Genomic DNA, 56,377 nt, shown 5'->3' with positions numbered 1-56,377 from the left:
CGTCGTAGACCGCTCCGGGGATCAGGTCGATGTTCGGCGGGATGCCGCCCACGTTGCCGATCAGCACCATCATCGCCTTGTGGTGCTTGATGGGCCGGTCGTCCACCTTCACCCGCACCGACATCGGCAACCGGCCGAGCGCCTTGCCCGCGGCCAGGAAGTAGGCGGCGGTGCCGATGGTCTTCTTCAGGTCGCTGCTCACCTCGTCCATGATCATCGCGTCCAGCCCGGCTCCGGCCATCACGGCGAAGTGCTGCGTACGGTCGCCGTCCAGGGTGATCTTGACCAGGTCGATGTCGCGGGTGGTCCCCTCGGCGGCCACCTCGAGGGCGGGCTCCTCGGTGCGCGGCAGTCGCAGGTTGTAGTCCAGCAGGTTCGCCGTGCCGGCCGGGACGATGCCGAGCGGTGTGCCGGAGCCGGCGAGGGCCTCGGCCACGGCACGCACAGTGCCGTCCCCGCCGGCCACGATGATCCGCTCGACGCCGGCCTGCAGAGCCTCGGCGGCGCGACCCTGTCCGGGATCGTCCTTGCTGGTCTCCAGCCACAGCAGGTCGGTCCACCCGGCCCCGTCCAGGATCGAGGTCGCCAGTTCGCGGAACTGGGGACTCACCTTGACCGGGTTGAAGATCACGGCACAACGACGGGAAGCATCTGACACGTGCGCCAGTGTCGCAGACTGGGCACGTGGAGAACCCGTTCGAGCGTTACTCGCTGGGCGACCTGGTCGGGCGGCGGACCTTGAAGTGGCAGGCCTACCCGGCCGACGTGCTGCCGTTGTGGGTCGCGGAGATGGACACGGACCTGGCGGAGCCCGTCCGCGACGCCGTCATCGCGGCGGCCCGGTCCGGAGCGGTCGGCTACCCGTGGGGTCGGGCCTACCCGGATGCGCTGGCGGGGTACGCCGCCGACAGCTGGGACTGGTCGCTGGACGCCGACACCGTGCGGCACACCGCCGACGTGATGACCGGGATGGCTCACCTGGTGCGGCTGGTCACCCCACCCGACGGCGTGCTCGTCCTCACCACGCCGGTCTACCCGCCCTTCCTCGACCTGCCCGCCATCACGGGGCTGCCGGTGCGTCTCGTCGGCCTGACCGGGGCGGGGCGCCTGGACCTCGACGCCCTGGCCGTCGCCTTCGCCGCTGTCCGGGCCGAGAACCGGACGCCCACCCTCGCGCTGTGCAATCCCTGCAACCCGACCGGCGTCGCCCACCGGCACGCCGAGCTCGAGCAGCTGGCCGGCCTCGCCGCCGAGCACGGGGCACGTGTGGTGGTGGACGAGATCCACGCCCCGCTGGTCCACCCGGGGGCCACCTTCACGCCCTTCCTGACCGTCGCCGGCGCCGAGCGGGCGTACGCGGTGCACTCCGCCTCCAAGGCGTTCAACCTGCCCGGTCTCAAGGCGGCGCTGATCGTCCCGGGGGCCGGTGCGGTGGACGAGCTGACCGGGGGACTGCCCGCCACGCTCGACCACAGCGCCAGCTCGATCGGGGTGCTGGCCCACGCCGTGGCGTTGACCGAGGGCCGGGACTGGCTGGCCGCGCACCTCGCCGGTCTCGACCAGAACCGTCGACAGCTCGGTGCGCTGCTGGCCGCGCAGCTGCCGGGCGTTCGCTGGCAGCCGCCCGAGGCGACGTACCTGGCCTGGCTGGACTGCCGGGGTCTCGACCTGGACGGCGACCCGGCGGAGGTGTTCCTGACCCGTGGCAAGGTGGCCCTGAACAGCGGGCCGACCTTCGGACCGGGCGGGGAGGGGCACGTCCGGCTCAACTTCGCCACAGCTCCGCAGGTGCTGACCGAGGCCGTGGGCCGCATCCGCAGCGTCCTGGATCGCTGAACCACCGGTATGCGCGTCTCCCTGCCCGTCGCGGGCACGCTGGCCGCCTCGGCGGCGGTCGTCGCCGGGCTGCGGCTGAGCTTCGGCTCCCGGTCCCAGCTGTTCGGCGACTTCCCGTACGCGGGCGCGGACGCCGAACGGGTGGTCGCCCTGACCTTCGACGACGGCCCCAACGAACCGTGGACCTCGATGATCCTCGACACGCTGGCCGAGCGGGGGGTGCCCGGCACCTTCTTCCAGGTCGGTCGCTGCGCGCAGCGGCACCCGGAGACCACCCAGCGGGTGGTCGACGAGGGTCACGTGCTCGGGAACCACAGCCTCACCCACGAGCTCGGCAGCTATCTGCGGGACGCCGACCAGCGGGCCGAGGTGACGCTGGGTCGGCTGGCTCTCGCCGAGATCGCCGGGGTGACCCCGCGGCTCTACCGTCCGCCCTGGCTGTGTCACTGGCCCTGGGTGCTGCGGGGCATCGCCGGCACCGGCTCGCAGGTGGTGTCCGGCACCTTCGTCCACCCGCTGGAGGTGTTCCAGCCGGAGCCCCGGCGGCTGGTGGCCGGAGCCGAGCGGGCCGCCGCCCCCGGCGCGATGATCATCGTGCACGACGGCCGCGAGTCCCGCGGTGGCTTCCGTGGTCAGACCGCCGCGGCCGTCGGACCGATCATCGACCGCCTCCGTCGGCGTGGCTACGGCTTCACCACCGTCGACCGGCTGCTGGGCGTGGACGCCTATGCCTGAGCGCCGGTCGCGGGGCGCGAGCGGCTCGCGGCGACGGCTGCTGCCCGAGCCGAGGCTGTACCCGTTGCTGGCCGCCCTGATGGCCGGGCTGCTGCTCTCCGAGCTCGACCAGTCGATGGTGGCGGCCGCTCTCCCGACGATCGTCGACGAGCTCGACGGGGTCGGGGACCTGATGTGGGTCAACACCGCCTACCTGCTGGCGGCCACCGGCGTCCTGCCGCTGTACGGGGCGCTCGGCGACCGGTGGGGTCGACGGCCGGTGATCCTGGCCGCCCTCGGGCTGCTCATGGTCGGGTCGGTGGTGGGAGCGCTCGCGTCGGGGATGGGGGTGCTGATCACCGCCCGGGTGATCCAGGGGCTGGGGGCGGGCGGGATGCTGGTGCTGGTGCAGGCGGCGGTCGCCGACGTGCTCCCGGTGCGCGACCGGGCGCCGGTGATGAGCGCCGTCGGGGCCGTCTTCGCCGCCGCGGCCGTCGCTGGACCGCTGCTGGGTGGCTGGCTCGCCGGGGGACCGGGCTGGCGCTGGACGTTCTGGATCAACCTCCCCGTGGGCGGTCTCGCCCTGCTGGCCGGCTGCTGGCTGCTGCCCAAGCGCCCGGCCGACGCCGTGGCGCGGCGCTGGCGGGCTCGGGACCTGGTGCCGCTGGGGCTGTTCCGGGTCCGGATCTTCGCCCTCGTCGCCGTGGCCGGTCTGGTGCTCGGCGCCGCCCTGTTCGGCGCCGTCGGCTACCTGCCCACCTATCTGCAGCTCGGTCTCGGACTCAGTCCGGTGACCGCGGGACTGTGGATGCTCACCCTCGTCGGCGGGCTGGCCATCGGCACCCTGGTCTCGGCCCAGGTGGTCGGTCGCACCGGGGTCCACCGGCCGCTCCCGATCATCGGTGCCGTGGCCGCCGCCGCCGCCCTGGCCCTGCTGGCCGCGCTCGGCCCCACCCCCGCCCTGCCCCTGGTCGGGGTGGCGCTGGCGGTCCTCGGTGTGGGCATCGGCGGCGCCTGGGAGGTGCTGGTGGTGATGGTGCAGAACGCGGTGGAGAGCAGCCGGGTGGGCGCGGCCACGGCGATGAACGGCTTCACCCGTGAGGTGGGTGTGGTGCTCGGCTCTGCCTACGCTGGCGGGATGATCACCACCGGGCTGGCCGACGACACCCCGGCCGCGGCGGTCTTCGGACCGGTCTTCGCGGCGCTGGCTCTGGTGGCCGTGGTCGGGGCGGTCGTGCTGCTGGCGGTGCCCCGGAAGCCGCTGTCGACCGCCCGCCCCGCCGCCGATCGCGAGCTGGCCCGGCGATGAGGTTCTCGGTGGTGGTGCCGGCCTACAACGAGGCCGCGACCCTGCCCGCGGCCCTCACCTCGCTGCGCCGGCAGGAGCTGGACGGCGACTCCTTCGAGATCATCGTGGTGGACAACGGCAGCGACGACGCGACGGCGGAGATCGCCCGCGCGTACGGCGCGCGCGTCGTCTCCGAGCCGCGGCGCGGGGTCTGCGACGCCCGTCAGGCCGGGGTGGAGGCGGCCCGCGGCGAGTTCGTGGTCTCCACCGACGCCGACACCACCCACCCGGCCGACTGGCTGCGGCGGATCGACGCCCGGCTGCAGAACCGCCCGGACGCCGTGGCCGTGGCCGGACCCTGTTCCTACGCCGACCCGCCGTGGTGGGGACGGGTCTTCCCCCGCGTCGGGTTCGCCCTGGTCGCGGTGGTGGCGCGACTGACCGGCCGGCCCTCCTACCTGACGGCCACCAACGTCGCCTTCCGCCGACAGGGGTTCCCCGGCTACGACACCCGGCTGACCCAGGGCGGGGACGAGGTCGACCTGCTCCGTCGTCTCCGCGCGCGGGGACCGGTGCTCTGGGACGCAGGTAACGAGGTGAGCACCTCGGCGCGGCGGTTCCGGCTCGGTTTCGTGCACACCCTCGTCGTCTCGTACGGCTACTACTACCTGCTCTCCACCCTGGTCAACCGGATCACCCGTCGGCGGGTGATCGGTGTGGCCCCCGCCGTGCGCCCCGAGCCCGTGCGCCCCGAGCGCCCCTAGCCCGCCGTGCGCCCCGAGCCGGCCGTACCGAACCGCTGGGCCCGAGACGGACACGCCTGACCACGGGACCCGGTCCGAGAAAACGCCTTGTCCGGCGTGGGCCCGCGGTGATTCACTCGCCCTGATCGACCGACCACCCGCCCAGAGAGGAAACCCGAGTGCGAGCAGCGCGCATGACCCGACCGACCACCATCGATCTCGAGGACATGACGCCCGTTGCCCACCCTGAACCTCGGCGTCGTCGCGCACGTCGACGCCGGTAAGACCTCACTCACCGAACAGCTTCTCTTCCACACCGGGGTCATCGACCGACCCGGTCGGGTCGACGACGGCACGACCCAAACCGACGGGCTGGCCCTCGAGCGCGCCCGCGGGATCACCATCCGCGCCGCCGTCGCGTCGTTCAGGCTGCACGACCTCGTGGTCAACCTGATCGACACCCCCGGCCACCCCGACTTCATCGCGGAGGTGGAGCGCTCGCTGGCCGTGCTGGACGGGGCCGTCCTGGTGGTCTCGGCAACTGCCGGGGTGCAGGCCCAGACCCGGGTCCTGTTCCGCGCGCTCCGCCGGCTGGGACTGCCGGTGATCATCTTCGTCAACAAGATCGACATCTCCCGGCGCGACCCCGAGGAGGTGGTCGACCAGCTCCGCCGTCGGCTGGTCGCCCCGCTGGTGGTCCTGCAGCAGGTCCGGGAGCTGGGCGAGCCCTCGGCTTCGGTCGCGCCGGCCGACCCGTACGGGTGGCTGGATGCCCTGGCGGACAACGATCCTGAGCTGTTGCGCGGTTACGTCGACGACCCGACCAGCGTGGCGGCCGAAGACCTGCGCACGAGTCTGCGACGGGCGGCCCGGTCCGGCGCCGTGGTGCCGGTGGTGTTCGGCTCGGCCGTCACCGGGACCGGGGTCCCCGAGCTGGTGCGGGTCCTGCCCGAGCTGCTCCCCCTCACGACGGACCGGTCGGACGGACCGCTCTCCGGCACGGTGTTCAAGATCACCACCGAGGGTGGCACCAAGATCAGCCACCTCCGCCTGACGAGTGGCCGACTGCACCTGCGGGAGCGGCTGAGGACGCCGGCCGGTCGGCGCGGCGGCAAGATCACCGGCATCGAGGTGTACGACGGCGGCCCGCCCAGGCCGGCCGAGAGCCTGGAGGCGGGCCAGATCGGACGGGTCCGCGGGCCGTCCGAGCTGCGCATCGGCGACCCGATCGGGGTGCCGGACCAGCGGCGCCGGTGGACGTTCGACCGACCCAGTCTGGAGACCGTGATCACCGCCGAGCCGGCGGGAGAGGCAGGCGCGCTGTTCGCGGCGCTGACCGAGCTCGCCGCCGAGGACCCGCTGATCGGGGTGCGTCGGCAGGGCGAGGAGCTGCGGGTGTCCCTCTTCGGTGAGGTCCAGAAAGAGGTGATCGAGGCGACCCTGGCCAGCGCTTACGGACTTCGGGTCGGCTTCGCTCCGACCACGGTGGTCTGCGTCGAGCGCGTTCGCGGGGTCGGCGAGGCCGTGGAGATCCTCCACGACGACGCCAACCCGTTCCTCGCCGGCGTCGGTCTGCGGGTGGAGCCGGCGCCGCCCGGCTCCGGCACCAGCTACCGGGTGGCCGGCGACCGGCTGGGCACCATGCCGCCCGCCTTCTTCCGGGCGGTGGCCGAGACGGTGCCGGAGGCGCTGGCCCACGGGCCGAGTGGCTGGCCCGTCCCCGATTGCGTGGTGACGCTGGTCGCGACGGGCTACGCGCCGCGGCAGAGTCACGCCCACGCGACCTTCGACAAGTCCATGTCCAGCACGGCCGGCGACTTCCGGCACCTCACACCGCTCGTGCTGGCCGAGGCGCTGACGGCAGCCGGGACGGTGGTCTGCGAACCGATCCAGCGGGTCCGGCTGGAGATCCCGGAGGACACGGTGCCGACGGTGCTCTCGGCGGTCGTGGCCGCCGACGGGGTGCCGACCGCCCCGACCCGGGCCGGCGACCTGGTCGAGCTGGAGGCGCTGGTCCCCGCGCGGACCCTGCACGCGCTGACCCAGCAGCTCCCCGGGCTGACCCGGGGCGAGGGCGTGGTCGAGTCGGCCTTCGACCACCACGCCCCCGCACGCGCCGCCGAGGCGTTGCGGGGTCCTCGTCCCGACCCGGACCCCTACCGGCGACGCGCCTACCTGCTGGCCCGAGCCGGCGCTCGCCACGCCCACCGGGTCTGAGCAGCGCCGGCGGCCCTACCGGAACCGGACCCGGGGGCGACACGAACCGGACCGGGTGGGATCACGACGACGTCAGGTCGTAGACCGTGGCCCCGCCCACGGTGGTCGCGGGGTAGGTGGCTTCGACCCAGGTGGTGATCTGCGTAGCCGCCGAGTCGCTGCCGCCGCCCCGGCCGCCCCCGCCACGTCCTCCGTCGGAGGCGATGAGGTAGCTGAGGTCCCCGGCCTCCACGTACGCCTGGAACTGCGCCAGCGTGGGGGCGTCGTCGCTGCCGCCCCAGCCGCCGATCGCCATCACGGCGGTGTCGGTGGCGAGGATGTAGCCCGCGGCGCTCTGGCTGCCGATCACCGCTGCCGACCAGCGGGTGTCGGTGGCGTTCAGCAGGTCGACCAGCTGGGTGCTGGTGGTGCTCTGCCCGACGGCCCGACCGCCCGCCGGGGCGCCACCCGTCGGGGCGCCGGCTCCGGCCGGGTTCGCCGCGCCGTCGGTGGGTCGCCGGCCCGGACCGCCGGGGGAGACCTGGTCCGCTCCGGCCACGACCGGGCCGGAGGTCGGGATCGACCCGGTGTGACCGGTGGCGGCGGTGGCGAGCGTCCAGGCGGCCGCACCCCCCGAGGCGCCGAGGGCGCCGACCAGCAGCCCGGCGACCGCGAGCGTCCGCAGCCGGGCCGTCGACAGGGCCAGCAGCAGTGCACCCAGCACACCCGCCCCCAGCATCAGCCAGCGCCCCCAGCCGAGCCAGCCGTCGGCGTCCCGGCCCATCAGGTAGGTGCCCCAGCCGGCCGTGATGGCGATCATGACGGCCAGCGTCAGCCGCGCCGGCAGGGAGCGGCGTCGACGCCACAGCGCGACCCCCGCGCTGCCGACCAGACCACCGAGGGCGGGGGCGAGGACGACGGCGTAGTAGGGGTGGATCGTCCCGTCCATGAAGGAGAAGACGCCGGCTGAGACGACCAGCCAACCGCCCCAGAGGATCGCCGAGGCGCGCAGCGTGTCACCCCTCGGGGCCCGCCAGGTGATCACCAGCAGGGCGACCAGTCCCAGCAGCGCGGCCGGCAGGAACCAGGAGATCTCGCCGCCGAACGCCGTGTTGACCATCCGCAGCACACCGGCCCCGCCGCCGAAGCCGGTGTTGGCGCGGCCCATGCCCCCACCGGCGAGGCCGGCGCCACCCGGGGCTCCGCCGCCCGCACCCGAGCCGCCCAGCAGCCGACCCAGGCCGTTGTAGCCCAGCGCCAGCTCCCACAGCGAGTTGTTCTCCGAGCCGCCGATGTAGGGACGGGCGGCCGCCGGCCAGAGCGCGACCAGGGCGACGAACCAGCCCGCCGAGATGACCAGGGAGACGAAGGCGGCGGCCAGGTGGAGCAGGCGGGTCCGCAGCCGGACCGGCGACGCCACCAGGTACACCAGCCCGAGTGCGGGCAGCACCAGGAAGGCCTCGCCCATCTTGGTCAGGAAGCCGAAGCCGATCGCGGCGCCGGCCACCACCATCCAGGCCGCTGCCGAGTGGGCGGACCGGGCCGCCAGGCCGCGGCCCGCGTCCACGGCCCGCACGACGGCGTACGCGCTGAGCGTCATCACGAAGACCAGCAGCGCATCGGGGTTGTTGAAGCGGAACATCAGCGCGGCCACCGGCGTCAGCATCACCACGGCCCCGGCGACCAGGCCCGCGGCGTCGCCGGCCCACCGGCGTGCGGTCGCCCAGGTCAACGCCACGGTGCCGACCCCGAGCAGTGCCTGCGGCAGCAGCATGGAGAAGGAGGAGTACCCGAACAACCGGGCCGACAGCACCATCAGCCACAACGCGCCCGGCGGCTTGTCCACGGTGATCGCGTTGGCGGCGTCCAGGGAGCCGAAGATCCACGCGGTGACGGACTCGGTGCCGGACTTCACCGCGGCGGCGTAGAAGGAGTTGGCGTCGCCGCTGCTGGTCAGGTCGGTCAGGTACAGCGCGGCGGTGGCCGCCAGCAGCACGACCACACCGACGACCGGCCAGCGTCGTGGCCGCCCGGAGGTGGCCGGGGCGACGCCGTCCGGGGTCGGGGTGACCGGGGCGGGAGCGGGCAGGGTGGAGACCATGGCCTCAGCGTGCGGCGACGCCCTGTGCCCGGCACCCGCGGAGGCTGTGGGGGATCTGTGACGTCCGGCCGGGTCCGGAGCGTGAGCTCGTCACGGGCGAGAATGCCGCCATGAGTGGACCTCTGCTGCCCGAACCGTACGGGCCCTCCGGCCGGGAGCCGTCGGCCGCCGAGCTGGCCACCGCCACCGACCCCCGGTTGGGGATCGCGTACGCGGTCAACGTCCGCAACGAGGGCGGTGGCGAGAACTCGGTCGCGCAGGTGATCGTGACCTACCGGGTCCACCGGCTGGCTCCCGGCGGGGGGACCCTGCCCGCGCTGCAGGTGGAGATGCGTGGCCGGCGGCTGCAGGGGATGGTGGCCGACGGTGACCTGATCCAGGCGCCGACACCGCTGCCGCCGACCGGGTTGGTCCAGCTCGAGTCGGTGACCAACCTGACCACTGGCTCGCCGGTGGTCCTGGCCCCGGCCCGGACGTCGGGCTGCGCCGTGGCGTCCCTGGTCGCGGTGCTGGCTTTCGCGGTGATCTTCATCGTGTTCATCGTCGTCGCGTTCCTCACGACCTCTTAGCGGTCGGCTGCCGGTCGGAGCCGGATCCGCCGGCCAGACCGCCGGCCCTAGGGTGAGTCCATCCGCCGTGGAGGAGGAGCTCGACCCGTGACCGTGACCGTGCACACCAGCTACATCCACCCGCTCCGTGAGCCGGGCGGCGAGGTGGCTCTGCTGGGCGGCAAGGGCGCCTCGCTGGTACGCCTCACCGAAGCCGGCTTCCCCGTGCCGGACGGGTTCTGCCTGACCACCGACGCGTACGCCGCCTTCGTGGCCGGCAACGGTCTCGGTCCGGTGATCGGCCAGCTGACCCGGCGCCTCGACCCGCAGGACGCGGCGGCGCTGGAGCGGGTGTCGAGCATCATCACCACCGGCTTCGAGGCCGGCGACGTGCCTTCCAGCGTGGTCAACCAGCTCCGGGAAGGCTATGCGGGGCTGGGCTTCGGGCGGGTCGCGGTGCGCTCGTCGGCGACGGCGGAGGACCTGCCCAGCGGCTCGTTCGCCGGTCAGCAGGAGAGCTTCCTCGACATCGGCGACATCGGCGCCCTGGTCGACGCCGTCCGGGGCTGCTGGGCCTCCGCCTGGTCACCGCGAGCCCTGGCCTACCGCGCCCGGCAGGGTGTGACCGCCGACGTCTCCGTCGCCGTCGTGGTGCAGCGGATGATCAACGCACAGGCGTCGGGCGTCATGTTCACCGTCGACCCGGTCACCGGACTGGACAGTGCCCTCACCATCAACGCGGCGTGGGGACTCGGGGAAGCGGTGGTGGGCGGGGACGTCACCCCGGACACGGTGGTCGTCGACCGGCGCTCCGGGCGGGTGACCAAGCAGCGGACCGCGGCCAAGACGGTGATGACGGTGCGCACGGCCGGTGGCACCGCGCTGGCGCCGGTGCCGGAGAAGCTGCGGCACCGGTCCAGCCTGCCCAAGACCCAGGCCGTCCGCCTCGCCCGGCTCGGTCGCCGGATCGAGGCGCTCTTCCAGCAGCCGATGGACATCGAGTGGTGTCGGGTCGAGGACGAGCTGTTCATCCTGCAGGCCCGCCCCGTGACGACCGGGCGCCGGGGTGACCCCTGGAACGACAGCTACCGGGGCGACTTCCTGTGGACCAACACCAACGTCGGCGAGGCGATCCCCGATGTGATGACCCCGGCGAGCTGGTCGATGGTGCAGGTGTTCCTGTCCGACGCGATGGCGACCGCCTCCATCCCGCCGTACGTCGGGTACGGCCGGATCGCCGGCCACATCTACCTCAACGTCAGCGTGATGAAGGCGCTCAGCGGGATCGTCGGCGTCAACGAGCGGAGCTTCCGGACGCTGACCGAGGAGGTGTTCGGGCACCTGCCCGACGACGTCGAGATCCCGCCGGTGCCGGCCCGGTGGTCCAGGGTGGTCACGTCGGTCGTCCCGGTGGCGCTGCACGTGCTGTCCGAGGCCCGGCGCGACGTCCGCCGGCTCGACAGCTATCTCGCCGCCCACCCGGAGCTGTGCGCCCGTCGGCGTACGGAGATCGCCGGCACCGACGACCCTCGGAAGCTGGCCGGGCTGTGGTCGGCCACGCTCGAACCCGAGTTCCACAAGGCCAGCCTGATGCTGTCCGCGGCGACGCGGAGCAGCGGCGCCTCCTTCGTCACCACCCGCAAGCGGCTGCTCGAGATGGTCGGACCGGCCGGGGCGAACGCGGTCACCGCCGGGCTCAGCGGTGCCGGTCGGCTCGCCAGCCTGGATCTGCTGGAGGGACTGGACCTGCTGGACGCCGGTGCCATCGACGAGGCCACCTTCAACCAGCGCTACGGCCACCGGGGACCGCACGAGTTCGAGATCTCGTTGCCGCGCTCGGGGGAGGACCCCACGTGGTTGGCCCGGCAGCGCGCCGAGCGCAGTCCCGACATCGCCGCCGGGCTGGCGACGCGGCAGCGCCAGCAGGCGCAGATCCGCGAGCTCGCCTGGATCCGGCTGAACCACCGCTTCCCGGTGCAGGCCTGGCTGCTGCGCCGCCAGGTCGACCAGTGGGGCCGGATCGCCCGCAACCGCGAGCTGGCGCGGAGCGAGGTCATCCGCTACTTCTGGGTGCTGCGGGCGTTCGCCGTGCGGGCGGGCGAGCTGACGGGCCTGGGCGACGACATCTTCTTCCTCGACCTGACCGAGATCCTGGAGGCGCTCGGCGGCGACGTGCTGGACCGCGGAGAGATCGCCCACCGGCGCCGGGTGCACGCCGAGTACGCCGCCCTGCCCCCGCTGCCGGGTCTGGTCCGCGGCCGGTTCGACCCCTTCGCCTGGGCGAAGGACCCGAGCGCCCGCGTGGACCCGCGGACGGTCACCGCCCACGACGCCGCGGCGGGGGCCGACCCGGTGGGCGTCGCCGCGTCCGTCTCGGGGTTCCCCGGCTCGGCCGGGCTGGTCGAGGGCACCGCCCGCGTCATCCTGGACCCCGCCGACGGCGCCCGGTTGCAGCCCGGCGACGTGCTCGTCACCAACGTCACCAACGTCGGCTGGACCCCGCTGTTCCCGCGGGCCGCGGCCGTGGTCACCGACGTGGGGGCACCGTTGTCCCACGCCGCCATCGTGGCCAGGGAGCTCGGCATCCCCGCGGTAGTGGGCTGTGGCCGCGCGACCGAGGTGATCGCCGACGGCGACACGGTGCGGGTGGACGGCTCCGCGGGACTCGTCCAGGTGCTGCGGCCCTGACCGCACCGCGGGAGCGTCTGGCCGGCGTCGTCGAGGAGGTCGCGCCCATCCTGCTGGGTGCGACGATCAGCCGCGCCGGGGTCACCGTGCGGGTCACCGAGGTGGAGGCGTACGCCGGCGAGCGGGACCCGGCCTCGCACGCCTTCCGTGGCCGCACCCCCCGCAACGCCGTGATGTTCGGTCCGCCCGGGCACCTGTACGTCTACTTCACCTACGGCATGCACCACTGCGGCAACGTGGTCTGCGGTCCCGAGGGCATGGCGTCGGGTGCGCTGCTGCGGTCCGGCGAGGTGGTGGACGGGCTCGAGGTGGCGCGCCGACGGCGCGGTGAGCGGGTGCGCGACCGGGATCTGGCCCGCGGTCCCGGCCGGTTGGGTCAGGCGCTCGGGCTCACCCTGGCCGACAGCGGTGCCGATCTGCTCGGGGCGGGTCCGGCCCGGCTGGTGCTGGGCGCGTACCCGGTCGGCGCTGTCGCGACCGGGCCACGGGTCGGGGTCAGCCGGGCGGCCGACGTGCCCTGGCGGTTCTGGATCCGCGACGACCAGTACGTCTCGAGCTACCAGCGCAGCCCGCGGGCAGAGCGGCGGAGTGCGGAGAAGTGACCCCGACCGGGACGCCGACCGGCGTGTCGCGGCCTTCCGTGCCGCCCGATCGGGGAGAGAAATCCGCGCCGACAGGCCGCGTCAGCCATCGGTGTTCGCCGGCGTGGCGGCCAGGCGCTCGGCGGCCGCCCGCCAGTGGGTCTGGCTGGCCAGTGCGATGCCGGCGGCCAGCGCGGCGCCCGCCGCCGCACCACCGAAGGAGGCGGTCAGGCCCCAGCCGTCGATGAGGAAGCCGGCGATCGCGGTGCCCGCGGCGCCGCCGGTGGTGGTGGCTGCGGACAGCAGGGCCTGCGCCTCGTTGAGTCGGTGCGCCGGGGCCAGGTGGTCCAGCAGCGACTGCTGCATGATCAACGTGGGGGCGATGGTGCAGCCGGTCAGGAAGAGCAGCGGGAACAGCAGCCACAGCGGTGAGGCCGGGAACGAGACCAGCGCGGCCATGGCGATCAGGAACGCCGCGAACAGCGCGAGCAGGACCGCGACCGCCCGCCGTTCGTCGAGACGCCAGTGCCGCGCCCCGAAGGCCAGCCCGCCGACGGTGCTCCCGCCGGCGATGGCGGCGAACAGCAGGCCGACCTTGTCGGTGCTGCCCAGCCGCTCGCCGGCGGTGGCCGCCATCGACGTGTCCAGCTGGCCGAAGCCGATGCTCAGCGCGAGCATGACGGCGAGCACGGCGGCCACGCCGGGGGCGGTGACGGCGGAGCGTCGTCCGCCGTGCTCGGGATGGGGCCGACCGAGCTCGGGTGCCCCGGGCCGCCAGCGTCGCGCGGCATCGGTCCGGCAGTAGGCGAGACCGCCACCGGCCATGAATCCCGCCGTGGCCAGCAGCGGCGCCACCGGCGGGGTCAGCGCCAGCAGCACCGACAGCAGCAGCGGACCGCCCACGAAGAGCAGCTCCACCGACGTGGCGTCCAGGGCGAACGCGACCCGGCGGGCGGCGGGGTCGGGGAGGATGATCCGGTACGCCGAGCGGATCGCCGGGCTGATCGGCGGGTAGGTCAGGCCGGCGGCCGTCGAGCAGACCAGCAGCACCCAGGTGGGCGCCCCGGCGACCGTGCTCAGGGCCAGGGCGGCCAGCAGACCGGCACTGCCCAGCGAGGTCGGGAGCAGGATCGGCACCTGTCCGAAGCGGTCCATCAGCCGGCCCCACAGGGGCGTGCCGGCTGCCGAGCCGAGGGCGTACGCGCCGGTGACCAGTCCCGCGATCGCGTACGCGCCACGGGAGTGCTCGATCAGCAGCAGGATGCCCAGTGGGGCCATCGAGATGGGCAGCCGGGCGATGAAGGCGGCCAGGAACGGCCGCCCGGCGGGCCCGTGCCGCAGCAGCCGGAGGTAGGACCCCAGACCGTCGCCCAGATCGGGCCCGGCGGTTCCCTCCGTTCGCTGCACCCGCCGACACTAGCCGGGCCGTCGACGCCCAGGCCTTCGGTCCAGCCCCGGGCCGTCACGTCCAGCGGGGGGCGTTTAGTCCAGCGGCAGCGTTCAGTCCAGCGGGGTGAGGGACCCCAGGATGGAGGGCAGGAACTCCGCGACCGTCGGGTGGATCGGCAGCGCGTCCCGGACCGTCGGGTAGCCGATCCCCGCCTGGATGGCCAGGCCGATGATCTGCACCACGTCATCGGCCTGCAACCCGAGGATGGTCGCGCCCAGGATCTCCTCGGTGTCGCCGTCCACCAGCACCCGCATCAGCCCGGCGGTCTCGCCCTCCAGCTGCGCGCGGCTGACCGAGGACATCGGCACCTCCGCCTTGAGCACCCGCCGCCCCGAGGCCCGGGCCTCGGTCAGACCCATCCCGACCCGACCGAGCGGCGGGTCGGTGAACATCGCGTACGTCGTCACCCGGTCCGTCACGGTCCGCGGCGGGCTGAGCAGGATCTGGCTGTCCTGGTAGGCCGTGTGGGTGAACGCCCCGTGGCCGTTGACGTCACCCAGCGCCCAGACACCGGGCAGGGAGGTCTCGAAACGCGGTCCGATGGTCACGAAGCCGCGCTCGTCGGTCTCGAGCCCGTGGTCGGCTCCGAGCAGGTCGAGGTTGGAGTGCCGCCCGGTGGCCACCAGCAGGTGCGAGCCGACCACCGGCTCGCTCCCGTCGCTGAGCTCGACCCGGAGGCCGTCGTCGGTCCGGGAGACCCGCTGCGGGCGGGTGTTGCGGATCGACACCCCCTCCCCGGTCAGGACCTCGGTCAGGGCGTCGACCACGTCGGGGTCCTCGCGGCCGGCGATGCCGCTGCCGGCCAGGATGGTCACCTCGGCGCCGAACCGGCGGAACATCTGACCGAACTCCAGGCCGATGTACCCGCCGCCGACCACCACGAGGTGGCGGGGGAGCTCGGTGAGCTGGAGCAGCTCGACCTCGGTGAGGTGGTCGACCGCGTCCAGCCCGTCGATCCCGGGCACGGCTGCGCGTCCGCCGACGTCGAGGTAGACCTTGCCGGTGCTGTGGGTCTGGCCGCCGACCGTGACCTGGTGGGCCCGGCCGGCCGGGTCGCCGACCAGGGTGGCGGTGCCGCTGACCAGGTCCAGGCCGTCGACCCCGTCCAGCCAGTCGCGCAGGCCCTGGCGCATGCCGTCGATCATGGTGTGCACCCGCTGGATGGCGGCCGGGAAGTCGACAGTCACCTCGCCGGTGTGCACCCCGTACTCGCTCGCCCGGCGGGCCTGGTGGGCGATCACGGCACTGGCCCGCAGCGCCTTGGTCGGGCGGCAGCCGTGGTTCAGGCAGGTGCCGCCCACCTGCTCCATCTCGACCAGCAGGGTGCGCTGTCCGTCGCCCGCGAGGGCCGCGGCCACACCGGGTCCGGCCTGACCGGCTCCGATGACGATGGCGTCGTACTCAGTCATGTCCGCTCCAGGGAGGTGAAGGCGAGGGCTCCGGGGTCATCAACCTACTGCTGTGACACAGATCTCTCGATTTGAGTCCTCACGGTGACCTGTGTTTCCCTTGCACGTCTTTTGGTAACGAATTGATCTCGGAGGATCCCCGTGCGCGTACGACCCCGTCGGGCCAAGCCGGCACCGACCGCCGTTCGCGTGGGGCGGGTGGCCGCTCCTGCCCTCGCTGTCGGCGCGCTGATCACCACCGCCGCCGTCACCGCCTGGCCCAGCACCTCCCTGCAGGCCGTGCCGCTGGACGACGTGCGCCCGTCGGCGGTCGCCTCCGCCCCGGCCCCCGCGAACGCCGCCGCGCGGGCGGCGCAGGCCGCCCGGAGCAATCGCAGCGAGGTCCGGCCGTCGTTGTCGGCCGGGGACGAGAAGGCCGCCATGGTCGAGTCCGCCCGCGAGCGCGCCATCGAGATCGCTGCCGACGAGGCCAAGGCGGCCGAGAAGGCGGCCAAGGCCGCCGCGAAGAAGGAAGCCGCGCGCAAGGCGGCCGAGCTCGCCGACAGCGTGATCGGCTCGCGGTACACCACCTCCGCGGTGAAGCTGCGGACGACGCCGAGCAAGAAGGCGAAGTCCGTCGAGATCATCGGCGAGGCGAAGAAGATCAAGGTCACCGAGACGGTCCGCAAGGGTTACCGCCAGGTGGTCGTAGACGGCAAGGCCCGCTGGGTGACCGACGACTACCTGAGCAAGAAGAAGCCGTCCGCCGAGGAGACCGCGGGCATCTCCGACGCCTCGTGCGGCAAGAGCAGCGGCATCGAGTCGGGTCTGGTGAGCAACGGCGTCAAGGCCTACCGGGCCATGTGCGCGGCCTTCCCGCAGGTCAGCTCGTTCGGCGGCCGGCGCTCGAGCAACGACTTCCACGGCAGCGGGCAGGCCATCGACGCGATGATCTCCGACTCCAAGGCCGGCTGGCGGTTGGCCAACTGGGTCCGGGCCAACGCCTCGCGGCTCGGGGTCAGCGAGGTCATCTACTCCCAGAAGATCTGGACCGTGCAGCGTTCCGGTGAGGGCTGGCGCGGCATGTCGGACCGCGGGTCCTCGACCGCGAACCACTACGACCACGTGCACGTCTCGGTCTACTGACCCCACCCCCGCCCCGCCGTCGGGGGGGTTGACCGCGACACGCCCTTGTGAAGGCCTTGAGGCCCACCTAGTGTGCTGGTATGGCGGACGCGTACCAGGTGGTCCTCGGCATGATTGCCGTGTCGATCATCGTGCTCGTCCCGATCGGCTTCGTGGTCGCCTACGACGCCCTGGCCGGGCGTTGGGACACCCAGCTCAAGGCGCTCAAGGACCGGGCCGCTGACGGTGCCGAGCGCCGCCGCAACCTCCGCGCGCTGCGTCAGCAGCAGGGTGCGCCCCTGGAGCGGCTGGTCAACGACCTGCGGCGACTCCGGCAGGCCGTGGCCACCGACGAGCACCGGTCCGCCGCCCACCAGCTCGGCAACCGACTCGCGTACGACCGCGTGCTGATGCAGATCTGCACGATGCTCGACATCGAGCACGAGCTCGACACCGAGGTGTCCGGCATCGACCGCGACATCGAACGCTTCCGGGTGGAAGCCGACCTCGAGCGCGCCGGGGTCGCCCTGACCGACCGCCGCTACGGTCAGGCCGCCTGACCCTCGCCGGTCTCCGCGCTGCCGCAGCACGTCGCGGCAGCCGCGCCCTGGTGCGGACGCACCCTCCGCTCACCCGTTCCGCGCCAGCTGCACCCTCTCGCGGCAGGTGCACCGGCAGTAGCGGGTGCAGGTCCGGCTGAGGGGTGCGGCTACGCGCGTACGCGACGTCGGTCGACCTCGGTGGGGCTCTCGCGCCAAGCGTCCGGCCCGATGTGGGCGAGATCTCGGGACTGGAATAGATCCAGGAAAGCCGCGGTTGTTACTATTGATTCGAAACCGAAGGTTTCGAACACCAAGTAGTTCCCACCACCTGAAGGAATGATCACCATGTCGTTCGTGTCCTCGCTCCGCTCGCGCAGCCAGGTCCGTCGCAACCGTCGGGCCCTCGAGCGGGCCGTCGCCGATGCCCCCACCCCGTCGATGCGCGACGAGATCCTGCTCGCCGCTCAGCGGTCAGGCATCAGCACGCGCTTCTGAGTCGCAGCCGGCTCCAGTCGCCGGCGCCGTACGCACTATCGAGCTCCCGTCAAGGACGACGGGGGCTCTTGTCGTCTCCGGCGTCCAGCCGGTCGGGTTGTCCGACCGCCGACGGCTTCCCGTCGGCGTACGCACGCAGGAGGGTGGGGCGCAGCGACGAGACCTCAAGCGATCAGTCGGTCCCGGACACCAGCAGGTCGGCCCGGGATCGGGTGTCCTCGATCAGCCGGGCGTTGGTCTCGTCCACCCCGCTCACCCAGGCGGTCGCCTCCTCCGGACTCCGTCCGTGCCGGGTGTGCCGGTCCACCAGCCGCAGCAGACGCTCCTCGGCCGGGGTGACGCAGAACCACGACTCGTCCAGCAGGGACGGAACCCGGTCCCACGGCTCGTCGTCGACCAGCAGGTAGTTCCCCTCCACCACCACCAGCGCGGTGCCGGCCGCGATCGCGATCTCGCCGGCCACGGGCTCGTCCACCACGCGACGGAAGCTGGGCGCGTACACGTCGTGGTCGGTCTCGTCCCGGACCCGGCGCAGCAGCCCGAGGAAGCCCCACCCGTCGAAGGTGTCCGGTGCGCCCTTGCGATCCCGGCGGCCCAGCCGCTCCAACGCGGCGTTGGCCAGGTGGAAGCCGTCCATCGGCAGGTGCGCGGCCGTCCCGGCCCCGTGCTCGGCGTTCAGCCGTTCGACCAGCGCCACCGCGAGCGTGGTCTTGCCCGCGCCGGGACTGCCGGTGATCCCGAGGACGGCCCGACGACCGGGTCGGACCAGCGCAGCGGCACGGACGGTCAGCCGGTCCAGACCGGCCAGCACCTCGTTCAGCGTCGACCGAGCCGGCGCTCGCCGTTCGCGCCGACCTGGTAGTCGAGGCCGTAGTGACCGTAGATCCCGGGCTCTTCGGCCGCCTCCAGCTCGCCGTCGGTGCCGATCGAAGGGGCGTCCTTGGCGGTCTTCTTGTCCACGATCACGCGCAGGTGCCCCGGCGAGACCCGTGCGCCGGCCAGCGGCACGAAGACCAACCGGCCGCCACCGGGCAGCCCGACCTTCACGGTGGCGAACGACGGCTCCTCGGTGGCGGTGTCGAAGTAGACAGCCTCCAGCTTGCCGATCTTGCCTCCGTCCTTGTCCACCACGGGCAGACCGCGCCAATCGCGGATGTCATCGACGTCGAACATGGCCACTCACTTCCTGTCCGGCGCCACCGAGGTCCAGCGGCGCCGTGCCGTCAGTCAAGCAGACCAGGAGAAGCCCGCCACCACCGACGGCAGCAGGACGAAGACCCCCACGGCCAGACCGGCGACGTTGGCCAGCAGGAAGAGGAGCTCCCAGAGCAGGGCGGGCACCCGGGTCAGTCGGGTCAGCTGGTCGACGTCCGAGCCGCGCGCCTGCCCTCTCCTTCGTTGCCGCATCAGCTCCAGCACCGGTTTCGGCGCGGCCAGCAGCAGCACCCAGGTGAGCAGGTACGCCAGCAGCGACACGGTCGTGCCCGCCAGGTACCAGCTGGCCAGGCCCGCACCCGCGGCGCAGACCAGCAGCACCAGCAACCCGTACGCGTTCCGGATCTGGAGGAGCATCAGGGACAACCAGCCGACGGCCAACCAGAGCAGGGCGAGGCTGTGGCCGGCGGCCAGCAGCAGCGCCGAGGCCAGACCGGCGACCGCCGGAGCGAGGTAGCCGGCGGCGAGCATGGCCACCATCCCCGGACCGGTCGGACGGCCGCGGGAGAGCGTCACCCCGGAGGTGTCGGCGTGCAGCCGGATCCCCCTCAGGCGGCGACCGGTGAGCACCGCCACCAGCGCGTGGCCGCCCTCGTGGCTGATGGTCACCAGGTGCCGGGTGAGTGACCAGGCCCGGGGGAGCAGCACCAGTGCGAGCGCGACCAGGGCGACGGCCACCACCACGGCCGGCTCCGGCGCGGGCTGGGTGGCGGTCGCCCGTTCCCAGATCTGGCTCAGGACCTCGCGCACACGGGCTCAACGCGTGCGCACGCCGGCTCGTTCCTGCGGAGCGGATCGAGCCGAGCTACGAGCGGCTGGACACGTGCACCAGGGTGGCCTCGAAGCGCCCGTCGGTCGCGGTGACCTGGACGATCACCCGGTCGCCGACCTTCACCTTCTCGTACGCCGAGCCGCGGATCACGCCGCTGCGCCCGTGAGCGTCGAGCAGCACCAGCAGCGGCTGGACCCGGGTGACCGTGCAGCTGACGAGGTCGCCCGCGACGAAGGAGGACGAGGTCACGATGCCCTGGGGGAGCGCCGTCGGTGATGCCAGCAGGTCGGTCGGGGACGAGCCGGCGGTCAGCGCCGGGGCGGTGGCGACCGGCGGGGCCGTGGTCATGGGCGGGGCAGGCTCGGCCCCCGCGCCGGTGGAGGGCGCGGCGCCCCCGCACGCCCCGAGCGCGAGGGACAGACCGAGGACGGAGGCGGCGATTGCGCCTCGACGAGCAGCAGACATGGAAGGCCCCCTTCACCACCCAGGGTGGCGGCCCCGGGGCCCAGGCGTCTGTAGACCTAGGTCCCGTCGGAGCGGGTCAGACCCCTGTGGTCCACAGCAGCTCGCGCGCCCCACCGAGCCGGTTGGCGAAGGCGACGGCCTGCTGGTCGGTCAGGTTGCTGACGAAGTCGGCGATACCCCGGCCCCGACCCATCCGGGCCAGCTCGGCGGAGGAGGTGGCACCGGCGAACCAGTCGGGGTGGTCGACGGTGACCCGTTCGTAGCCCTCGGTGGCGATCCGGACCAGGTCGAGCAGCCGTCGGGGCGCCTTCGGGGCGTCGAGCCGATCGGACAGCCAGTCGTCGAACCCGGTGACCAGCGCCTCGATGGCCCGGGCCTGACCGCGCTGGAACATGGCCAGATCCGGCCGGTCGAGGATGAAGTACTGGTGGACGAACTTCAGCACCGACACCTCGTGCCACGAGTCGGGGGACAGTGTGACGTACGCCGACCGCACCGGCGGGTCGCTCTGCAGCTCCACCGAGGCGATGAAGTGGTCGATCCAGCGGGAGACGAAGCCGGAGATGGCCCGGTCCGCCATCATCGACCCGTCGTACGGGGCCGCGAGCACCCCGTCGACGAACTCGTCGCCGATGATGGCGACCGCGTCCGCGAACGTCTCCTCGTCGAAGATCCAGGCGTCCTTGTCGATCAGCCGGCGGCGCAGCTGCTCGAGCCCGGCGCCGGGCCAGCGGCCCATCAGGGCCAGCTCGGAGTCGCCCATCGAGGCGAGCGCCCGGCGCTCGCCCACCCAGGACCGGAACTCCCCGGAGACGGGGGAGAACTGCAGCACGCCGGACCGGTGGAAGTCCTCCACGTCGTGCAGCGAGTACGCGATGTCGTCGGCCAGATCCATGATCGAGCACTCCAGCGTCTGCCGACCCGGCGGCAGGTCCGGGAAGGCCGACAGGGCGGCCAGCATCTCGTCCAGGTCCACGGTGTAGGCGGAGAACTTGCCCGATCCGGGTCCGGACTGCCCGAAGCCGGCCCCGCGAGGGGGGTCCGGCCAGCCCGACGGGTGGGGATCGGGCACCACGAACCGGCCCCAGGGGTACTTCAGCACCGCCGCCCGGCTGGCCGCCGTCAGGTTGAGCCCCTCGTCGCCGGGCCCGTGCACCTCCAGCTCGGTCAGGATCCGGAACGTCTGGGCGTTGCCCTCGAACCCGTCGGACAGCCCGAACCGGTCCCGCAGCAGCTGGTCGAGCACCCGCTCACCGAGGTGACCGAACGGCGGGTGCCCGAGGTCGTGCGCGTTGGCGGCCGCCTGCACCACGACGTGGTCCAGGCCCCCGAGATCGCGCAGCACGTCCCGGTCGGAGATCCGCAGCAGCCGCACAGCGACCGCCCGGGCCACCGCGGTGACCTTGATGGAGTGGGTCAGCCGGTTGTGCACCACACCGCCGGTGGCGCCGGCCGGGATGACCTGGGTGACCTCGGCCAGCCGGGAGAACGACTGCGCGAAGCGGATCCGCTCGAGATCGGTCCGGAACTCCGACTCGCCGCCGGCGTACGGTGTCCCGGCCTCGGGCTGCGCGCGCTGCAACCGTGCGTCCATGGCGCCCCAGCCTAGAGGTGGGCGCCGGCCGCTCGCCCGGCTCGGGTCGGGAGGGGGGCCGGTGTTCCGTGCACTGACAGGTCCTGGTTCAGTGAGGCGGCTTCTCCTACGGTCGTGGTCGTGGAGCTGCCACTCGATGGAGAGGACCTCCCGGCCAGCCGCCGCGCCAGGGTCGTCACCGGAGGCAGCTGCTGACCGCCCGGGCGGCCGGCGCTCCGACCAGCTCGCCTCGACACCACCGACAGACCTCGCCGCACCCCTGATCCCACCCACCCGACCACCCGAGAGCGGCCCCCAGCGCCGCTCTCCCGCGAGAGAGCCCTTGATGTCCCACGTCTCGATGACGTCCCACGTCTCGACCCTGACCCTGCACGACAGCGTCACGCCGGCGCGACCTGTCGCCCTCCTCCCCGTCGAGGACCTCTCGTGAACCGTCTGCTGGTGCCCTCGTCGGCGCTGCTGTGGGGACTGCAGATCGCCTTTCTCAGTCCGGCCCTGGCCCTGATACTGGTCAACCTCTACGGCGCCACGACCGCCGACGTGGGGTGGGTCCTCGCCGTCTACAACGCCAGTGGTTTCGCCGCCTCCCTGCTGATCCCCGCCTACGCCGACAAGAAGCAGGACTACCTCGGCCCCATGCTGGTGTGCGGAGCGCTGACGGTGGTGCTGGTGGTGGCACTCGGTGTCGTGACCACCCTGCCGCTGGCGACGGTGGCGCTCGTCGTGATCGGTGGCCCGGCCGGCGTCGGGAGCTCGATGCTGTTCGCCCACCTCCGGCATTCCGGCGCCCGACCGGCCGACATCGTCAACACCCGCGCCATCGTCTCCGTCGCCTGGGTCGCAGGTCCTCCGCTGGCCACCCTGATCATCGGCTGGTTCGGCAACCGCGCCATCCTGCTCGCCATCGCCGCCGTCGCCGTCCTGAACATCGCCAGCACCACGGCCCTGATGAGACACCGACAGCGACTGGCCCGAGCCTCCGGCGGACCCCCTGCGGCGCCGGTCCACGACGGCCCCGACGTCGGCCGCCTGGCGGTGGTGCTCATCACCGCCGCCTTCGTCCTGCTGCAGGCCGCCAACGCCACGGGGATGACGATGCTGACGATCTACGTCACCGAGACGGTGGGTCTCGACGTGCTGTGGGCCGGCATCGCGCTCGGGGTGGCCGCCGCCCTCGAGGTCCCGGCGTTGATCTTGATCGGGCGACTCACCGAGCGGTTCTCCAGCTTCGGCCTGATCGCCACCGGGTGCCTCGCCGGCATCGGCTACTACGTCGGTCTCGCCTTCGTCCACGAACCCGTCGCGCTCATCGCTCTGCAGCCCCTCAACGCCTGGTGCTTCGCCGGGATCGGTGGCGTCGGGCTGACCCTCTTCCAGCAGATCATCCCGAGACCCGGGCTCTCCACCGGCCTCTACCTGAACACCCGACGCATCGGCTCCATCGTCTCCGGTCCCATGATCGCCTTCGGTTCCCTCACCGCGCTCGGCCAGCGAGGGATCTTCCTCACCTGCGGCGCCGTGACCCTCCTCGGGCTGCTCACCATCGCCGTGGCCAGTCAGACCCGCTCCCGCGGGACGACGGCCGACTGACGGCAGGCGCGTCGACCGACCGACCAGGAAGCCAGGGTCGAGACCACCCAGAGCGTCCGTACGGGTGCTCGCTAGGGTCGACCGCATGAGCGCACCCGTCGACGCCACCACCACCGCCGCCTGGCGCAGCCTGACCACGCTGAAGGCCGGGCTCGAGCCCGATCTCCGCGGCTGGTTCGCCGCCGACCCGGCCCGGGCCGAGGCGTTCACGCTGACCGCCGGCGACCTGCACGTGGACCTGTCCAAGAACCTGATCGACGACGCCGTGCTGACCGCCCTGGTGGACCTGGCCGAGCAGGTCGGTCTGGCCGAGCGACGGGACGCCATGTTCGCGGGCGAGAAGATCAACGTCACCGAGGGCCGTGCGGTGCTCCACACCGCTCTGCGGGACCCCGCGGGGGCCGAGGTGCTGGTGGACGGCACCAACGTGGTCCCCGAGGTGCACGAGGTGCTGGAGAAGGTCTACGGCTTCGCCGACCGGGTGCGCAACGGGGAGTGGAAGGGCGTCACCGGGAAGCCGATCGCCACCGTGGTCAACATCGGCATCGGCGGGTCCGACCTCGGGCCGGTGATGGTCTACGAGGCCCTGCAGCCGTACGTGCAGAAGGGACTGACCGCGCGGTTCGTCTCCAACATCGACCCCACCGACGTCGCCCTGAAGACCGCCGACCTCGACCCCGAGACCACGCTGTTCATCGTCGCCTCCAAGACGTTCACGACGCTGGAGACGTTGACCAACGCCCGGCTGGCCCGCTCCTGGCTGCTGCACGCGCTGAAGCGGTCCGGAGCGATCGGCGACGCGGACAGCGACGAGTCGGAGGCGATCGCCAAGCACTTCGTGGCTGTCTCCACCGCGCTGGACAAGGTCGCCGACTTCGGCATCGACCCGGCCAACGCGTTCGGCTTCTGGGACTGGGTGGGCGGTCGCTACTCGGTGGACTCCGCCATCGGCACGTCGCTGGTGGTGGCCCTGGGCCGGGACAGCTTCGCGGACTTCCTGGCCGGCTTCCACACCATCGACCGGCACTTCGCCGAGACCCCGATCGGGTCCAACGTGCCGGCGCTGATGGGGCTGCTGAACGTCTGGTACCGCAACTTCTTCGGCGCCGCCACGCACGCCGTGCTCCCGTACGCGCAGCTGCTGCACCGCTTCCCCGCCTACCTGCAGCAGCTGACCATGGAGTCGAACGGCAAGAGCGTGCGCTGGGACGGGAGCCCGGTCACCACCGACACCGGCGAGGTGTTCTGGGGGGAGCCCGGCACCAACGGCCAGCACGCGTTCTACCAGCTGATCCACCAGGGCACCCAGCTGATCCCGGCCGACTTCATCGCCGTGGCCAAGCCGGCGTACCCGTTGGACGACGGGGGCACCGACGTGCACGAGCTGTTCCTGGCCAACTTCTTCGCCCAGACCGCGGCCCTGGCCTTCGGCAAGACCGCCGACGAGGTCCGCGCCGAGGGAACCGCTGAGGAGATCGTGCCGGCCCGGGTGTTCTCCGGGAACCGGCCGACCACGTCGATCATGGCCCCGGCGCTGACGCCGTCGGTGGTCGGGCAGCTGATCGCGCTCTACGAGCACATCACCTTCACCCAGGGCATCGTGTGGGGGATCGACAGCTTCGACCAGTGGGGGGTCGAGCTGGGCAAGCAGCTGGCCCTGAAGGTGACCCCGGCGGTGGGTGGCGACGAGACCGCCCTCGCCGAGCAGGACCCCTCCACCCAGGGTCTGATCCGCTACTACCGCGAGCAGCGGGGCTGAGCGGGTCGCACGGGGGCCCAGCGGGCTGGGCTACGGTCGTGCGGTGGCTTCCCTGATCACGACTCTCGGTCCTCGGACGGCGGCGGAGCTGGGGGCGATCCTGCCCCACGAGCACGTCTTCGTCGACCTGCGGACGTGGCAGCAGCCGGGTTTCGGCGAGGCCGACCCGGCCGAGGTCGTCGAGGTGATGGCGCCGTACCTCCGCGACGCCCAGCGGCAAGGGGTGACGGCGATCGTGGAGCCCGGAACGATCGGGGTCGGGCGCCGGGTCGACATCCTGCTGGCCGTCTCGCAGGCCACCGGGCTGCCGCTGGTGGCCCCGACCGGGGCCTATCGCGAGCAGTGGATCCCGCCGTTCGTCCGCGAGCGCAGCACCGAAGCACTCCGGGACCTGTTCGTCGCCGAGCTCACCGACGAGATCGAGGGCACCGGGGTCCGGGCCGGCTGGATCAAGATCGGCGCCTCCGACGACGGCATCACCGTTACCGAGGAGAAGGTGCTCCGGGCGGCGGTGGCCGCGTCGCTCGCGACCGGGGCGACGATCGGGAGCCACACCGTGAGCGGCGCGGTGGCTCGCGACCAGCTCGACATCATCGAGCGGGCCGGGGGCCGACCGGACCGGTTCGTCTGGATCCACGCTCACGTCGAGCCGGACCGCGCCCTCCACCTCGAGCTGGCCCGCCGCGGCTGCTGGGTCGAGCTCGACGGGATCGGGGACCCGGCCCAGGACCAGGACTTCATCGCCATGATCCGCGACCTGCTGGACGCCGGATTCGCCGAGTCCGTGCTGCTCAGCCAGGATCGCGGCTGGTTTGACCCCGCCCAGCCCCGCGGCGGCACGCCGTTGCCGTACACGGCCCTGTTCGACCGCTTCATCCCGCTGCTCGCCGAGCAGGATGTGGACGACGCCACGATCAGCACGCTGACCCGGCACAACCCCTTCCGCGCCTTCGCCCGGTAGCCATCCGCACGACGGCGTAGTTCCCTTCGTACCGGCATACTTCAGCAGGTCAGCGGGCGCCTCAGCCCGTTCGGACCGCTGCTGGTCTCGACGACATCGGCTCGAAGGGGAGGTTCCGATGAGCACCCAGGCCGGCCGGGTGATCAGGTGGGGCGTGATCGGCGTCGGGGACGTCGTCGAGCACAAGAGCGGGCGGGCGTTCCAGACCGTGCCCGGCTCCGCCCTGGTGGCGGTGATGCGCCGCGATGCCGAGCGGGCGGCGGACTTCGCCCGCCGGTTCGGCGTGCCGCGGTGGTACGCCGACGCCGACGAGCTGCTCGCCGACCCAGAGGTCGATGCGGTCTACGTGGCCACCCCGCCGGACAGCCACGCCTCCTACACCGCACGGGCCGCGGCGGCGGGGAAGCCCGTCTACGTGGAGAAGCCGATGGCCCGCACCGCCGGCGAGTGCGAGCAGATGATCTCCGACTGCACCCGAGCCGGAGTGCCGCTGTTCGTCGCCTACTACCGCCGCGCCATGCCCCGCTTCGCGACCGCAGTCGAGCTGGTCCGCTCCGGCCGGATCGGGGCAGTCCGCTCCGTTGTCGTCCGCCACCAGAGGCCGGCGGACCGCCCGAGCTCGTCCCTGCCCTGGCGGCTCGATCCCCAGATGTCGGGCGGCGGCCACTTCGTCGACCTCGCCTCGCACACGCTCGACTGGCTCGACTTCCTGCTCGGCCCGGTCACCGACGTCTCGGGTGCCGCGGCCGGGCCGGACGGACCCGTCGCGGAGACGCAGGTGGTGGCCCGGCTCAGCTTCGGTGACGTGCTGGGCGTCGGGCTCTGGGACTACGACGCGGCGGAGTCGTGCGACCTGATCGAGCTCGTCGGCGACGCCGGCACTCTCCAGCTGTCGACCTTCGGCACCGAGCCGCTGCGGCTGACGACCGCCCACGGCACGACGGAGATCCCCGGTGCGTATCCGCCCGTCGTCCAGGAGCCGTTGATCAGCAACGTGGTGGCCAGCCTGCGCGGGGAAGCGGATCCACTGAGCACCGGCGCGTCAGCCCTCCGCACGGCGCGGGTGATCGACTCGATCCTCGCTGAGCACCGACGGACCCATCACCTCGTGTTCTGAGGCTCCGACGGGTCGTCCTGCTCAGAGCTCGGGACCCTGGGAGCGCAGCTTGTCGACCTCGGACATGGCGTCCCGAAGACCGGAGAGCCAGGTCTCGGTGTGCTCGCCGACCAGGGTGACGGCCCAGGCCAGCGCCTCGGAGCGGGAGCGGGCCACGCCGGCGTCGACCAGGGTGTCGAGCACCTGGCGCTCGGGCTGCCGCAGCCGGGTCATCACCGGCACCGACAGGTGGGTGAAGAGCTCCCCGACCTCACCGGAGCGGGCGCCCCAGGAGACCTTGCGGCCGTAGCGGGCCTGCGCCTCCTCGGCGATCTGGATCCGGGTCTCGCGGGTCTCCTCCCGGAAGCGGGAGATCCGACCCTCGGCCTGAGCCCTGTCGGCGGCTTCGCCGGTCAACGTGCCGAACACCACGATCTCCTCGCGGTCCGCGCTCACCTCGACCGAGGAGAACCAGCCTTCCGGCAGCCGCCCCTCGAACCAGGACTGGGCGTCGTCGGCCGCCGGCAGGTCGGCGTTCTGCCAGCCGCCCGGTCGACCGAACCCGTGCCGGCCACCGCGCCCGCGGCCCCGTCCCTCGCCGCGCCGCTCGGCCCGTCCCTCACCGCGCGCTCCGCCGCGCCGGCCTTCGCCGCGGGGACCGCTGTCCTCGCCGGCACCGTCGGGGTCCATCCCGCGTCCGTGCGGGTGTCCCCCGAACTCCTCGCCGCCACGGAACCGGCGGCGTCCCCGAGGTCCGACCTCGGGCTGATCTGAGAATGCGTTCGTCTTCATGACGAGCACCCCTTTCTCTGTATGTGTGATTACAAGATTACACACAATAGCGATATATCGCAAGAAGGTCCGCGCGGTGGTTAGGGTGACGGCCATGGACGGTCCCGAAGCCCGGTTGACGGCTCTCCTCGACCAGCCCGGTCTCGATCTGCTCGGTCGACCCGAGCCGGTCACCTCGTACTCGAACGACACCTGGTACGTACGGTCGTCCTCGGCGGGAGAGGCCGTCCTCCGGATCTGCTGGATCGGGGATCGGGAGCGGATGCTGCGCGAGGCGGCGGTCGGCCGGGCGCTCCCGGCCGACGTGGGTTATCCCGAGGTGCTCGCGTCGGGCGCCGTGGCCATCGGTGGAGAGCCGGTCACCTGGATGCTCAGCCGCCGGCTGGTGGGCTGCTCGCTGCGGGCGGCGTGGCCCGGGCTCGACGAGTCCCGGCGGGAGCGGGCCCTGCACGAGGTGGCCCGCCCGCTCCGGGCCCTGCACGCGTGGCGCCCCCCGACGGAGGTCGCGGCGAGGCTGGGTCCGCCGCCGCCCAGCACCGATCCGCCGACGATCATCGGCCGGTCCATCCTCCCGCTGCCGTTCGACCGCGTACGCCACCTGGTCGTCCCGGCCACCGAGCGCGCCGGGATGCACCGGGACGTGGTCGAACGGGCCTGGAGCTGGTTGGTCGACCACGCCGATCTGCTGCCGCAGCTGGACGACCCGGCCGACGTGGTCACCCACGGTGACCTGCACCTGGACAACGTCTGGTGGGACGGCGACCGCGTCACCGGGCTGCTCGACCTGGAGTGGGTGAGGTGGGCGCCGGCGTGGACCGATCTGGTGCCCGCGCGGGACAACGCCCTGGCCGGTGACGAGTTCGCCGAGCCGCATGGTCGGCTGCTCGCCGCACTCCGCTCCGAGCTGCCGGGCCTCGAGGTGCCGGACCTCGAGCGGCGGTTGACCGCGGTGGAGGTGGCCTTCCAGCTCCGCCAGCTGCTGGTCTGGCCCGAACCCGGCCCCGAGCCCGCGGTCGACCATCCGCTCCGGCTGCTGCAGCGCCTGCTGGACGCGGTCTGAGGTGGAGGAGCGAGCCCGGGACGACGCGCCGGGTCGGCGACCGGCTCAGCCGGCGGCGGTCAGGGTGACGCCGGGAGGGCGGGCCGTCGGTGGGTGCCCACGTCCCAGAGGGTCTTCACGCAGGCGACCTGGTCGCGCACCCACCCCCGAGCCCACGGCTCGTTGAGCGCCTCGCCGTCCTCCCGGAGCCGGACGGTGCGGTCGCCGACCCCCACCGCGTCGAGCCCGACGAGTCGGGCCGTGGCCACCGCCCGGGGGAGGTGGTAGGTCTGGGTCACGACCACGACCCGCTGCACCCCGAACACGTCGCGGGCCCGGACGCACGAGTCGTAGGTGTCCAAGCCGCCGGGGTCGAGGACGAGCCGGTCGGCGGGGGCCCCGGCGTCGATCAGGTGGTCGCGCATGGCGGCCGGCTCGTCGTACTCCGGGGCCTGCGCGTCGCCGCTCAGCAGCAGCCGCTCGACCGTGCCGCGCTGGAGGAGCAGCAACGCGAGATCCAGGCGGGCCCGGAGGAACCGCGAGGGCCTCCCGCTCGGATAGACCTGGGCACCGAGGACCAGGGCCACCGGCGCGTACGGAACCTGGTCCAGCGGGTAGAGGTGACCGGCCGCCGCCCCCCGGACGATCCCGACCGAGGCGCCGAGCACCGTGGTCACCCCCACGAGACCCGCGCCGAGGACACCGGCGCTGACCGAGAGGGGGGAAGGCACCCGCCGAGCCTAGATCCCCGCCGTCCGAGCCTGGATCCCCGCCGTCAGGCGATGGATCACAGCGGTCAGACGAAGGATCGCCGTTGTCAGACCCCGGCGACACGATGGAGCCATGACGACGACCGAGGTGCCGCTGCGCGGACCGTACGACCTGCGCGAGGTGGCCCTGATGGGGTTCGGGCACCGGGACGAGAGCAGCTTCGACGGCGTGATGCGGCTCGGGTTCTGTGTGGACGGGGACTACGAGAGCCAGGTCGGGGTGGCGCTGCGCCAGGCCGGCGACGTCCTGGCGGTGACCGTGGAGGAGACAGCGGGACCACCGGTCGACCCTGCCCGGATCGTCGCGCAGGCGGCCCGCGTGGTCTCCGCCGACCAGGACGGTGAGGCGTACGCGGACCTCTGCCGGGCCGATCCGATGCTGGCGCCGGTCTTCGCCCGGGCGCCCGGGTTCCGTCCGGCGAACTTCTACTCCCCCTACGAGGCGGCGGTCTGGTCGATCGTCAGCGCCCGCCGCCCGCGCAGCCAGGGGATCGTGCTCCGGCAACGCCTCGCGGAGACCTACGGGACCGTGCTGACGGTCGCCGGGCAGCCGGTGCCGGTGGTCCCGACCCCCTCTCGCCTGTTGGCGGTCGATCAGCTGCCGGGATTGCCGGCGGACCGGATCCCGCGGCTGCACGCCATCGCCGAAGCCGCTCAACGGGGCGACCTCGCCGTCGACCACCTGACCGCCCTCGGGGTCGACGCTGCGCGGACCGAGCTGCAGCGACTGCCCGGCATCGGACCCTTCTACAGCTCCCTGATCACCGTCCGCTCCTGCGGCCTGACCGACGTGCTGGCCACGGAACCGCAGGTGCTGAAGCACCTGGAGGCGGCGTACGGTCGCAGGGTGGACGCGGAGGAGCTCGAGCAGCTGGCCGAGGCGTGGCGACCGTGGCGCACCTGGGTCACGGTGATGCTCCGGGCGCTGAGCGGGCGCGCCGATGCCGGAGGGTGACACCGTCTGGCGGGCCTGTCGCCGGCTGCACGGGCTGTTGGCCGGTGAGCAGCTGACCCGCACCGAGTTCCGGGTGCCCAGCCTGGCGACCACCGACCTGACCGGCGTCACGGTGCGGGACGTGACGCCGCGGGGCAAGCACCAGCTGTTCCGCTTCGACAACGGCTGGACGCTGCACACCCACTTCCGGATGGAGGGAGCGTGGCGGACCTACCCCACGGGGCGGCGCTGGAGCGGGGGCCCCGACCACGAGATCCGCGCGGTGCTGGGCACCGCGGCCACCGACGCCGTCGGGTACCGGCTGCCGGTGGTGGAGCTGTTGCCCACCGCTGACGAGGACGACGTCGTCGGTCACCTCGGGCCTGATCTGCTCGGCCCGGACTGGGACGCCGACGAGGCGCTGCGCCGGATCCGCGCGCAGCCGGAGACCTCGATCGGGGAGGCGCTGCTGGACCAGCGCAACCTGGCCGGTCTGGGCACCCTGTACCGCTCGGAGCTGCTGTTCCTCCAGGGTCTGCACCCACGGACACCGGTGGCGCAGGTCGCCACCCTGCCCCGGGTGGTGCGCCGCGCGCACCTGCTGATCAACGCGAACAAGGTCAGGGCCGAGCAGTCGACCACCGGCGACCTCCGCAACGGCCGCCGGACGTACGTGTTCGAGCGACCCGGTCAGCCCTGTCGACGCTGCGGCACCCCGATCCTCACCGAGCAGTTCGGTCCCGCCGGCCAGGAACGCCGCAGCTACTGGTGCCCGCGCTGCCAGCCGGAGCGGTGAGCCGGGAGGTCCCGGACGCGACCGCACGGCTCAGCAGTAGGGCAGCGCCCGCACCCGGTAGCCGCGGGCCTGCAGGTCGGCGATCACCGTGGGCAGCGCGGCCACCGTCTGACGCCGGTCGCCGCCGGCGTCGTGCATCAGCACGATCGAGCCGTCGGTGATGCTCTTCAGTCGCCCGGTCTTGGCCAGCGTGGCGACCCCGGGCCGGGTCCAGTCCAGCGTGTCGACGCTCCAGAGCACCTCCCGCATCCCGGCGTGGGCGATCGCCTTGCGGACGGCCTTGTTGGTGGCCCCGTACGGCGGTCGGAAGCACGTCGCCCGCGGTCCGTGGGTGACCTGCCACGCCAGCTGCGCCGCCGTCAGCGTGGTCAGGTCGGGATGGTCGTAGGAGTGGCTGGCCACCGTGCTGCCCTGCGCCCGGATGCGGGCGTCGGCGTGCGGGAAGCCGGGTTCGTTGACGCCCAGGTGGAAGAACGTGGCGGTCGAGGAGGTCCGGCTCAGGATGGTCAGGATCGCTGATGTCGACACTCCCGGACCGTCGTCGAAGGTCAGGTAGACGGTGCCGCCCGGGCCCTTCCGCAGCGGACCCTTGAGGTACGCGTTCGAGGGCGCCTTCTTCGGCGGCACGGTGGTCGGGGCCTGGGTGGGCTTCACAGTCGGCTTCGCAGTCGGCTGGGCGGTCGGCTGGGTGGTCGGCTCGGCCGCAGGGGGCGCACTGCTCCTGGGCGGGCTCGGGCTGGGTGTGCTGGTGGCCGTCGGCGTGCTGCGCGGCTGCGTCGGGCCGAGGGTCGGCTTCGGGGTGCTCGCCGCCGTCGTCGGGGTCGGCCGCGGGGTCGGCTTCCCCTTCGGGGTCGCCGCCACCTTCGGCGGGTCGACCGGTTCCGGACTCGCCGAGACCGGCGCGAGACTCGGGATCCGGCTGGCCAGGCTGCCCCGGGCAACATCGTCCAGGCCGAGGATCACGCCGATGGTCAGGGACGCGAACAGGATGAGGACGAGGCTCAGCATCAGGCGCCGGATGATCACGAGGGGGCGCTCACGACAGGCAGGGACACGACGGGCTCTCCGGGTGCGGGGGAAGGACCTCGGCCATTATCAGCAGGCCGGTGTCCACCGAGCGGGTTCACCTCGCCGGGGACCGGGTGTCGTTTCGGTGTCGAACGGGCGAACGCCGACGCCCGCCCGCGCCCCGGTTCATCCCGGAACCGTCACGTCGGACCGACGTCGACCGGTCCTGCCTCAGCTCCGGTCGGACCGCTTCCTGACGTGCTCGGCGACCACCACGGCGGCGGCGGCGGACCAGGCCTGGGGGCGGCAGGCCGCCGGGTAGGGCACGGGCCGACCCTCTCCGGACCACAGCTCGGGCAGCCGCCGGTCGAAGGCCAGGGAGGCGCGCAGCAGTCCCTCGGCCAGCCCGTCGGCCAGGTCGGCGTGTCCCGACCGGTCCAACCCGGCGATGACGATGGCCGTGTCGTGCGGCCAGACCGTGCCGCAGTGGTAGCTGAGCGGGCTGTAGCCGCCGGCGGTGTCGGACATGGTGCGCAGCCCCAGCCCGGAGTCGAGGTCGGCCGCCACCACCCGTCGGGCGACCAGCCGCTCCTCGTCGGCGTCCAGCAGCCCCGTGCCCAGCAGGTGCCCGATGTTGCTGGTCACCGAGTCGACCCGCTGCTTGTCCCCGTCCAGCGCGAGCGCGGGGAAGCGGTTCTCGCCCTCGCCGCACCAGAAGGCGGCCCGGAACTTCGCGGCCAGGTCGGCGGCCCAGCGGCGGTAGCGCTCGGCTCCCGGGCGCCCGTACGCCTTCAGCAGGGCGGCCCCACCGATCGCGGCCTCGTACGCGTAGCCCTGCACCTCGCAGAGCGCGACGGGACCTTCGGCGATCCGGCCGTCGGCGAACCGGACCGAGTCGCCGGAGTCCTTCCAGCCCTGGTTGGCCAGTCCGTGGCCGCTGGCGTCGACGTACTCGAGGAAGCCGTCGCCGTCGGCGTCACCGTAGGTGACCAGCCAGTCCAGGGCCCCCTCCAGCACCGGCAGCAGGGTGGCGACCTCGGCCTCGCCCAGACCCGCCCGCCAGGCGTCGTGCAGCAGGCAGACCCACAGCGGGGTGGCGTCGATGGTGCCGTAGTAGAGCGGCGGCAGCGAGGTCTCGTTGAACGCGTACGTGCCACGCCGCAGCTCGTGCATGATCTTGCCCGGCTCCGAGGCGGTGGCCACGTCGACCTCGGTGCCCGCCAGGCGCCCGAGGGTGCGGAGCGTGCCGCCGGCCTGGGCGACGTCGACGGGGAGCAGCATCCTCGACGTCCACAGGCTGTCCCGGCCGAACAGCGTGAAATACCACGGTGAGCCGGCGGCGAAGAACGCGTCGTCGGGGTCGGCGGCGGTCGCCATCCGCAGCCCGTTCAGGTCGTGCAGGGACTGCCGCAGCCACGGGGCGAGGCGCGGGTCCGGCGTCCCGCCGGTGGCCCGCTCGGTGAGGCTGTCGACGGCCAGCCCGGCGCCGCCCGCGGGCACCACCACGGCGCCGCTGTCGGTCACCGTCAGCCGCCAGTCGAGCTCGACCGTCCCACCGGCCGGGATCGTGACCGGCCAGGTCAGCACCAGTCCGGTGGCGTCGGCGGTGCGGGTGAGCCCGGCCCCGGGGGCGTCCAGGTGGGCGGACACCTCGTCGTTGCCGAAGTCGACGGTCCGCCCTGCCGGCTCGTCGTCGAAGGTGACCGGCGTGCCGTACCGGCCGGTCTTGATCGCCTCCATCGGGGTGAGGTCGCTGGCCAGCTCGAGCCGGACCTCGGTCGCCGCCTCGTGATCGAGCTCGGAGGTGAGCCGCAGGGTCTCGCGCAGCAACCCGGGGGTCACCGATCGGGACAGGTCGACCCGCAGCAGCCGGTCGACCCCGCCGCCGGCCACCGCATCGGCCAGGTAGGTGAAGCGAGCCTCGCCGGCGCCGGCGAACTCCGTGGCCAGGTGCGCCGGGGCGGCGCCCCCGACCTCCACCCGCCAGCCGCTGAGCACCCGCAGATCGGCGTGGAACAGACCGTGCGCGGTGCTGCGGCCGTCCTGCTCGATCGTGATGCCCCCGTCCCGGGCGGACAGTACCTGGGTGGGTGCGGCGCACACGGTGACGAGGTCGTGCAGCAGCGGTTGAGAGGGCTGGGGCATGGTCCGATCCTAGGGAACCGGCGTGATCCGGACGACCCTTCGGGATCGGGGATACTTGGTCCTCGTGTCCTCCTTGCCGTACGAGTTGAGCGCCCGGGTCCAGTCGGTCGCCGGGATCGACCCCGAGTTGCGCCCCGCGACCAAGCCCCAGTTCGGGCACTTCCAGAGCAACGTGGCGCTGCGCCTGGCCAAGTCCGAGGGGCAGCCGCCCCGGGCGGTGGCGCAGCGGATCGTGGCGGCCCTGGAGGTCGACGACCTGTGCGAGCCGCTGGAGATCGCCGGCCCGGGTTTCATCAACTTCCGGCTGCGGGCCGATGTCCTGGCCCGCGCGGTGACCGACCAGCTGGCCGAGCCGGCCGCCGGGGTGCAGCGCACCGAGACGCCGCAGACGGTGGTGATCGACTACTCCGCCCCCAACGTGGCCAAGCAGATGCACGTCGGCCACCTGCGGTCCTCGATCATCGGTGACTGCCTGCGCCGGGTCCTGCTGGCGCTCGGTCACCGGGTCATCGCCCAGAACCACGTCGGGGACTGGGGAACCCAGTTCGGCATGCTGGTCGAGCAGATCCTCGAGGACGGCATCGACGCCTCGACCCTGACCCTGGTCGACGCGGAGGCTCTCTACCTGCGGGCCAACGCCCACTTCAAGGGCGACGAGGACTTCGCCGCCCGCGCCCGCGCCCGCGTGGTGAGGCTGCAGTCCGGCGACGAGGAGACCCGGACGATCTGGCGGCAGCTGATCGAGATCTCCGAGGCCGGGTTCAACGCCGCGTACGCCCGGCTGAACGTGCTGCTGACCGACGACGACCTGGCGGGGGAGTCGACCTACAACGACGACCTGCCGAACGTCGTCGCCGACCTGGAGGCCAGCGGCACCGCGGTCGTGGACGACGGCGCCCTGGTGGTCTTCGTCGAGGGCTTCAACGCCCCGATGATCGTGCGCAAGCGGGACGGTGGCTTCGGCTACGCCGCGACCGACCTGGCCGCCGTCCGCCGCCGGGTGGGCCAGTTCCACGCCAACCGGTTGATCTACGTCGTCGGTGCCCCGCAGTCGTTCCACTTCGACCAGGTGTTCGCGGTCGCCCGGAAGGCCGGCTTCCTGCCGGCGGACGTCCCGGCCCAGCACGTCGCCTTCGGCCAGGTGCTCGGCCCGGACGGCAAGAAGTTCTCCACCCGCGAGGGTACGGCGGTGAACCTGATGACCCTGCTGGACGCCGCCGAGGAGCAAGCCGCCCCGCCGATCGCCCTGGCCGCGATCAAGTACGCGGACCTCTCCAACGGGCTCAACAAGGACTACGTCTTCGACGTCGACCGGATGGTGCAGACCACCGGCAACACAGGGCCCTACCTGCAGTACGCGCACGCCCGGCTCGCTCAGGTGCTGCGCCGGGCCGAGTCCGAGGGTCTGGTGGTGGAGGAGAAGATCGCCGTCCTCGACGAGCCGGCCGAGCAGGCGCTGGCGCTGTTGCTCACCCGGTTCGGCGAGGTCGTGGCCGACGTGGCCGACACCCTGCAGCCGCACCGGCTCTGCGGCTACCTCTACGACGTGGCCGGCGCGCTCTCGGTGTTCTACGAGCAGTGCCCGGTGCTGAAGTCCGACGGCGAGGTGCGGGCCTCCCGCCTGGCGCTGTGCACGCTGACGAAGAAGGTGCTGGCCGACGGCCTCGACATGCTCGGCATCGAGGCCCTCGACCGCATGTGAGTCACCTGACGACTTCGGGGTGGGCCTTCCGGTCGGCGGCCAACCAGGCGGCCCCCACGATGCCGGCGCTGTTGAGCAGCTTCGCCGGCACGATCTCGGACTTCAGCTTCAGCTTGGGCAGGAACTTCTCCGCCTTCTTGCTGACCCCGCCGCCCACCACGATCAGGTCGGGCCAGAACAGCCCCTCCAGCACCTCGTAGTACCGCTGCAGCCGCGGCACCCACTCGCTGTAGGACCAACCGTTCTTCTCCTTCACCCCCGACGAGGCGCGGCTCTCGGCGTCGTGCCCGTCGACCTCGATGTGCCCGAGCTCGCTGTTGGGCACCAGCACCCCGCGGTAGATGAGGGCGCTGCCGATGCCGGTGCCCAGGGTGGTGACCAGCACCAGACCGGGGTGGTCCTTGGCGGCGCCGTAGTGCACCTCCGCGACCCCGGCGGCGTCGGCGTCGTTCATCAGGTAGATGTCGCGCTGCAGCACGTCCTCGAAGACCTTCTCCGCCGGCGCGTCGATCCAGGAGCTGTCGATGTTGGCCGCCGAGCGGGTCTGGCCGTGGGTCACCACCGCGGGGATGGTCACGCCGATGGGGCCGTCCCCGATGTCCTCGGCGAAGTGGCTGACGATCTCGGCCACCACCTTCGCCACGTTGGCCGGGGTCGACTTCGCCGGGGTGTCGATCCGCAGCCGTTCGCGCGCGAACAGGCCGGTGCTCAGGTCGACGGGGGCACCCTTGATGCCGCTGCCGCCGATGTCGATGCCGAGGACGGGACGGCCGGTGCCGGACGTGACGGGGGTCTCACTCATGGCCGAGAGCCTATCCGCGGCTGTCGCGGCCCCGACACCCCTCCCGGGCGGCCGCCTTCCGGGCTCCGGCCACACTGGTCCGCATGAGCTCCTCCATCGTCTCCGCCACCCGTACGGTCGCCGCCCCGGCCGCCGACATCTTCGACCTGCTGGCCACGCCCCGCCGGCACAGCGAGTTCGACGGGTCCGGCAGCGTCCGCGGTGTGCAGGAGCGGACCCCGGAACGGCTGTCGGCCGGCGCCAGGTTCGGGATGGAGATGCGGATCGGGCTGCCGTACAAGATCCTGAACGAGGTGGTCGAGTTCGAGGAGCCGACCCGGATCGCCTGGCGGCACTTCGGTGGTCACGTCTGGCGTTACCTGCTGGAGCCGGTCGACGAGCGGCACACCCACGTCACCGAGCAGTTCGACCCGACCGGGTCGCGGGCGCCGGTGGTGCTGGCGCTGATGCGCGCCCGGCGGAACAACGCCAGGTCGATCAACGCGACGTTGGACCGGCTGCAGCGGTGGGCGCGAGACCGTCCCTGACATCACACCGGAATCACCTGGGCGACGGGGTCGTCGGTCCCGGCCCGGCGGAACGGTCAGCGGGTCAGCTGCCGCCGGCACCAGTCGTAGAGGGCGGGGTCGAAGGCGAAGGAGTTCGAGAAGTAGAACCCGAAGTAGCGGCGGTACATCGGCAGCGCCTCCGCGACGTCCGGACCGAACCTCGTCTGCGCCTGCCCGCTCAGCCAGGCGGCGTCCTCGGCGGCCCCGTCGTAGTCCTCCAGCTCCAGGAACATCACGGCTCCAGCGATGTCCATCATCGGGTCGGCGTGCAGGGTGTGGGGGCTGAAGTCGCCGACCCCGCTGATCACGGGGCGACCGTCGGGCAGCACCGACACGTAGGTGTTGGGCGGGCAGAAGTCTCCGTGCACCAGGCGAGGGACGCCCTGGCGAGCCGTCAGCCACACCTGCAGCTCGTCCCAGGTCGCGGCGATGCCCGGGACGTCGGCCTCCAGCCGGGTCTGGCTCGCGGGCAGGATCCGCAGCAGTTGGTCGGTGAGCAGCGCCACCAGGGTGTCGAACTCCCGTGGTGAGCCCGGTCCGAGCAGCCGGGCGTGACCGCGTACGGGCGAGGGGAGCTGCTGGATCCTGCCGGCGGCGTCCAGGTAGCCCAGCAGGGCCTCCCGTCGGGCGCCGGTCTCCGCTCCGGCCAGCCAGGTGGACAGGCTGCCTCCGGACATCCGGCGGTCCACGCTGAACCAGCGCCCGGAGATCTCCCCGGCGTCCAGGATCTGAGGAAGCTCCAGGCCGATCCGCTGCCCGGACCAGCCCGCGTAGAGCGGTCGCAGCTGCGCGATCATGTCGGCCGGGGCCTCGTGGCCGCCGCGGTAGATCCGCAGCACCCGGTCGGGGCCGAGCCCGTACACCTCGGACTCGCCGCCACTGCCCACCCGGTCACGCTCGCCGATGCCGAACCGCTCGAGCACGAGCCGTCGGCCCCGGTCGTCGGCGGTGGGGTCCCCGGCCGCCGGATCGGTGGGCTCGAGCGACCCCCGGATCCGGTCGGCCGCGCGGGCGGCGCGGGCCAGGTCGAGCTGGGACAGGATCAGGGCCCGGGCCGCCGCCGCATCCAGCTGGTGGGCGATCGGGGTGACCGGCCCGCGGGTGATGTCGAGGTGCACGTCGGCGAGGCCGAGGCGCCGCTGGAGCGGACCCTGGCTGAGACGGACCGACTGCGTCTTGGCGTGCGGCACGAGGTTGCGGATGTGGGTGAGCCAGCCGTGCTCGGTGATCACCACCCGGTCGTCGGTGCCGTAGCGGAGGGTCCAGAAGTCGAACGGTCGCAGCCAGCGCGCCCGCCGGGGGGAGGTGTGCAGCTCGACCTGACCGACGTCGAAACCGGGCAGGATCCGGCCGAGGGTGACGGCGACGTCGTGGCCGTCGGCGACCGGCACCAGCACGCTGGTCGCCGAGGTGTCGTTGTCGCTGCCCTCGCTGCTGCCGTAGCCGAGGACGTTGACGTCCACGCGGTACCACCCGAGCCGGCGCCACAGGATCGGCTGCAGCACCCGGATGCCCTGGATCCGGTTGACCGGGACGGACTGGCTGGTCAGGTTGAACAGCCCTCGGGTCACCCGCACGCCCCGGGCGGACTGGGCCAGGGTGAAGTTGAACATCTGGAACACCCGCCGGCCGATCATCGAGACCAGGCCGATGGCCAGGGGGATCAGCCCGGCGAGCGCGAAGCCGACCACGTCGAACCAGGCGGTGACACCGAGGGCGATGACCAGCGCGGCCACGGAGAACAGGAACTCGCTCGACAGCAGGAAGCCGACGACGAGTCGCTGCGGCGACACCGTGACGAGGGCCTGGTCGGCCACGGACAGGTCGGTGAGCACACTGGCCGACGTGGCGCCCGGCTCGCCGATCCGGACCCGGTCACCGTGCGCGCGGCTCAGCAGGTAGTCGCGGAGCGACCCGGCCTGCTGCCGGGTCAGGTAGCGCAGCTTGATGGTCGAGTCGCCGGCGCCCACCTCGATCCGGAGCTCGGCCAGGCCGAAGATGCGGGCGGCGAACTGCTGGATGATGTCGACCGACTGGACCCTCTCGAAGGGCACCCGCTTGGAGTTCTTGAAGATCGCCCCGGTCTCGATCCGGAGCTCTTCGTCGTCGATCACATAACGGGTGAAGTACCAGGAGGCGAAGCCGGCCGCCGCCGCCAGCACGACGATGCCGGCGACGCCGAGCAGGATCCAGCGCAGGCCCAGACCGACGATGCCGGGTTCGTCGCCGGACCCGTCCGGGATGAGCTCGCGTCCGACGCCGACGACGATGGCCAGCAGCACCACCCAGCCCCGGATCAGCGGGGTCAGCGGATGCGGGCGCTCGGTCTGCTTGACGGGGCGGGGGCCGGTCTCGCCGGCAGGCGTCGGGGCGACGGGTGCCGGCGGGGGAGTCGGTTCGCTCATAGACCGGAGGCGTGCGCCTCGCCCAGCTCCGTCAGCTGGTCGCGCAGTCGGGCCGCTTCGGCCGGGTCCAGGCCGGGGATCCGGGCGTCGGTGCCGGGGCTGGCCGTCTTCAGGGTCACCGAAGCCAGCCCGAAGAGGCGCTCCAGGGGTCCGGACTCGACCTCGACGAGCTGCATCCGGCCGTACGGGACCGCCGTCAGCGTCCGCCACCACACGCCGTGGGTGAGGTAGAGGTCGTCGTCGCGTTCGACGTAGCCCCAGGAGGCGCAGGACCGGCGGAGGAAGTGGAAGCGGAGTCCGATGATCACCAGGGCCGCCGCCCACACCAGGACCGGCGGCCACCAGCGCTCGCTGAAGATCAGCAGCAGCACGGCGGGGATGGACAAGAAGATGAGCCAGAAGATGGCGTCGCTCACCCGCCTCAGCTTCAAGAAGCCGGGCGCGAGGCGCTTCCAGTCGTACGCGGGCGGGGCGAAGAGATCATCCATCAGGAGGTCAGGTTAGGGCCTTGCGCCAACGGGACGGCTTCTTGGGACCCCGGACCTTGATGTCACCCATGATGTTCGTGCCCTTCAGCACGAGGGTCGGCATGCTCGGATCGGGCTCGCCGATGTCCTTCACCGACGTGTCGCCGAGGACGTTGGTGACCTCGTTGATGACGGTCACGCCGAGGGGGACCCGGATCACCATGCTGCCCATCAGCACGGTGCCGGTGAGTGCGACCACGGGGGCGTCGAACGTCGCCTGCGTCAGGTCCAGCTTGATGTCGCCCATCACGTTGTTGGCCATGCTGTGCGCCCGGACCCGCCAGCTGCCCTCGCGCCTCACCGTCGACATGACCGTCGACATCTTGTCCGACTCGGCGATCGCTCCCTCGCGGACGACCAGCTGCCGGCGGTTCGGGTCGGCGTGCACCGGCAGGGCCTGCAGCGGCACCAGATCCGCGGTCAGCTCGGTCAGGTCGTCGAAGGTCCGCGCCTGCAGGGCGGACTGGGCCCGCTCCTGGTGCTCGTCGAACGTGAGCCGTCCTTCTGCGTACGCGGTGTTGAGCACCTCGCTGACCTGGTCACGGTCGGCGTCGGAGGCGCGGTAGCTGCCGGGGGTCATGCGGTCCTCTTCTGCTGCTTCTGCGGCGGGGTCAGTGGAAGTCGTGCTTGCGCTTCTTCTTGGTCGGCACCGGTCCGGTGACCGAGACGCCACCGAACAGGGAGACGCCCTTGATGGTGATCACCGGGGCGCCGGGGACCGGGTCGCCGAGGCCCTTGATCTCGGTGCCACCGAAGATCCCGGCCGTACGGTCGCGGACCTCGATCCCGGCCGGAGCCTTGATCTCCATGCCACCGAAGCACCAGAAGCCGGTGATCTCGATCTCCGTGCCCTCGAAGGTGGCCTCGGTCAGGTCGATGTCGACGCCCCCGAACAGGGCCACGGCGTTGGACCGCTTGGGCATCCGCCAACGACCCTTGCGGGTGGCACCGCCGAAGATCGCGATCATCTGGTCGGGGCCCGAGTCGCGGGTGGTGTCGACCGTGAAAGACCGATCGGACTCGGCGACCGGGACCGGCGCGTTCGGAGCGGGCGTGGCGGCTGGCAACGGCACCAGGTCGCTGGTGATCGGCACCAGCTCGTCGAACGTCCGGGCCCGCATCACTTTGTCCAGGCGCTCGTCGTGCTCCTCGCGGGTGATCCGACCCTCGGCGTACGCGGTGCTCAGCACGGTCGCGACATGATCGCGGTCGGAGTCGGCGGCTCGGAGGTTGCCACCCGCGAGCGGGCCCACGCCGGCGGGTTCGGTGAAGCTGTCAGCCATGGACCCACCGTAGGTGAGAGGGGACCGGGGGATCGAGGGGCCGGGCCCCCGGTCAGGGGCGCTCACCGGAGGAATCGGGGGTGGTCCCTGATGCCGGACCGCCGCCGAAGGCCCGGGCCGCCCGTGGGCCGGGTCGCCGGCCTCAGTGGGGCGCGGCGACGTCGAACAGGTTGCCTTCGGGGTCGGCCAGGGTCGTCCAGACGGCGTCGTGCTCGTCGTAGTCCCCCTGCCGGGTCGCCCCCAGAGCCACCGCCCGGTCGATCTCCGCGGCCGGATCGGCGGCGAACAGGTCCAGGTGCCACTTGTTCTTGCCCGGGGTCGGGTCCTCGACCTGCAGGAACATCAGCGGTGGGAGGCTCTTGTCCGCCGGCGCCGGGATCATCGCCCAGAACTGGCTCGCCCCCGGGGCCAGCGGTAGTCCGAGGAGCTCCGACCAGAACGTGGCGAGCTTCTCGGCGTCGATGCAGTCGACGACGACCTGACCGAGGGCGATGGGCATGGCTCCGATGCTAGTCGGCACGGTGGGCATGCCCCGGTCCGCGACCGATCACCGGCCGCGATCCCGGAGTGGGCGACCGGTCCGGATGTTCGGCTAGACTGCTCCGCGCGCAGTCCCCGGGGTTCCCCGGTAGGCCGCGATGCGGACGTAGTTCAATGGCAGAACATCAGCTTCCCAAGCTGAGAATGCGGGTTCGATTCCCGTCGTCCGCTCCACAGCATCACGCCTGACCAGGGCTGGTTTCGTCAAAAACCCTTGTGGCAGCCACTTCATCGCGTGTACGAGATATGTACGAGTTCACCTGCGCCGCCGCCCCCGCAAGGTCGTTCCGAGCGATGCGCGCATACCGATCCGTCGTCGCCAGACTCGCGTGTCCAGCCAGCGCACGAACCGTCGTCAGCGGCACCTCAGCCCGAATCCACAGCACAATCGCGGTCGCCCGTAGATCGTGGAACCGCAGCCCCGGCCACCCCAGATCCTCCACCAGCGCCGACCACCGGACCTTCGTCCGGAAGTTCGAGTGATACAGCCGACCACCCAGAGGGCCGAGCAACACCAAGTCGGTAGGGCGCCGACCCGTCGTCATCCGGGCCAGGACCGGCCCCGACTCACCCACCAACGGGACCTGGCGGACGCGACGAGACTTCGGAGTCTGCAACTCACCCGCCGAGAACGCCCGACGCACTGTGACCACGCCCGTCGTCAGATCTACGTCTCCGACCTGGAGCGCCGTCAACTCGCCTGCTCGCAGACCCAGCAGGGCGGCCAGCCGCACATAGTCTCCGTACCGTCGGCTCACCCGGTCGCAAGCCGACGCCAGCCGATCAGCCTCCTCCACCGTCAGCGTCGGCGTCACCCGCTCCACACCACCCCGAGCACGCTCGACCCCCGACATGGGGCTCACCGACAGATCGCCCAACTTGACGGCCACGCGGAACAACCGAGCGAGACAGTTTAGCGTCCCAGCCACGACCGTCGGACTGACACCCTCGGCCTTCCACGCTCGCTGCGCCGACTCGATATGGGCAGCCGAGATCGCACTCACCGCCCGATGACCGAACTCCGGCACGATCCTGCGAGACAGATGCGACCGATAGGTCCGACTGGTTGACGGCGACAAACCGCCCAAGGTCGCCTCAGCCCCGACCCGCTCCAACCACCGTGACAGCGACTCTCGTGAATCCGCCTTCCGACCCCGATTGTGAACCTCCCAGGCCACCGCCTCCCGCTTCGTGGCGAAGACCTTCGTCCGCTCACCACCGCCCGGCAGGAAGATCCGACCCCGCCAGCGGCCGGTCGACAACCGACTAGCCACGACGCCTCCGCACGAAATCCGCCACATCGTCCGGGTGATACCGATGCGTCCTCGACCCGACATGCACGGACTTGATCAACCCATCCCGCCGCAGCTGATCAAGATGCCACACCGAAACGGCCAGCAGATCAGCCACCTCCTTGGCTCGCAACAACCGAGCCACCACCTCCACATCAAGCATGACCGAGTTCCTTTCCCTACGTGGTTGAGTTCTCGGCCTCCCCCGACTTGGGAGAATGTGGTCTCCGGTCTACTCGTCAAGGGCACTTCGTGTCCTGCGGATTCGCTCCGCTTCACCCTTGACGACCAGACCTCCGACCACGGGGCGGCTGGTCATCGGGGGAGGCCGAGGAATGGCCCTGCCAGCACGTCACGTTGGGGTCACTCGCGCGGGATCACGGCGACAGACCCTCAGTTGCCGAATGGTTGTCGCCAGCGTCGGCCTGCTCTTTCGCAGCTCGGTACTGGGCTTTCCAGCGGAGCCGTTCCGCGACGGCGTGCATGATCACCCGGGCGTAGGTGATCGGGTCCGGGCGGGTGTCGGTCCACACGAACCGCGGCTTGCCGTCCGCCGCCATCACGGTGGCGGCCATCCGCTCAATCTCCGGGGCCAACATGCCTGCCGCTTCCAGGGCTTCCCGAACCACCGTGGCCCGATCCGCGCGATGCTCGCTGAGGGTCTTTCCCGACCATTGCCGTGACACCAGGACCCGCCGTCCACCGAGGCCCAGGTTCTCCCGGTCATGGGCTTTGCCGTCACAGCGGCCCGGTACGAGACGAGCGGTGGCGTCTTTCGGTTGGATGCCGTAGCGGAGCCAGTTCGCGCACCGCTCCGAGCAGGGCAGCCACCGCAGCTCGGCATGCAGCCGGTCCACGTGCGCGGCATACCGAGGGCTTGGTCCACTGTCGGGGGTCACGTAGGCGTCAGCGATGGACTTCGTCAGGTACTTGGTCAGGTAGCGGATGGCGCGGTCTGCGTCGGGGGAGGGGGCGATGATGCCGGCGTAGTCGTGCTGCTTCCCGAACCGCGCCACATGCGCCGGCTGGTCGTCTTCGACCTGGTCCAACGCCTCCTGCCAGGTAGGGAGGACGGTGCCGGTGTCGGGGTCGACATAGTCCGTTCCGTCCCAGCGGGGTTTCCGGTCCATGTACACCGGCTCGTCGAAGGCGGGCCACCACACCTGCACGTACGTCGCCAGCACCACCTCTTTGACCACCGCGCGGGGGATCGTGCCCCGTAGTGCGGCGTGGAGGTGCGGGGCGAGCCGGTGCTGCGGTTCGACAGCGGCGAAGTACTGCACCTTGTATCCGGCGACGCGGCGGAGGTTCTGCCAGAACCGGTCGACCAGCCGGGGGAACAGGACCGCATCCAGGGCGGCGCGGCGGTAGTCGTAGGTGTCGGGGTCGACGGGGGCACCGGCCCGGACTTTGCCGTAGGACGGCAGCGTGAGGGTGAGGAACATTGATGGCCGGTACACGGTCCCGTCCGGGGCGGTGAAGCTGCGACCCACCGTCCGGTCCTCCGTCGGCACCCGAGGCAGATCCGGGGCATCCGACCGGCGACGAGTTGAACGAACACGCCGCTCGGTGCAACCAGCAGACCCCGGTTCGGGGGAACCCTCTATGTCGTCGGCGTCGAACGGGTCGTCGTCAGGGACGCGGCGGTCATCCCCCAACTGGTCGCCTAACCCGTCTTCGGCGTCGACGGCCCCCGTCCGATCACCCTCCGTCTCGTCAGTCTCGGCCGCTTCGTCCTCGGGTGGGTCGAGTTCGGTGTCGCGGTGCCACCCTTCGGCGCACTGCTGAATGCGCAACAGACGGGCTTTGGTCGCGCAGGCGGGGCAGACCGACTCGTGCGTGGACCCGCAGGGGATCGCGACCCGCGTATCGGTGCCGATCTCCCGGTCGAGTACCCGCCGCATCAACGGACGAATGCAGACCCCGTGGACCTGCGCGACCTCCCGCGCCATCTGCGCTGTCACCACCCCCAACGGGTCGGCCAAGACCACCGGATCAGTCATGACCCAGCCGCCGTCGTGGACCGCGAGCTGCTGCGCGGCTTCCGGGGAGCCCGTGACGGCTTTTCCACCTTGTCGACGGCGGGCAGGGCGACGGGGATCTGCACGGGTGCTCGGAAGTGGACGGCGAGGGCGCGGATCATGTCGTCAGGTACGTGCGCGACCCGAACACGGGTGACGTCGCCGCTCTCCGCGAGCACGTACCCGATCCCAGGGGTGTGGCGGGGGATCTTGTGACAGGCAGCCCCGGCCGCGACCGCGCCCTCAGACAGCACCATGACGACCTCCTCCCGTTCCCGCAGGCGGAGAGCGAAGCACTGGTTGAACAGGTGCCGTTGCGGGACGGTGTCCTTCCGGGGGTCCTGCAGGTAGCCGTAGACGACGAACCCCGGCGCCCGACCCAGAGCGAGTAGGGAGCGCAGGGCGGTGTCGGCCCGCTTCAGCAGATCCCGGTCGGTGGAGTAGGAGGTGAGCATCGCCAGCTCGTCAATCACCACGATGACCAACGGCTCCGCCGCTGTCGGGGTGTGGGATCGGGTGTGACCGGCAATCTTCTGCGCGCGGGCCAGCATCGCCGTCACGGCGTCCTCGAGGAGCACCACCGCCGCTTCCAGGGTGGTCGCTTCCCGGGTGAACAGGCGTGAGCCGAGGGCGTGCTCAACGCCGCCTTTCAGGTCGATGCCGTGGACCTGGACCAGACCGGTTCTGATGGCCGGGGCGAGGTTGACCAGCAACATCCACATCGCCGACGCCTTGCCCGAACCGGACGCGCCCGCCGTCAAGGTGTGGACCTGCACCGGTTGGTACCAGGGTCGCCCGTCCTCGGTGACCCCCATCTCCGCCGTGGTGATCGTCGGGGTCAGGTTCGGGGACGGGAACCGTGCGTCCAGCACAGCGGCGAGCGGGTCAGCGAACAGGAACCGGACCGTGCAACCCGTATGCGTGGGGTTGGGGATGACCCGGATTTGGCGAGAGCCGACGGCGACCCGGAGCCGGTCGGAGGCGGTGACGATGTCTTCGACGGTCTGCCCGACCATCAGCTGCGGCACGACTACCAGCACGTCCGGGTCCTGCCAGCCGATCCGATGCAGCATCGGCACCCGCAGTTCGGGACCGTCCTTGCCGATCACGCGCCGCGACAGGCCGCAGGCTTCCATCAGCCCACTCCACGACCGACGGACCGACCGGCGAATCCGGCGTCGCCGGCCCGGATGCGTCACGTGACGCAGGTACGAGTCGGGCCATCCACGTGCCCACACCCCCGGGACCACCGCGACCAGACCCAGCGCGGTCAACAGGAGCCACGTCTCCGTCACGTAGGCCGCGACAGTTCCGGCCATCCAGACGACGGCCTTGCCGGGTGCCCGCCACAGGAACCGGAACGGACCCGACAGCCACCACCAGACCTCGGCCAGCCCGACCCGGATCCCGTGGGCGGTCCAGCGCGCGGCCTGCGCCAGGCCGTGACGCCGGGTCGGAGTCGCCGTGGTCATGCTGCGGCGCGCTCGTCACGCACGGCCAGCACCTCAGCACGGCGATACGCCAACCGGCTGCCGTAGTGGAAGCGACGGGGAGCGGTGCCCTTGTCGAGCCAGTTCGTCAGCGTCTGCCGCGACACCCCAAGGACGGCCATCGTCTCCTCGACCGACAGCCATTGCGACCAGTCCACGGGGTCAGGGATCTCGAATGGGTCGCACCAGCCCAGGCCGAGAGCCGTGAAGCGTCGCTGCACCGCATCCGGGGTGTCCGTGCCACACCGGTACGCATGAGCAGTGCCGGTGAGTAGGGCTGCCCTGGCATCCATCACCGCCGTCGCCAGCGCATCCAGGGCCTCGACCTCGCGCGCCATCACCGACAGCCCGTCGGGGCAGCGGACCAGCACATACCGACCACCCGTCCCCGACCGAGCCTCGATGTCAAAGCTGCTCGACCTCGTCAACCGCAGACCCACCTGCACCTGCCCGCCCGACTCCGCTGCCCGAGGCACGGCTAGGCCGCTTTCGCGTCGGCGCTAGCCGGCTTGGTGGCAGACATCCCCGTGGCCGACACCGAGTAGGCGAGCCGCACGATGTCTTGGCCCGTCCCCCGGTTGCGGCCGGTCACCTTCGGGTAGGTCGAGATCGAGACTCCTTCCAGCTGCACGAAGCGGAGAGGAAGACCGGCCGCCATCGGCGGCAGTACCGGCTGCACGTCAGCCCCCATCCGCACCCGGAACGTCTTCTCGCGCGCCTCCGGATTCAGGTCGAGCACGACGACCTCCCAGAGCAGCAGACCGGTGTCGCGGTCGCGCTCCTGTAGCCGGTCATCGGGCTTCCGGGTGGTGTCGTACACCAGGACCTTCGTCACCTCGCTGACCACCGCGAGACCGTGTGAGAACTGCTGCGCAACGTCCACGTAGTACGGACCATCGACTCCACTCACCGCTACCTCCAAGGGTTCGATCCCCCGAGTGGGGGACTTATTAGTCACCATAGAGGCAGCATGCTGCCTATTGCAAGGACTGAAAAGTCCTCTTTGGGACTCGATTTGTCCATTTGGGCGCATCCGCTCGACAATTGCTGTCGTGGAGATGCCAGAAGTGATGCGCCAGCGGCGAGCCGCCCTGGGTCTGTCTCAGAGCGACCTCGCAGCCGCCGTCGGTCTGGACAAGCGGCAGGTCCGCCGTTACGAGGCGGGCGAGGCGCAGCCGACCCTGCAAGTTGCGAAGGGCCTGGCCGGGGCCCTCGGTGTCAGCCTTGACGAGCTGGCCGGCCAGGACGAGCAACGCCTGAAGATCACGGGGGAGTGGTGGTCGGCTTGGCAGACCACCAAAGACGGCCAGGAGGTGCACACCAGCCAGCGAATTGAGATCCGGCAGCGGGGCACCGAACTCGACATCGCCGCCGTCGAGCGCGGCATCACCGCCGAAGAAGGCGGCTACCTGTGGCGCGGCGTTCTCCGACTCTGGGACAACGAGATTCTGATGGGCTGGTACGCCGCCGACGATGAAGCCGTCCGCTCAAAGGGAACGCTGTACCTCGTGGTCCATCCCCACGGCCACCAGATGCGTGGCCGCTGGACTGGTCTCAGCTATGACGGACCCCTCCAATCCGGCTCCGCCGCCATCGCCAGGACCGAAGACGCCGCGACAGCCCTCCTCACGGAGATGACCAGCGGGGCCACCGCATGACCGCCGAAGTCTGCGAAATCGTCATCACCGCACCCGACGCCGAATGGGCCGCCGACTTCACGCGGACGTTGGTGGAAACGCGGCTTGCGGCATGCGGCCACCAGACCCCGATCCGGTCCATCTACCGATGGGATGGCGCCGTCCACGACAACGCCGAGACGCGCATCGCGCTCCACACGCAGCTGATCCACGCTGACGAGATCTTGCGACTCACCAACCAGTCCCACCCCTACAAGGTGCCCTGCTTCCTAGTTCAGCCAATCCTGTCGGCCAGCCCCGACTATGGAACCTGGATCATCGACTGCACTACGCGACCAGAAGCGATCTGAGCACGAACCCATGCAGACCTACGATCACGGCACCTTCCTCATCGTCCTCGACTGCGATGACCTCGAACGCGCAGCCCACTTCTGGTGCGACGCACTCGGCTACGAGCAGCCATATCCCCAATCCGGTCCCTACCTCCAGCTCATTGCACCCAGGCGCGGCGGCGTCGAACTTCTCCTCCAGCAGACCGACGACCCGAAGACTTCGAAGAACCGCCTACACCTGGACCTCCGCACACCCGACCTCGACGCCGAAGTCCAACGCCTCACCGCACTCGGTGCCCAGGCCATAACCGAACAGCCCCTGAGCGAGCACGACTGGCGATGGCACGTCCTCACCGACCCCGACGGAAACGAATTTTGCGTCCTTCAACCGCCTGCCGATTTCCCTTGGCCGGCCAGCACGTAGCCGCAACTGGTAGATTGATCAAGCGGGATTGTCAACGAGGGGTGATCTGTCACACCCACTGCCACGGCCCGCGACCAACGTAAAGCGCTTCTTATGTATCAGCTGATAACCCTAATCTTGTTGACTTTGAATAGTGGAACAGTTGTGTTCCCGCCGATCTGAGTGTCGTAAGAGTAGGACCCACTAACTGTCACGACAGCACGGAACACGTCGTCTCCGACCAGGTCCTCCAGCTTGGATTCGCTGCCAGTGAATAGTGCGTTTTCGCCGTCGAAGTAGCCATAAGACATGGTGTTTCGGTTAGCGACGTCCGCTCGGAAGGTATCAGTGCCCGTAGCCGAGTCGAACTGAGTTACCTGTCCGTACACAACGAGCACCTTGCCCTCGTATCTGTCCGGATTCTTGAAGATCTTGGCGAGAGTACGGGTGCCCACGGTTTGAGCGTTCTCAAGCTTTTTCGCAGCCTTCTCTTTCGCAGCCTTCTCTTTCGCAGCCTTCTCTTTCGCAGCCTTCTCTTTCGCAGCCTTCTCTTTTGCAGCTCTTTCCTCCGCTGCCTTCTCTTTGGCGTCAGCCTTCGCCTTGGCGTCAGCCTTTGCCTTCAGGACGGATTCATAATTCGTCTCAGCTGCAGACAGGTGGTTGGGGCAGTAATACTTTGCGGCACCCACGATTGAGACGGCAAGGTCAGGTGCTGTCTCTTTGTTGTCGTCTTTGAGGTCGGTCACTGCATGATCATTGTTGAGCAGCTCACAGATCCCACGTGCCGACTCAACGGAAGACTTCTTGTTCTCCTCCGTCCTGCTGTATCCCTCAGTGTTGTCGAGGAACCAAGCCCAGTACTCTCCGTCAACATCACGTGTCGGGGTCGGGGCCGGGGTTGCAGACGTCGTTACCGAGCTTGGTGCGGCCTCGGGCAAGTTCTCGGCAGGAGCTGAACACCCGGCGAGCACGATCAGTGCCAAGACGCAGAAGCTAGTCAGGCCCCGACGGATGCAGACTTGCATATCCATAACGTTCCCCAGCACGCTCGGCGGTGGGCGACCGTCCGAAAGATCGGTTGACCTCCGAGGCGCCTTAGTTCGGCCAGCATAGGGACCCGGCGACGTGCGCGAGGCGAATCCGGCAATCTCGTTCCTCGCGCCAGTGTGACCCCTACTCCACAGGTCGACTGTCGTCGCGGCGGGACGCAGCGGGGCGAAGGACCCATCAAGGTCACAGCTCCTGGATGCCCAAGCCACCCGCCGACACCGTCCTTCTCGTCATGCAGCGAGACGGCGGGCGACGGCGGGCGACTCTTGTGATCCGTCAGGTGATGCGCGACGTTGGTCCGTCACCTGATGTGCGACACCTGGGCTAGGAAACTGAGGGGACCGCCCGGGGTCGGTCGGCTTTGATGTTACGCACCGGGACGGTGGTGGTGCGGCGCACGACCCGGGTTTCGCCGTCGAGCTCGATGGCCAGGGTGGTGTCGGAGACGTGCACGGTGACGGTCTGATGCTGGTGAGTTCGTCCGAGAGCGACCTTCTGCAGGCAGACCATGATCACGCCGGTGTTCGACGCCCGGCGTTGCACGGTGATCGGCTCCACGGAGGGTCGGGGTGGTGGCCCGGTCGGGCGGACGCCGCGGAGGTACTTCGCTTTCCCGGGTGGGATCGGGTTCGGTCGGGTGCGGAGCAGCTCTCGGGTGTCGAGGTCGAAGAACAGCAACATAGCCCCTTCGATCCGGACCCCGACCTGGCGGCCGCCGAGGATCTCCGCGGCCAGGACAACCCGTCCGCCGAGCTGGACGGTGCCGCCGCGCGAGACGACCCGTTCGACCTCGACCACCCCGTCGGCGTCGACAGTTCCGGGCAGCGGTGGCGGGCCGGCCGGTCGGGCGCCGACGGCGCGCAGATGGGCCAGGTCGATGACGGTCAGATGCGAACGGACCGTCTTGATCCGGGTGCCACCGATGGACAGGTGGACCCAGTTGCAGTCGACCCAGAAGCTGACGAGCTGACCGGCGCGGGCCGGGCCGAGCCAGAACTGCTGCCCGCACAGCGCCATGTTCCCCGCCGCCGGCACCACCTTCTCCAACTCCACCGCCTCCAGCGTCTCGACTGCCGGCGAAGACGACGCTGCTGTCGGCGCCGGGGAGCCGGTGACGGGTTCCAGCGCCGGCGGCAGCCACAGACCGACCAGCTCCCGCTCGGCCGCCGCGGTGGGGGCGAAGCGTTGCGCCGGTGTCACCGGCAGTCGCTGGTCCAGGGCTTGATGCGGTCGGTCGGTGTTGTAGTGCTCGACCCAGACATCGACTGCGGCCTGGGCAGCGGCCACGCTGGCGAACAGGCCGGCATCGTCGAGGAAGTCCGGCCGGAAGGTGCCATGGAACCTCTCCACCTTCCCGTTCTGGTTCGGCGACGACGGTGCGGTCAGCAGATGGTGGATCCCGTTGCGGCGGCAGATCCTGTCGAACAACACCTCGGCACCCTTGCCGAACCGGTCGGTGAACTGCTTGCCGTTGTCGGTGATCACCTCGTCCGGGGCGCCGAACCGGGCCAGGGCCTGGGCGAACGCCAGACAGACCGCTCGGCTGGTGGCCCGTTCCACCACCTTCGCCATCACGCAGTACCGGGAATGATCATCGACACCGGTGACCAGCTTCGCGTCGCGAATCTCCCCGGTGATCGGGTTGACCAGCTCGATCCCGCCGACGATGTCGATACCCCACAGCTGCATCGGACCGGGCCGCTCGAACCGGACGAAGGAGGACTTAGGGCGTTTCCGCGGTCGGGCCCGCAGCAGACCTTGCCGGATCAGGATCCGGTCGATGGTCCGCTCGGCCGGCACCACCAGCCCAGGGACTGGGCGACGCAGCAGCTCCATCCTGATCCTTCGTGATCCCCACCGCGGATGCTGGCGACGCATCTCGGCCACCAGCACCTCGACATCGGCCGGCGACTGGTGCGGACACGACACCGGGCGGTGCGACCGATCCGCCAGTCCACTGATCTGCTCACTCAGATAACGAGCGATCCATCGGTGAACGGTGGAGCGGTGAACTCCTAACCGTTCCGCGACCTCGGTGACATCAGCACCCGCCAGCACCGTTCGAACCGCGTCCAGCCGCTGCTCGACAACAGACAAGACAACCAGTACCAATCCCGGCCTCCTCCAGTCCGAACGCCCCACGGGAACGTCGAACTCAGAGTGACCGAACCGGCCCGGTGTCGCACATCAACTGGCGGACGACTGTCGCACATCACCCGACGGAGGACACGGCGGGCGACTCTGCACTGCTGAATACGGCTCTAATGGATCAAGAGCGGCCTCCGGCCGCTAGGGCGGTGGTTCCCGCACAGGGACCCCCACGCCTCGGCCAGGGCCTCGGCGCACCCCCATGCGGGAACCACCGCCCTCTCGACCTCACCCACCAACGACTTCCGATTCGGCTCGAACGCTAGGTTCCTGATCCAGGTGCTCAGACGCACGATTCTCTGGAGTCCGTTGGTCAACCAAGATCAGATACACGAGAGCCCGGACGGGAAAGCCGCTGTTCGGCGGCTCGACAGGCCAACTGCATTGAGGCCCGAACGTGTGATGAGAGACTTCGCGGGTAGCAGGGTTCGACAGCCGAGATCGAGAGCCCAGCCGCGCCGCGCGGTACTCCTCGAAGGTTGCGTCAAGTTGAGATTCGGACTTTAGCAAGGAGACTCTTTCTGTATGACGATCGCAGGCAACACTCCAACATTCCGCGGATTCGCCATCGCAGGCTATCGGAGTTATGCGGACGAACTGCAAGCTCTGGCACCACTATCGAAAGTGAATCTGTTGGCCGGGCAGAACAATGCCGGGAAATCGAACGCGCTTCGGGTGGCTCAGCGGCTGCTTGAACAGAACTCAAGCCCATTAGGCGACTTGGATATACCACGCTCAGACTGGTGGTCGGGCGACCGAGCAAGAATCGCGATTGCCGTTGACCCCGCGACGGGTGCGGATCTGGGCAGTGCGCGTACCCCCTCAGCGCGTGGCGGCCTTGAAGCTGTAATAGAGCAACTCGTGACCACCTCTTCAAAGACTCGGCTGCCGAGCGAGTTGGCTTGGTTCGTCTACTCATCGGAGTTCGGCGGCAAGAGGGTTTCATGGAGTTTCGATTCCACTTGGCTGGACGCGATCCTTCCGGAATTTGATCCGGATCAGTTGAAAAACCTGTCGCTGACACTCACGAACACCGCGCACGGAGACCATCGGGCGAACTTTGAGGCAATCCTCCGAATACTCGATCCGCTACCGTATACGCCAGATGTTAAAACTATCGAGGCGTTCCGACAGATACGCTCCGACGAGTCCTCCAGCGAATTTACGCCTAGCGGTACTCCTCTCGTTCAAGAGTTATCCAGGTTGGAACGTCCTGGCGTGCTTGCTCAAGCGGACAAGTTGCGGTTCGCCGCAATCAATCAGTTGATCCAATCGGTGCTGGATGATCCAACTGCAAGACTCGAAATAGCGCGCGATCCTGAAGAGATTCTAGTTTCCCGACGTGCCGGAGAAATATTGCCGCTGGCAAGTTTGGGAACTGGTGTCCACCAGGTAGTGATCCTCGCTGCCGTAGCCACTCTTTTCGAAGACCACATTCTATGCATCGAGGAACCGGAGGTGCATCTTCATCCGCTTCTCCAACGCAAGCTTATCCAGTACCTGCATGAACATACGTCAAACCAGTACCTGATTGCCACCCACTCGGCACATCTCCTTGACGGTGCCCGCGCGGAAATCTTTCATGTCCAATACGGAGACCACGGGTCGGAGGTGACGCACGCTGGATCGCCCACAGCACTACGGTCCATCTGCGGAGATCTGGGATATCGCCCCTCCGACCTCCTGCAATCAAATGCCGTGGTGTGGGTTGAGGGTCCTAGTGACCGGATTTATCTCCGCCACTGGATTCAGATGCTCGACGCAGACTTAATCGAGCATCTGCACTTCTCAATCATGTTCTATGGCGGGCGGTTACTCAGCCACCTCTCCGCAGACGACAGCGACGTTGATGACTTCATCAGGCTGCGACGCCTGAATCATCATGTGGGCATTGTTATAGACAGCGACAAGAGCTCCGAATCGGAGTTGATCAATGCGACCAAAGAGAGAGTCTCTGCCGAAATCAAGTCAATAGGAGTTGGGTTCGCATGGGTCACTGAAGGTCGAATGATTGAGAACTACGTTCCTCATTCCATGTTCGAAGCGTCATTGAAGGAGGTCTCGACCGCAACCTCGCTGTACAAGGGCGGCCCATTTGAACACCCCTTCGACAACTCAGAGAAGCGCAAGGTGGATAAGGTGGCCTTGGCGAGAGAGGTTTGTCAAAGGTGGAGTTCCGAGACTGAATTTCCACTAGACCTGCGCCGGCGTCTAGAAGAAGTCATGGCTTTCATTCGGAGTGCCAATGGTCTAGTCTCGAGCGTTGTTGATCATTGATTGGGCGACTGCCGAAGTCGGCCCTGAGACGCGACGTGAAGCTGACGACGCAGCGAACGCGCTGCGTGGACCAACCGAGTGACAGAGGTGCCGGACTCACCTGGTCGTCAGCACACTTTGAGGGACCAACTCAGGCGACATCTGATCTAGCCGGACCGCAATTGTCCACCTGATAGGCAAGCGTCCAGGTGTCGCGCACGTCTAGGTCGTGCGGGGGTCAGACGCCAGCTGACGACCAACCTTGCGATTAGCAAACGGCTTGCGGCCGTACTCAGTTAAGAAGCTGGCGATGAGCCGACTCTCGACGTCCTCAGGGTCCAACGTAGGCGTGCGCTTCCAGGCGACAAGGAGGTCCGCGTGGTCCTTCAGCTGCCAGATGTACCGGCCACCCCAGTGCCCAACTCGCTCGCCGTTGCCGTGCCTTCGGTACTCGTCTAGGCGCTTGCGCAACCCTCGATGTCCATGAGCGCCGCCCGCAGCCTTCCCGATATAGAGAACGGTCGCGTGATCGATCCAGGCGCCCTTCAGATGATCCAGGAGCACGCCGGGGTCCTTACCCTTGAAGTGACCGGCGACGCTCGTCATTAAAAAGGTTGGCGGGTCCTTGGCCTCACGCAGCACCACGTAGACACCCGGCACTTGCGGCACTTCGACCTCTGGCAGCTCGACGAATCGGCAGAAGCCCTCGAAGCCCTCAGCAGCGAGGCCCGCTCTCGTCCACTCCATTGACCCATCCTCCATGACAGCGGACAAGCGTGTCCCGAGGTGTCCCCCAGGACTCAGACCCACCATCGACCCAACCCTCAGCAGCAGCATGTGCCGCTCGACGGCGACTGATGCATCCGGCGTGGTCATGTACGACGGACTGTACGAAAAGTCGCCAACCAGCCCGCAACGAGCCACGAACAACCGTCGAGGCTAAGCCTGAAACGGGTTCGAGCTCAGTACGGATTCGCCTTCCCAAGCTGAGAATGCGGGTTCGATTCCCGTCGTCCGCTCCACAGCATCACGCCTTACCAGCCGTGGTTTCGTCAAACACTCTCGGCGGAGCGACCTCGCCGCGCGTACGAGATATGGACGAATCGACCTGCGCTGCCGGTCCCGCGAAATCGTTCCGACCGATGCATACCGCTCGGGTCTGCTGGCAATGTACGGGAAGTGTCCGTGGCTTCGTCGGCGCGGCGTCTGATTCCCTGAGAAGATGGCGGGAGAAACACCCAGTTGGGTCTGCTGCACGAGTAGGTGACATCTGATCTGTGGTGCCGGGAGGTGCCGCTGGAAGGATGTTG

The 56,377-nt window shown here is 70.5% G+C and carries 52 protein-coding genes and 1 tRNA gene (1 of these 53 cut by a window edge); 25 read left to right on the top strand and 28 right to left on the bottom strand.

Going from position 1 to position 56,377, the window contains the following annotated elements; all coding sequences use genetic code 11:
• Positions 1 to 658: the 5' portion of a diacylglycerol/lipid kinase family protein gene (locus tag ABD714_RS08130; RefSeq protein ID WP_344811813.1), read on the bottom strand. Its footprint begins 275 nt before the window's first position; only the first 658 of its 933 coding nucleotides appear in the window; the start codon lies at positions 656 to 658; its stop codon lies off the left edge, out of view.
• A 26-nt stretch (positions 659 to 684) separates the two neighbouring features.
• Between ABD714_RS08130 and ABD714_RS08125 the strand changes: the two genes are divergently transcribed.
• The 5 genes from ABD714_RS08125 to ABD714_RS08105 all read left to right on the top strand — a co-directional run bounded on the left by ABD714_RS08125 (position 685) and on the right by ABD714_RS08105 (position 6,798).
• A complete protein-coding gene (locus ABD714_RS08125) occupies positions 685 to 1,836 on the top strand; it encodes a MalY/PatB family protein (protein ID WP_344811812.1) in 1,152 nt (383 codons plus the stop codon).
• 9 nt (positions 1,837 to 1,845) lie between these two features.
• Positions 1,846 to 2,571 carry a polysaccharide deacetylase family protein gene (locus tag ABD714_RS08120; protein WP_344811811.1) on the top strand — a complete coding sequence of 242 codons (726 nt, stop codon included), beginning with the start codon at positions 1,846 to 1,848 and terminating at the stop codon, positions 2,569 to 2,571.
• Positions 2,564 to 3,859, top strand: coding sequence for an MFS transporter (locus ABD714_RS08115; RefSeq protein WP_344811810.1), 1,296 nt, complete (start codon positions 2,564 to 2,566; stop codon positions 3,857 to 3,859). The genes ABD714_RS08120 and ABD714_RS08115 overlap by 8 nt, the downstream gene beginning before the upstream one ends.
• Positions 3,856 to 4,602: a glycosyltransferase family 2 protein gene (locus tag ABD714_RS08110; RefSeq protein ID WP_344811809.1), complete on the top strand. Its 747-nt coding sequence runs from the start codon at positions 3,856 to 3,858 to the stop codon at positions 4,600 to 4,602. Before ABD714_RS08115 ends, ABD714_RS08110 begins: the two co-directional genes overlap by 4 nt.
• A 216-nt stretch (positions 4,603 to 4,818) precedes the next feature.
• On the top strand, positions 4,819 to 6,798 hold the full coding sequence (locus tag ABD714_RS08105) for a GTP-binding protein (protein WP_344811808.1): 1,980 nt from the start codon (positions 4,819 to 4,821) through the stop codon (positions 6,796 to 6,798).
• A 61-nt stretch (positions 6,799 to 6,859) separates the two neighbouring features.
• Here the strand turns inward: ABD714_RS08105 and ABD714_RS08100 are convergent, their stop codons facing one another.
• A complete protein-coding gene (locus tag ABD714_RS08100; protein ID WP_344811807.1) occupies positions 6,860 to 8,878 on the bottom strand; it encodes an ArnT family glycosyltransferase in 2,019 nt (672 codons plus the stop codon).
• A 110-nt stretch (positions 8,879 to 8,988) separates the two neighbouring features.
• Here ABD714_RS08100 and ABD714_RS08095 point away from each other — a divergent pair, with 110 nt between their 5' ends.
• The 3 genes from ABD714_RS08095 to ABD714_RS08085 all read left to right on the top strand — a co-directional run bounded on the left by ABD714_RS08095 (position 8,989) and on the right by ABD714_RS08085 (position 12,716).
• The gene (locus tag ABD714_RS08095) at positions 8,989 to 9,447 is read left to right on the top strand and encodes a hypothetical protein (protein WP_344811806.1); all 459 of its coding nucleotides are present in this window, start codon (positions 8,989 to 8,991) and stop codon (positions 9,445 to 9,447) included.
• Between the two features lie 87 nt (positions 9,448 to 9,534).
• Positions 9,535 to 12,114, top strand: a complete 2,580-nt coding sequence (locus ABD714_RS08090) for a PEP/pyruvate-binding domain-containing protein (RefSeq protein ID WP_344811805.1) — start codon at positions 9,535 to 9,537, stop codon at positions 12,112 to 12,114.
• Positions 12,111 to 12,716 carry a DNA-3-methyladenine glycosylase gene (locus ABD714_RS08085; protein WP_344812251.1) on the top strand — a complete coding sequence of 202 codons (606 nt, stop codon included), beginning with the start codon at positions 12,111 to 12,113 and terminating at the stop codon, positions 12,714 to 12,716. Before ABD714_RS08090 ends, ABD714_RS08085 begins: the two co-directional genes overlap by 4 nt.
• A gap of 81 nt (positions 12,717 to 12,797) precedes the next feature.
• On the opposite strand, the gene ABD714_RS08080 is transcribed toward ABD714_RS08085, so the two are convergent.
• Both ABD714_RS08080 and ABD714_RS08075 read right to left on the bottom strand, forming a co-directional pair.
• Positions 12,798 to 14,102: an MFS transporter gene (locus ABD714_RS08080; RefSeq protein WP_344811804.1), complete on the bottom strand. Its 1,305-nt coding sequence runs from the start codon at positions 14,100 to 14,102 to the stop codon at positions 12,798 to 12,800.
• A 93-nt stretch (positions 14,103 to 14,195) separates the two neighbouring features.
• Entirely contained in the window at positions 14,196 to 15,554 is a 1,359-nt protein-coding gene (locus tag ABD714_RS08075; RefSeq protein ID WP_344811803.1) for a mercuric reductase, read from the bottom strand.
• Between the two features lie 141 nt (positions 15,555 to 15,695).
• On the opposite strand from ABD714_RS08075, the gene ABD714_RS08070 reads away from it, so the two are divergent.
• The 3 genes from ABD714_RS08070 (at position 15,696) to ABD714_RS08060 (ending at position 17,695) form a co-directional block, all read left to right on the top strand.
• A complete protein-coding gene (locus ABD714_RS08070) occupies positions 15,696 to 16,679 on the top strand; it encodes a VldE C-terminal domain-containing protein (RefSeq protein WP_344811802.1) in 984 nt (327 codons plus the stop codon).
• An 80-nt stretch (positions 16,680 to 16,759) separates the two neighbouring features.
• A complete protein-coding gene (locus ABD714_RS08065) occupies positions 16,760 to 17,218 on the top strand; it encodes a hypothetical protein (RefSeq protein WP_344811801.1) in 459 nt (152 codons plus the stop codon).
• Between the two features lie 327 nt (positions 17,219 to 17,545).
• Positions 17,546 to 17,695, top strand: coding sequence for a hypothetical protein (locus ABD714_RS08060; protein WP_344811800.1), 150 nt, complete (start codon positions 17,546 to 17,548; stop codon positions 17,693 to 17,695).
• A 172-nt stretch (positions 17,696 to 17,867) separates the two neighbouring features.
• On the opposite strand, the gene ABD714_RS08055 is transcribed toward ABD714_RS08060, so the two are convergent.
• The 5 genes from ABD714_RS08055 to ABD714_RS08035 form a co-directional block, all read right to left on the bottom strand.
• Positions 17,868 to 18,506, bottom strand: a complete 639-nt coding sequence (locus ABD714_RS08055; RefSeq protein WP_344811799.1) for a nucleoside/nucleotide kinase family protein — start codon at positions 18,504 to 18,506, stop codon at positions 17,868 to 17,870.
• 5 nt (positions 18,507 to 18,511) lie between these two features.
• Positions 18,512 to 18,868 (bottom strand): PRC-barrel domain-containing protein, encoded by a 357-nt coding sequence (locus ABD714_RS08050; RefSeq protein WP_344811798.1) that lies wholly within the window; start codon positions 18,866 to 18,868, stop codon positions 18,512 to 18,514.
• Between the two features lie 54 nt (positions 18,869 to 18,922).
• Complete coding sequence (locus tag ABD714_RS08045; protein ID WP_344811797.1) at positions 18,923 to 19,660, bottom strand: M50 family metallopeptidase; 738 nt, start codon at positions 19,658 to 19,660, stop codon at positions 18,923 to 18,925.
• Positions 19,661 to 19,715: 55 nt separating this feature from the next.
• Entirely contained in the window at positions 19,716 to 20,030 is a 315-nt protein-coding gene (locus ABD714_RS08040; protein ID WP_344811796.1) for a S1 domain-containing protein, read from the bottom strand.
• A gap of 193 nt (positions 20,031 to 20,223) precedes the next feature.
• Positions 20,224 to 21,741, bottom strand: coding sequence for a deoxyguanosinetriphosphate triphosphohydrolase family protein (locus ABD714_RS08035; RefSeq protein ID WP_344811795.1), 1,518 nt, complete (start codon positions 21,739 to 21,741; stop codon positions 20,224 to 20,226).
• 426 nt (positions 21,742 to 22,167) lie between these two features.
• Here ABD714_RS08035 and ABD714_RS08030 point away from each other — a divergent pair, with 426 nt between their 5' ends.
• From ABD714_RS08030 to ABD714_RS08015, 4 genes are all read left to right on the top strand, one after another.
• Positions 22,168 to 23,331 (top strand): MFS transporter, encoded by a 1,164-nt coding sequence (locus ABD714_RS08030; RefSeq protein WP_344811794.1) that lies wholly within the window; start codon positions 22,168 to 22,170, stop codon positions 23,329 to 23,331.
• 85 nt (positions 23,332 to 23,416) lie between these two features.
• The gene (gene pgi, locus ABD714_RS08025; RefSeq protein WP_344811793.1) at positions 23,417 to 25,090 is read left to right on the top strand and encodes a glucose-6-phosphate isomerase; all 1,674 of its coding nucleotides are present in this window, start codon (positions 23,417 to 23,419) and stop codon (positions 25,088 to 25,090) included.
• Between the two features lie 43 nt (positions 25,091 to 25,133).
• Positions 25,134 to 26,051, top strand: a complete 918-nt coding sequence (locus ABD714_RS08020; RefSeq protein ID WP_344811792.1) for a phosphotriesterase family protein — start codon at positions 25,134 to 25,136, stop codon at positions 26,049 to 26,051.
• Between the two features lie 118 nt (positions 26,052 to 26,169).
• Positions 26,170 to 27,168, top strand: a complete 999-nt coding sequence (locus ABD714_RS08015; RefSeq protein ID WP_344811791.1) for a Gfo/Idh/MocA family protein — start codon at positions 26,170 to 26,172, stop codon at positions 27,166 to 27,168.
• 21 nt (positions 27,169 to 27,189) lie between these two features.
• Here the strand turns inward: ABD714_RS08015 and ABD714_RS08010 are convergent, their stop codons facing one another.
• Entirely contained in the window at positions 27,190 to 27,939 is a 750-nt protein-coding gene (locus ABD714_RS08010) for a hypothetical protein (protein ID WP_344811790.1), read from the bottom strand.
• Between the two features lie 94 nt (positions 27,940 to 28,033).
• Between ABD714_RS08010 and ABD714_RS08005 the strand changes: the two genes are divergently transcribed.
• Positions 28,034 to 28,999: a phosphotransferase family protein gene (locus ABD714_RS08005; RefSeq protein ID WP_344811789.1), complete on the top strand. Its 966-nt coding sequence runs from the start codon at positions 28,034 to 28,036 to the stop codon at positions 28,997 to 28,999.
• Positions 29,000 to 29,058: 59 nt separating this feature from the next.
• Here ABD714_RS08005 and ABD714_RS08000 read toward each other — a convergent pair whose 3' ends face one another.
• A complete protein-coding gene (locus ABD714_RS08000) occupies positions 29,059 to 29,709 on the bottom strand; it encodes a SanA/YdcF family protein (protein ID WP_344811788.1) in 651 nt (216 codons plus the stop codon).
• 112 nt (positions 29,710 to 29,821) lie between these two features.
• On the opposite strand from ABD714_RS08000, the gene ABD714_RS07995 reads away from it, so the two are divergent.
• Together ABD714_RS07995 and ABD714_RS07990 are read left to right on the top strand one after the other, a co-directional pair.
• Positions 29,822 to 30,703: a DNA-3-methyladenine glycosylase family protein gene (locus ABD714_RS07995; protein ID WP_344811787.1), complete on the top strand. Its 882-nt coding sequence runs from the start codon at positions 29,822 to 29,824 to the stop codon at positions 30,701 to 30,703.
• The gene (locus ABD714_RS07990) at positions 30,690 to 31,478 is read left to right on the top strand and encodes an Fpg/Nei family DNA glycosylase (RefSeq protein ID WP_344811786.1); all 789 of its coding nucleotides are present in this window, start codon (positions 30,690 to 30,692) and stop codon (positions 31,476 to 31,478) included. Before ABD714_RS07995 ends, ABD714_RS07990 begins: the two co-directional genes overlap by 14 nt.
• A 30-nt stretch (positions 31,479 to 31,508) precedes the next feature.
• Here the strand turns inward: ABD714_RS07990 and ABD714_RS07985 are convergent, their stop codons facing one another.
• Both ABD714_RS07985 and ABD714_RS07980 read right to left on the bottom strand, forming a co-directional pair.
• A complete protein-coding gene (locus ABD714_RS07985; protein WP_344811785.1) occupies positions 31,509 to 32,504 on the bottom strand; it encodes a polysaccharide deacetylase family protein in 996 nt (331 codons plus the stop codon).
• Positions 32,505 to 32,717: 213 nt separating this feature from the next.
• Positions 32,718 to 34,631, bottom strand: coding sequence for a glycogen debranching N-terminal domain-containing protein (locus tag ABD714_RS07980; RefSeq protein WP_344811784.1), 1,914 nt, complete (start codon positions 34,629 to 34,631; stop codon positions 32,718 to 32,720).
• A 64-nt stretch (positions 34,632 to 34,695) separates the two neighbouring features.
• Here ABD714_RS07980 and argS point away from each other — a divergent pair, with 64 nt between their 5' ends.
• Complete coding sequence (argS, locus tag ABD714_RS07975) at positions 34,696 to 36,333, top strand: arginine--tRNA ligase (protein WP_344811783.1); 1,638 nt, start codon at positions 34,696 to 34,698, stop codon at positions 36,331 to 36,333.
• 1 nt (position 36,334) lies between these two features.
• On the opposite strand, the gene ppgK is transcribed toward argS, so the two are convergent.
• On the bottom strand, positions 36,335 to 37,135 hold the full coding sequence (gene ppgK / locus ABD714_RS07970) for a polyphosphate--glucose phosphotransferase (protein ID WP_344811782.1): 801 nt from the start codon (positions 37,133 to 37,135) through the stop codon (positions 36,335 to 36,337).
• Between the two features lie 83 nt (positions 37,136 to 37,218).
• Here ppgK and ABD714_RS07965 point away from each other — a divergent pair, with 83 nt between their 5' ends.
• On the top strand, positions 37,219 to 37,662 hold the full coding sequence (locus tag ABD714_RS07965) for an SRPBCC family protein (protein WP_344811781.1): 444 nt from the start codon (positions 37,219 to 37,221) through the stop codon (positions 37,660 to 37,662).
• A 56-nt stretch (positions 37,663 to 37,718) separates the two neighbouring features.
• On the opposite strand, the gene ABD714_RS07960 is transcribed toward ABD714_RS07965, so the two are convergent.
• From ABD714_RS07960 to ABD714_RS07940, 5 genes are all read right to left on the bottom strand, one after another.
• Positions 37,719 to 40,088, bottom strand: coding sequence for a PH domain-containing protein (locus ABD714_RS07960; protein WP_344811780.1), 2,370 nt, complete (start codon positions 40,086 to 40,088; stop codon positions 37,719 to 37,721).
• Entirely contained in the window at positions 40,085 to 40,576 is a 492-nt protein-coding gene (locus tag ABD714_RS07955; protein WP_344811779.1) for a PH domain-containing protein, read from the bottom strand. The genes ABD714_RS07960 and ABD714_RS07955 overlap by 4 nt, the downstream gene beginning before the upstream one ends.
• A 7-nt stretch (positions 40,577 to 40,583) precedes the next feature.
• Positions 40,584 to 41,195 carry a DUF1707 SHOCT-like domain-containing protein gene (locus ABD714_RS07950; RefSeq protein WP_344811778.1) on the bottom strand — a complete coding sequence of 204 codons (612 nt, stop codon included), beginning with the start codon at positions 41,193 to 41,195 and terminating at the stop codon, positions 40,584 to 40,586.
• Positions 41,196 to 41,226: 31 nt separating this feature from the next.
• Entirely contained in the window at positions 41,227 to 41,898 is a 672-nt protein-coding gene (locus ABD714_RS07945) for a DUF1707 SHOCT-like domain-containing protein (RefSeq protein ID WP_344811777.1), read from the bottom strand.
• Positions 41,899 to 42,040: 142 nt separating this feature from the next.
• Positions 42,041 to 42,397, bottom strand: coding sequence for a VOC family protein (locus tag ABD714_RS07940; RefSeq protein WP_344811776.1), 357 nt, complete (start codon positions 42,395 to 42,397; stop codon positions 42,041 to 42,043).
• A gap of 141 nt (positions 42,398 to 42,538) precedes the next feature.
• On the opposite strand from ABD714_RS07940, the gene ABD714_RS07935 reads away from it, so the two are divergent.
• A tRNA-Gly gene (locus ABD714_RS07935) sits at positions 42,539 to 42,612 on the top strand.
• A 5-nt stretch (positions 42,613 to 42,617) separates the two neighbouring features.
• On the opposite strand, the gene ABD714_RS07930 is transcribed toward ABD714_RS07935, so the two are convergent.
• The 6 genes from ABD714_RS07930 to ABD714_RS07905 all read right to left on the bottom strand — a co-directional run bounded on the left by ABD714_RS07930 (position 42,618) and on the right by ABD714_RS07905 (position 48,061).
• A complete protein-coding gene (locus ABD714_RS07930) occupies positions 42,618 to 43,328 on the bottom strand; it encodes a tyrosine-type recombinase/integrase (RefSeq protein ID WP_344811775.1) in 711 nt (236 codons plus the stop codon).
• Between the two features lie 376 nt (positions 43,329 to 43,704).
• On the bottom strand, positions 43,705 to 43,893 hold the full coding sequence (locus ABD714_RS07925) for a helix-turn-helix transcriptional regulator (protein WP_344811774.1): 189 nt from the start codon (positions 43,891 to 43,893) through the stop codon (positions 43,705 to 43,707).
• Positions 43,894 to 44,107: 214 nt separating this feature from the next.
• Complete coding sequence (locus tag ABD714_RS07920; RefSeq protein WP_344811773.1) at positions 44,108 to 45,733, bottom strand: replication initiator; 1,626 nt, start codon at positions 45,731 to 45,733, stop codon at positions 44,108 to 44,110.
• Complete coding sequence (locus ABD714_RS07915) at positions 45,730 to 47,223, bottom strand: FtsK/SpoIIIE domain-containing protein (RefSeq protein ID WP_344811772.1); 1,494 nt, start codon at positions 47,221 to 47,223, stop codon at positions 45,730 to 45,732. Before ABD714_RS07915 ends, ABD714_RS07920 begins: the two co-directional genes overlap by 4 nt.
• On the bottom strand, positions 47,220 to 47,579 hold the full coding sequence (locus tag ABD714_RS07910) for a helix-turn-helix transcriptional regulator (protein ID WP_344812250.1): 360 nt from the start codon (positions 47,577 to 47,579) through the stop codon (positions 47,220 to 47,222). Before ABD714_RS07910 ends, ABD714_RS07915 begins: the two co-directional genes overlap by 4 nt.
• 140 nt (positions 47,580 to 47,719) lie before the next feature.
• Positions 47,720 to 48,061 carry a hypothetical protein gene (locus ABD714_RS07905; protein ID WP_344811771.1) on the bottom strand — a complete coding sequence of 114 codons (342 nt, stop codon included), beginning with the start codon at positions 48,059 to 48,061 and terminating at the stop codon, positions 47,720 to 47,722.
• A gap of 238 nt (positions 48,062 to 48,299) precedes the next feature.
• Here ABD714_RS07905 and ABD714_RS07900 point away from each other — a divergent pair, with 238 nt between their 5' ends.
• From ABD714_RS07900 to ABD714_RS07890, 3 genes are read left to right on the top strand one after another with little or no spacing between them, the layout of a single operon-like run.
• The gene (locus tag ABD714_RS07900) at positions 48,300 to 48,899 is read left to right on the top strand and encodes a helix-turn-helix domain-containing protein (protein ID WP_344812249.1); all 600 of its coding nucleotides are present in this window, start codon (positions 48,300 to 48,302) and stop codon (positions 48,897 to 48,899) included.
• Positions 48,896 to 49,228, top strand: a complete 333-nt coding sequence (cutA, locus tag ABD714_RS07895) for a divalent-cation tolerance protein CutA (protein WP_344811770.1) — start codon at positions 48,896 to 48,898, stop codon at positions 49,226 to 49,228. The genes ABD714_RS07900 and cutA overlap by 4 nt, the downstream gene beginning before the upstream one ends.
• A gap of 10 nt (positions 49,229 to 49,238) precedes the next feature.
• Positions 49,239 to 49,634 carry a VOC family protein gene (locus tag ABD714_RS07890; protein WP_344811769.1) on the top strand — a complete coding sequence of 132 codons (396 nt, stop codon included), beginning with the start codon at positions 49,239 to 49,241 and terminating at the stop codon, positions 49,632 to 49,634.
• 98 nt (positions 49,635 to 49,732) lie between these two features.
• Here the strand turns inward: ABD714_RS07890 and ABD714_RS07885 are convergent, their stop codons facing one another.
• Positions 49,733 to 50,596, bottom strand: a complete 864-nt coding sequence (locus ABD714_RS07885; RefSeq protein WP_344811768.1) for a hypothetical protein — start codon at positions 50,594 to 50,596, stop codon at positions 49,733 to 49,735.
• A gap of 391 nt (positions 50,597 to 50,987) precedes the next feature.
• Positions 50,988 to 52,805: an IS481 family transposase gene (locus tag ABD714_RS07880; protein WP_344811767.1), complete on the bottom strand. Its 1,818-nt coding sequence runs from the start codon at positions 52,803 to 52,805 to the stop codon at positions 50,988 to 50,990.
• Positions 52,806 to 53,336: 531 nt separating this feature from the next.
• Between ABD714_RS07880 and ABD714_RS07875 the strand changes: the two genes are divergently transcribed.
• Positions 53,337 to 55,088 (top strand): AAA family ATPase, encoded by a 1,752-nt coding sequence (locus tag ABD714_RS07875; protein WP_344811766.1) that lies wholly within the window; start codon positions 53,337 to 53,339, stop codon positions 55,086 to 55,088.
• Between the two features lie 201 nt (positions 55,089 to 55,289).
• Here the strand turns inward: ABD714_RS07875 and ABD714_RS07870 are convergent, their stop codons facing one another.
• The gene (locus tag ABD714_RS07870; protein WP_344811765.1) at positions 55,290 to 55,943 is read right to left on the bottom strand and encodes a hypothetical protein; all 654 of its coding nucleotides are present in this window, start codon (positions 55,941 to 55,943) and stop codon (positions 55,290 to 55,292) included.
• Positions 55,944 to 56,377: the final 434 nt, after the last annotated feature.

It is taken from the genome of Microlunatus aurantiacus (assembly GCF_039536605.1).
Classification (GTDB): Bacteria; Actinomycetota; Actinomycetes; order Propionibacteriales; family Propionibacteriaceae; genus Microlunatus; species Microlunatus aurantiacus.
Note: the sequence above shows the minus strand (reverse complement) of the source record. Positions and strands in the feature narration are given on the sequence as shown.

Bases quoted from the DNA above. Each gene is read 5' to 3' on its own strand.
- ABD714_RS08120 (WP_344811811.1), top strand. From the start codon at position 1,846: ATGCGCGTCTCCCTGCCCGTCGCGGGCACGCTGGCCGCCTCGGCGGCG.
- ABD714_RS08115 (WP_344811810.1), top strand. From the start codon at position 2,564: ATGCCTGAGCGCCGGTCGCGGGGCGCGAGCGGCTCGCGGCGACGGCTG.
- ABD714_RS08110 (WP_344811809.1), top strand. From the start codon at position 3,856: ATGAGGTTCTCGGTGGTGGTGCCGGCCTACAACGAGGCCGCGACCCTG.
- ABD714_RS08100 (WP_344811807.1), bottom strand. From the start codon at position 8,878: ATGGTCTCCACCCTGCCCGCTCCCGCCCCGGTCACCCCGACCCCGGAC.
- ABD714_RS08095 (WP_344811806.1), top strand. From the start codon at position 8,989: ATGAGTGGACCTCTGCTGCCCGAACCGTACGGGCCCTCCGGCCGGGAG.
- ABD714_RS08075 (WP_344811803.1), bottom strand. From the start codon at position 15,554: ATGACTGAGTACGACGCCATCGTCATCGGAGCCGGTCAGGCCGGACCC.
- ABD714_RS08065 (WP_344811801.1), top strand. From the start codon at position 16,760: ATGGCGGACGCGTACCAGGTGGTCCTCGGCATGATTGCCGTGTCGATC.
- ABD714_RS08060 (WP_344811800.1), top strand. From the start codon at position 17,546: ATGTCGTTCGTGTCCTCGCTCCGCTCGCGCAGCCAGGTCCGTCGCAAC.
- ABD714_RS08050 (WP_344811798.1), bottom strand. From the start codon at position 18,868: ATGTTCGACGTCGATGACATCCGCGATTGGCGCGGTCTGCCCGTGGTG.
- ABD714_RS08040 (WP_344811796.1), bottom strand. From the start codon at position 20,030: ATGACCACGGCCCCGCCGGTCGCCACCGCCCCGGCGCTGACCGCCGGC.
- ABD714_RS08035 (WP_344811795.1), bottom strand. From the start codon at position 21,741: ATGGACGCACGGTTGCAGCGCGCGCAGCCCGAGGCCGGGACACCGTAC.
- pgi (WP_344811793.1), top strand. From the start codon at position 23,417: ATGAGCGCACCCGTCGACGCCACCACCACCGCCGCCTGGCGCAGCCTG.
- ABD714_RS08015 (WP_344811791.1), top strand. From the start codon at position 26,170: ATGAGCACCCAGGCCGGCCGGGTGATCAGGTGGGGCGTGATCGGCGTC.
- ABD714_RS08010 (WP_344811790.1), bottom strand. From the start codon at position 27,939: ATGAAGACGAACGCATTCTCAGATCAGCCCGAGGTCGGACCTCGGGGA.
- ABD714_RS08005 (WP_344811789.1), top strand. From the start codon at position 28,034: ATGGACGGTCCCGAAGCCCGGTTGACGGCTCTCCTCGACCAGCCCGGT.
- ABD714_RS07995 (WP_344811787.1), top strand. From the start codon at position 29,822: ATGACGACGACCGAGGTGCCGCTGCGCGGACCGTACGACCTGCGCGAG.
- ABD714_RS07990 (WP_344811786.1), top strand. From the start codon at position 30,690: ATGCCGGAGGGTGACACCGTCTGGCGGGCCTGTCGCCGGCTGCACGGG.
- ABD714_RS07980 (WP_344811784.1), bottom strand. From the start codon at position 34,631: ATGCCCCAGCCCTCTCAACCGCTGCTGCACGACCTCGTCACCGTGTGC.
- ppgK (WP_344811782.1), bottom strand. From the start codon at position 37,135: ATGAGTGAGACCCCCGTCACGTCCGGCACCGGCCGTCCCGTCCTCGGC.
- ABD714_RS07965 (WP_344811781.1), top strand. From the start codon at position 37,219: ATGAGCTCCTCCATCGTCTCCGCCACCCGTACGGTCGCCGCCCCGGCC.
- ABD714_RS07960 (WP_344811780.1), bottom strand. From the start codon at position 40,088: ATGAGCGAACCGACTCCCCCGCCGGCACCCGTCGCCCCGACGCCTGCC.
- ABD714_RS07955 (WP_344811779.1), bottom strand. From the start codon at position 40,576: ATGGATGATCTCTTCGCCCCGCCCGCGTACGACTGGAAGCGCCTCGCG.
- ABD714_RS07950 (WP_344811778.1), bottom strand. From the start codon at position 41,195: ATGACCCCCGGCAGCTACCGCGCCTCCGACGCCGACCGTGACCAGGTC.
- ABD714_RS07945 (WP_344811777.1), bottom strand. From the start codon at position 41,898: ATGGCTGACAGCTTCACCGAACCCGCCGGCGTGGGCCCGCTCGCGGGT.
- ABD714_RS07940 (WP_344811776.1), bottom strand. From the start codon at position 42,397: ATGCCCATCGCCCTCGGTCAGGTCGTCGTCGACTGCATCGACGCCGAG.
- ABD714_RS07925 (WP_344811774.1), bottom strand. From the start codon at position 43,893: ATGCTTGATGTGGAGGTGGTGGCTCGGTTGTTGCGAGCCAAGGAGGTG.
- ABD714_RS07920 (WP_344811773.1), bottom strand. From the start codon at position 45,733: ATGACTGATCCGGTGGTCTTGGCCGACCCGTTGGGGGTGGTGACAGCG.
- ABD714_RS07915 (WP_344811772.1), bottom strand. From the start codon at position 47,223: ATGACCACGGCGACTCCGACCCGGCGTCACGGCCTGGCGCAGGCCGCG.
- ABD714_RS07910 (WP_344812250.1), bottom strand. From the start codon at position 47,579: ATGGCGCGCGAGGTCGAGGCCCTGGATGCGCTGGCGACGGCGGTGATG.
- ABD714_RS07900 (WP_344812249.1), top strand. From the start codon at position 48,300: ATGCCAGAAGTGATGCGCCAGCGGCGAGCCGCCCTGGGTCTGTCTCAG.
- cutA (WP_344811770.1), top strand. From the start codon at position 48,896: ATGACCGCCGAAGTCTGCGAAATCGTCATCACCGCACCCGACGCCGAA.
- ABD714_RS07890 (WP_344811769.1), top strand. From the start codon at position 49,239: ATGCAGACCTACGATCACGGCACCTTCCTCATCGTCCTCGACTGCGAT.
- ABD714_RS07875 (WP_344811766.1), top strand. From the start codon at position 53,337: ATGACGATCGCAGGCAACACTCCAACATTCCGCGGATTCGCCATCGCA.
- ABD714_RS07870 (WP_344811765.1), bottom strand. From the start codon at position 55,943: ATGACCACGCCGGATGCATCAGTCGCCGTCGAGCGGCACATGCTGCTG.